Origin of the sequence: Geminisphaera colitermitum TAV2, from assembly GCF_000171235.2 — a bacterium.
GTDB classification, from domain to species: domain Bacteria; phylum Verrucomicrobiota; class Verrucomicrobiia; order Opitutales; family Opitutaceae; genus Geminisphaera; species Geminisphaera colitermitum.
Window position 1 is genome coordinate 56,064 of record NZ_ABEA03000126.1, and the last position, 57,671, is coordinate 113,734.

Below are 57,671 nucleotides of genomic sequence, written 5' to 3' on the forward strand. Positions count from 1 at the left end.
ACAGGAGGATGCGTCGCAGGTGGAGTCGTTCGTCGGCACGCCGGAGTGGGATCCAGGTTTGGCGGACTCCGGGAGGGACGGTGAGGATGTCACCGGTGCGGACGCGAAGGGCGGAGTGTTCTGCGATTTTCAGGTCGATATCGGCATGAAGGAAAAAACAGATTTTTATGCCGGTGTTGGGAACAAAAAGCGTTTCTCCATTGGGAATGACGATGAGGCGTTCGTCCGAAAGGAGCAGGGGAAAGGGGAGCTTATCAATTGCGTTGAGAATACGACCCATGGGGAAATCAATTGGCCCGCATTTTGGGAGATGGCATCGAACATGCAAACTTCAACCTATGGCATGTTTCTTGATCCGGTGTGTCACTCGTGACGCAGGGCTTCGACGGGGTCGAGTTTGCTCGCCTGCCAGGCGGGGGCGAAACCGCTGAAAATGCCCGTCAGCACCGAGATCGCCAGCCCCACCGCCACCAAGCCGCCGGAAAACACGAGCGGAAAGGTGGGCGCGATTTTTGCAACCGCCACGGATGCCACACCCGCCATGACGAGGCCTGTAATGCCGCCAACAATACAGATCGTCACGGCCTCGATCAAAAATTGGAGCAGGATCGTGCGGCGACGCGCTCCGAGCGCCTTGCGCGTGCCGATCTCGCGCGTGCGTTCCTTCACGCTCACGTAGGTGATGTTCATGATGCCTATCGCACCGACAAAAAGCGCGAGGCCCGTAATAAAAAGTCCGGCGGCGGCGATGGCGTTTTTGATCGGATCGAGTTGCTCGCGGATCGTGCCTTGCTCGTTGATTTCAAAGTCGTCGGGTTGCTCTGGGTTGAGCTGGCGGATGCGGCGCATCACGCCGCGCAGTTCGTCGCGCGCCTCGGCCATGCGCGTGGCATCCACTTGGACGCGGATTTCGTTGAGGTGACGCGTGGAGTAGTAACGGCGGTAGGTGTTGAGCGGGATCGCCACCTGGGAATCCCAACTGAAGAGTCCGAGAAAACTGCCCTGGCGTGCCATCACGCCGACAACGCGAAAGAGTTCGCCGCGAATTTTTATCGTGTGGCCGAGCGGGGATTCTCCGGGGAAAAGGGCCTCGGCCACGTCGTATCCAACAACCGCTACGGAGCGTCCGTTTTGCGCTTCAAATTCGCTGAAGAAGCGGCCTTCGCTCAGGTCCGAGCGGCTGATGCGGGGGAAGTCCGCGCTGGTGCCGAAGGTCATGATGTTGGTCACCCGGGATTCGCCGCGCGTGATGGTGCTGCGGCGTCGCACGACGGGCACGACGATCTGGAGGGGACCGCCGGGATGCGCGTCGATCCATTCACTGACGTGCGCGGCATCGGGGATTTTTATTGAGCGGCGATTGCGGTAAACCCACCAGTCGTCGACGTCGCGCCAGGGCCATTGGCAGACGTAGAGCACGTCGTCGCCGAAGCCGGCAAAGCTGCGGTCCACGCCGGCGTCGATGCCGTTGATGGCGGTGCCCATGAGCGTGACGGCCACGATGCCGATGACGACGCCGAGCGCAGTGAGCGCCGAGCGCATCTTGTTCGCGTGAATCTGCGTGAAAGCGATGCGAAGGGCTTCGGTGAGCTCGTAAAGAAATCTGCGCATGGTCTCCTTTTGTTTTTTTAGACAGAATTAACGGAATTTTATGAATTGAAGGAATTTAGGAGAGGGAGACGTCTTTTTTAAGAATTCTGTTAATTCACAAAATTCTGTTAATTCTGTCTAAAAAAAATCCGTTTCCCAAGTGCTCTTTAGTTTCTGTCTGTATTGGACGCGTCCGATTCGATGAGGCCGTCGCGGAGTCTCACGATGCGGCGGGCATGGCGGGCGATGTCTTCCTCGTGTGTGACAACGATGAGTGTATTGCCACGCTGATACAGTTCCTCGAACAAGGCCATGATTTCGACGCCGGTTTTGGAGTCGAGATTTCCCGTCGGTTCGTCGGCAAGGATGATCGAGGGGCGCGTGACGAGGGCGCGTGCAATGGCCACGCGCTGGCGCTGTCCGCCGGAAAGTTCGTTGGGACGATGATGCATCCGGTCGGCCAGGCTGACGCTGGCGAGGGCCTGGGCGGCGCGTTCGAGGCGGGTGTGGCGGGGAATGCCGGCGTAGATGAGTGGAAGTTCGACGTTATGCAACGCGTCGGAGCGGGGGAGCAGATTGAAGGTCTGAAACACGAAACCGATCTCGCGGTTGCGGATGTCGGCGAGTTCGTCGTCGGTCATGGTCGCCACGTTTTTGCCGGCAAATTCGTAGCGTCCGGCGGTGGGGGTATCGAGGCAGCCAAGCATGTTCATGAGCGTGGATTTGCCGCTGCCGGAGGGGCCCATGATGGCAAGGTATTCGTTGCGGTGGATTTTGAGGTCCACGCCGCGCAGGGCGTGCACGGTTTCGGAGCCCATCTGGTAAAGGCGCGACACGCCTTCGATCTCGATGACGAGCGGGCCGGGGGCGCGGGTGGTCGTGGACAGGGGGGGGGAGGGGAGGGAGGTCATTTTCCCGTTCCTGTATTTTCCACGGTCACGGCGGCGCCGTCTTTGAGGATGCGTGTAATGGCGCTGAAACTACCGCTGACAATTTCGTCGCCGGGTTTCACGCCGGTCTTGATTTCCATGTGCGTGGTGTCGGCAATGCCGGTGGTGACGGGGATTTGTTGCACGACGCCGGTTCCGTTGGCACCGCCCGGGTGGTAAATGAAGACGACGCGTTGCAGGGCGTCGCGGTCGGAGCGGGCACGTTCGCGTTCCTGGCGCACGTTGACGGCGGTGGCGGCTCCGTCGCCTTGGGTCTCCTTGGCGTCGCGGTCGCGCTCGCTGGCGAGTTGTTCCATGGTCTTGGAGCCTTCGCGGGTGCGGACGGTCACGGATTGTATCGGAACGGCAATGACGTTTTCAACGGTCTGCGTTTCGATCTCGGCGCTGGCGCTCATGCCGGGACGGAGGGCGGCGTCGCCGCTGGAGATGCGCACGCGGACTTCGAAGTTGGTGACTTCTTCCTGCGTGTTGGCGCCGGTGGTGGTGGCGGAGGAGGCGATTTCCTTGACGGTGCCGTCAAAGGTGCGCCGGGGGAAGGCGTCGATGGTGACGCGGGCGCGGTCGCCGATCTTCACGTTGATGATGTCGTTTTCGTTGACCTTCACGCGCACTTCCATGTCGCCGAGGTTGGCGACGCGGAGGATTTCGGTGCCGGCAAACTGGCCGGTGCCGACAACGCGTTCGCCAAGTTCGCTGGAGAGGAGGCTGATGGTGCCGTCGATGGGGGAGTAAACGGTGGTTTTGTCCAGCAGGTCGCGCATTTGTTTGAGCGTGCCTTCGGCGCGGCGGATTTGGGCGGCGGCGGCTTCGACGGAGGTGCGGGCAATGTCGAGTTCGGTGCTGGCGTTGAGCTGGTCGGAGTCGGAGATGAGTCCTTTTTTGAAGAGTTCGGCGGCGCGGCGGTGGTCGGCCTCGGCTTTGATGAGTTGGGATTTGGCCTGGAGGTGCCGGGCCTGGGCGTCGGCGAGGGCGGCTTCTTGTTGTTCGACCTGGGCTTGGTAGTTGTCGGGTTTGATGCGAAAGAGGAGGTCGCCTTTCTTCACGTCGGCTCCTTCGCGGAAGGGGAGTTCGATGATTTCGCCGGCGACTTCAGGCGAGATTTTGACTTCGACCTCGGGCTGGATTTTGCCGGTGGCGGAGACGGTTTGGGTGATCGTTTTGACAATCGCTTTTTCGACCGTGATGGCGGTGGGTTGCTCGTGCTGGCGGGTCCAGTAATAGAACCAGCCGCCCGCAATGGCGGCAACGACGACGAGGAGCAGGAGGTAAAGGCGTGTGCGCGAACGGCGTCGCGGAGCGGCAGGCGAGGGTCGGGACATGGAAGGGGCAGAAAAATCTGAAACGCTGAAAACTGAAAGCTGAAATGCGGGTGCGCGGGAGTGCCGGGGGGGGGGGGGGGGAGCGGCGGCGGGGGAAGGCGAGGGGGGGGAACGGATGCTACAAGGGCTGGATGGAGTCTGGCGTTCCCAGCAGGCGTGACGGCTGCGTCATCATGGAGTGCGGCGATTTATCGCCGCTTTGGACGGCGCGATTTATCGCGTCGCCCGGCTGGTGTGTTGGGCGGGCCGTTAAAACGGCCCGTCAAAGCGGCGATGAATCGCCGCACTCCACAAGCCACAAACACGGGCGTAATGCTCGCGCTTACTGCGATGGGGCGGGTCAGCGTCTGCCGCCACGCATGCCGCGGACGAGGCGGCCGGCGGGTTTGGCAGGGGCGGCGGCTCCGGCTGCGTTTTCGTCGAACAGCGCCGAGTAGATGTAGTCGAAACCGTCGATCTTCTTGCGTTCGATTTCGGCGTTGATGTAGCGCTCGATGGAACGCGCGTCTCGCACGTCGTCCTCGGTCACGAGCGTAAAGGCGTCGCCGCTGGCATTGGCGCGACCGGTGCGGCCAATGCGGTGAACGTAGTCCTCGGGGTTTTCGGGAACGTCGTAGTTGATAACGTGTGACACGCCAGCGATGTCGAGGCCGCGGGCGGCGATGTCGGTGGCGACGAGGACTTCAAATTTGCCTGACTTGAAACCTTCCAGCGCCTCGACGCGTTCGCGCTGGTTACGGTCGGAGTGGATCACGCCGACGGTGTGGCCTTCGCGTTGGAGGCGGTGGGCGATGCGGTCGGCGCCCATTTTGGTGCGGGTGAAAATGATGACGCTCTTGAACTCGGTGCGGCTGAGGAGGTCGATCAGGAGGTCGAATTTCTGCGAGGCCACGACCGGATAAAAGGCGTGCGAGATGGTTTCGGCGGGCGAGCGGCGCTGGCCGATCTTGATTTCAACGGGGTCGCGCAGGGCCCAACTGGCGAGTTGGGCGAGTTCGGGGGGGAGCGTGGCGCTGAAAAAGAGCGTCTGGCGGGCCTGCGGACATTGTTGCACGATGCGTTTCACGTCGGGCAGGAAGCCCATGTCGAGCATGCGGTCCACTTCGTCGAGGACGAGGATTTCGACGTCGGCGAGGGTCATGGTGCCTTGCTCGATGTGGTCGAGCAGGCGGCCGGGCGTGGCGGCAACGACATCGACGCCGCGTTGCAGATCTTCGCGTTGTTTGCCGTATCCAACGCCGCCATACACGACGGTTGCGGTGAGGTCGGTGTATTTGGAGTATTTTTGGAATGCCTCCTCGACTTGGAGGGCGAGTTCGCGGGTGGGTTCGAGGACGAGGCAGCGCAGCCGGCGTTCGTGCGCGCCGAGTTTGTGCAGGATGGGGAGGGCGAAGGCGGCGGTCTTGCCGGTGCCGGTCTGGGCGGAACCGGTGACGTCGCGCCCGGCGAGGACGGCGGGCACGGCCTGGGCTTGGATGGGGGTGGGCTCGGTGTAGCCCATTTCGGTGACGGCAAAGGCGAGGGCGTCGTTGAGGCCGAGTTTGGAAAAGGCGGTGTCTTGGGGCGGGATTTCCACCGGGGTGACCGGTTTGATCGGTTCGGAGCGCGGGTGCTCAAAGGTCTCGTCGCGCATGGGGCGTTCGCGGCGTTCGCCGCGCTGGCTGCCGAATCCGCCCCGGCCTCCGCGACCACCAGAGCGGCCACCGCTGCGTCCGCCGTCGTTGCGGCTGCCACGGCCACCGGAGCGCTGGCTGTCATCCCGGCGTTCACCGCCGCGTTGTTCGCGGGGGCCGCGTGCGGGGCGTTCGGTGCGCTCGCCGCGTGGGGCGGAATCGGAGCGGGTGGATTTTGATTTGGAAACGGATGGGCCGCCGTTGGTTTTTTTCGCAGGCTTGGCCGGGGACGAAGGCGCGATTTTGGCGCGAATCTTCGCGATAATCTTCTTTAACATAATAAACGGAATAAACCGCGAAGCGTCATGGATCAGCGCCGGTTTGCAATCATGGATGTTGGGCGGGTGTTGAGTGGCTCCAAGCGCCGGAGGATGCGGCGGGGAAGGGGGGGGGGGGAGGGGGGGGAGTCCTTTGGTGCGCGCCACCCTCGTCGCCTGCCCTAGAACACGCTGCGCACCAGGCCGCCGTCGATGCGCAGGGCGGCACCGTTGATGCCGGAGGCGAGCGGGCTGCTCAGGAAGGCGGCGAAATGGGCGATCTCACGCGGGTCGATCAGCCGTTCGATAAGCGATGTGGGACGGTTCTCGCGCATGAAACGCCGCCCCGCCTCTTCCAGCGACAAGCCGGGGAACAGGTCTTGCACGAATTTTGCCACGCCTTCGGTGAGTGTGGAGCCGGGCATGATCGTGTTGACCGTCACGCCGGTGCTTTTGGTCAACTCGGCGAGGCTGCGGGAGAGCGAGAGTTGCATCGTCTTGGTGGCGGAGTAGTGCGGCATTTCGGGTGAGGGACTGACTGCGGCTTCGCTGGCAATAAAAATGATCCGCCCGCTTTTTGCGTCCAGCATGCGCTTGAGATAGTGGCGGGAGAGGCGGACGCCGCTGAGGATGTTGACTTCAAAAATACGAAGCCAGTCGGCATCGGTTTCACCGAAAAAGCCAACGGGTTCGTAGATGCCGAGGTTGTTGATGAGGATGTCGGTGTCGGGGAATTGCGTGATGGTTTGGGCCGTGCCGTCGGCGGTGCCGTTGTCGGCGACGAGGGGTTCCAGTGCGGCTCCGGGCACGTCAGCGTGGATCGTCGTGATGGCGGCATCCACGCTGGCGGCGGAACGTCCGTTGATGATGACGCGGGCACCTTCACGAGCGAGGGCGCGGGCGATGGCGAGACCAATGCCGCCGGTTGAGGCCGTAACGAGCGCGAGTTTGTTGGCGAGTTGGAGATCCATGGTGGCGTGGTGACAGTGTCGTCACACTCGCTCATCCGAAAGCTCTTCGCAAACGCTTCCGATTCAGAAGCGCAAATCGAAGTGTACCGTGTTGCCTTCAAACACGGCCACGAACCGGTTGTCCGCATACACCACGACGCCGCACGGCGCATAGGCGTGGCATCCCGCCCGCTCTGCGAGCATCCTGAGAAATGTGGCGTCCAGAACAGGCTCGCCGCTGTAAATCACTTTGCGCGCGCGGGGAGCAAGCTCCCCCTCGGGCTTCCTCGCTGCGACCGACACCGTGCCGTCCGGATAGGTTTTCAAAATCTCCTGTTTGGCCCGTGGTATCACGATCAGTCGGGGAAGCGGATTGGCGGGCGTCTCATTCCCATCAGTCGCCGGCAGCACCTCCCGGACTCTGAAGCCGGTGAGTTTGGTAATGTTCTCAAGCGAAAATCCATCCTCGATATTTCGTCCGGCCATGCCGTTCGTGTCCTCCGCGCAGATTCCCGCCGCATACATCCACAGCACCGTCGCATCAGGGCGAAGACACGGCTCGATGCGCGCCCAGTGCGGGCCTGTTACAAAGAACGCGTTTAAACACACGACCAGCCGGTATTGCCCCAGCTCCATGTCCCGCAAATCCGCCAGTCGAAAAACATCCACCGGCATCCCGCACAGATGAAGCTCGCGCAACAAGTCGATGTACAGCGCCTGATGCAACGGAGAATCACGCTTCTCCCCGCAACGCACATGGGCGGGGACCCATTCGTCAACCACCACCAGAATTTCCGCCACGCTATGGCGTGGCAGCGCGCGCAGCTTGGTGGCGACATGTTCCATCGTGGCGATCTCCGCCATAATTTCCGGCGAGTCATACCAACCGCCTCCAAGGTCCATCCACCAGAAGTTTGAGCCATGGGAAAGGTTCTTGGCGAATTCACGCCAAAGGACCGAACGTGTATCCAGAAAACCACGGCAATTGGATTTCGGCGCAAGGTGCGTGGCGATGTCGATTTCGTCCATCCAGAGTTTTTTCCGATTTACCGATTGCGCAATGCCCAGCACGCCACCGGGCTCGCCGGGAGCGTTGCGCCGGTAGGATTTTGGCGCGGCGAAAAAATCGATATGAGGCGAGGCCAGCAGCCGGTCGTAGCCCAGCCAGCCGCTGGACGCGGCGTTGTCGCATTCCAACACGTAACCATAAAAGCACCCGACCGCCTTCCCTCCGGTCTGCGCTTTGACGATCCTGCCGAAGTGCTCAATGGCGTTCACATTCACGTCGGTGCAAAACAGATCGTAGTCCACGCACACACGATCACCGGGACGCGCGCGCATAAGCTCGCGCAACGAATCCGATCGCCCCTGCCGTGCCTCAGGCGGAGGCGGCTCCGCGATGCCGCGTCCTGACTCGTCATGCCCCAGAGAGGCCGCCCCCCATGCCTGGCGCAGTGCGCGAAGTGTTCCGTAGCGGGCCAGCCCCCAGTCGAAAAAAGCCCGCCGGTTGACGAGTCCCCAGTCGCCGAGTTTACCGCTGGAACGTCCCCAAAAACACGTTTCCCCCGCGGCACCGTAGGCAATATGATAACCGGGAATCCTGTCCGCATACGGTCCGGTCTCAATGTGGCGTATGATGCGCGCCAGAGCCTCGCCAGCGTCAGCCAGCCAGCGGGCGGAGGAGAAACTCTGCAAGGCGATCACGCCGCCGATGTTGGGGCGATCATCTTGAAAACCGAACGTGTTGCCGTAACCGGCGGACGATTCGTAGCCCAGAATGTCGTGTGACGCGGTTCCCACCAGCCGCTGGATTTCGGCGTCGTCGCGTGGTCCCTCATGATAAACGAATACATCCTCGGGATGAGCGGAACACCAGTCCAGCGGAACGTTGAGCTTGATGCGTGGAATGTAGTGGTTTTCCGGATTTTTTGAGAAAACCGAACGGAGCACCCGGTCGGTCAGCCGGTAGTCATACGCATCCACGCCCACCCATCCGGTGAACAGGATTGAGCTGAACACACGGATGCCGGCGCGGGCAAACGCCTCCTGAATATTTTCGAAGCGCTCAAAGTCCGTCGCAAAAAGCACCGGATTCCCATCAGCTCCGATTCGCGGTGGATCGTAGCAGTAGCCGAGTTTGGACCAGAAAACGGATGATTCACTGAGCAGCTTCATCGTCTGTCATGCGGATGCCGGGGGGGGGGGGGGGGGAGGTGCGCGGATATGTTCATCGGACAAAATAAACAGGCGTCGCCGTCAGCACTGTCCGTCCACCGGTTACTTGTAGCGTATTTCCCATGACATCGAAAACCTTCACTCCCGGCGGCACCGTGACCGTGTGCGCCTTGCCATCGTAACTCCACAGCACGGTGACGGACGCACCTTGTTGATCCTCAAGAAATGCGTAAGCATCCACGCCTGGCTCGGGTTCGCTGCGACCCAGGCAACGGGCTCCATCGGTCAGGCTGGCAAGGACGGCGCGGGCGGCCATCGCAGGCATGAGCGAACGGTCAGACTCCGTTGCCGACCACGACACGGGGTACGTGTGATATTCGTTGTAGAGCGAGTAGTAGAAAAACCGCTCAATCCCGGTTGCGCGCTGGACAATGTCGAAGCGCACGATCTGCGCCATCTGGTTTATGACGAGGGGCAGTGTCTGTTCGTCGGCCCCATACCAGCGGTACAACTCACCGGGGCCCCCCTCGGTATTCCAGATTGGTTTTTTCGTGCCGATGGCCGCCATCATCGTATCAAAGCGTTTTACGATTTCGAAGGGCTTGGCCTTGGGTCCGCCATAGAGCGCCATGTCGTAGTTATGCACGGAGAGGACATCGAAACGATCAGGCCCGGCGGCGCGCAACACGCTTGAGGTCCACTCGTCCCCCATATTGCTGTGCGCAACCGAATTGCAGCCGACAATCAGTGCGTGCCCGTTGACCGCCTTTGCCGCCGTGAACGCCGTGTTTTGCAACTGCGCAAACTGCTCCGGCGTGCCGGGAAAAAATCCTTTGGCCCACGGCTCGTTCCAAACCTCCCAGTAATCAATGCGCCCTTTGTAGTGCGACACCGTCCGGGTCACATATTGCTCCCACTTTGCGAGCGCGTTGTCACCGTCGGGCATGTTGTAAACAGACTTCGAGCCCAGCGTCGCACGCGGCTTGCTGCTGATCCATGACGGTGCTCCATCCAGCATCCCCAAAATTTGGATACCAGCGGCACGCGCAGCGTTCACGCCCCGGTCTTCAAATTCAAACACGCCCGGCTTCGCTTCCACGTAGCGCCATTTGGTGACGTTGGTGCAATCGTGCAGGCGCACCCAGCGCGCACCTGTCGCGCGTGCGATGGCAATCAGTTCCGGTGTAAGCGCCGTGTGCACGCCAAAGTAGGATTTTTCGGGGGCAATCTCACGCGGGCGTGGCAGCCGGGCAAATACAAGCTCGGCGTCGGCGGACAATCGTGTGCCATCCTTCGCAATCAGGCGCGCCGTTGCCTTGAATAAACCTCGTGGCTGCTCCCGGTCCGGTTCGAGCGCCAGTTGCAGTGACACGTCTCTCCGCCCGGCGAGCTTGGAGTCTGCGATGTTTGTCACGACTGGCACATCTGGCATCGTCTGCGTGCGTCCGGTGATGGAATCGATCGACATCTGAACTCGCGCTCCCGATGGCACCATGCCTTGCGTGCCGACATCGCCGGCCGCAGCGACATTGATCTCAAGCGGGATGTTCTCTCCGTCAAAAACGATGTGACCGGGGCGTGGCACGCGCAGGCTCAACTCGCATAGGAACGGGGCTGCGCCTGCGTATCCATCCGATGGCGTGGTTCGCTCTTCCACCATCGCGCCGTCGCACCAAAGCGTCGTGGCACCGCGTGTCGGCTGGATGCGCAGCAGCAACCGCGTCCGCTCTGCATAGGGCAGCGGCACCGTCGTCGAAAATCGTTTCCACTCCGGCCCCGGTTGCACGGTGATGGCGCTGCCATGCATACCTTCGAATTCCAGTTGAACGGGCGTGGGCTTGGATGCCTTCAACCAGATCGACGCCGTGTGCGGGCGGTTGTGATTAAAGGTGAAGAACGGTGAATGGAAACGCACCGCCCGCGCGTCCGGGATGTCGAACCGCAGGGAGGCGTTTCCGACAACCGCGTTACCTGGCGTTTTGTCCACGACAGGACGGGGATCGACGAAGTCGCTTTTGATGGCGGATTCCATGTATTGGTATTCGTGATACCTGGCTTGCCAGCCGCCGGTGAGTCCGGTTTCAAACGAGCCGCTGGCGATCAGGTTGCCTGTGCGGGGAGCAACATCGGATGCGGTTACGCTGCCCGCCTCCTCGACGCGTGCGTCGTCGAGCCAGATGGTCCGCCGGTGTTCACCCGCGCCTTGCACGAGCAGGGCAAAAAACGCGGGCGCATCTTCCGTCACCGATCCGGTCAGTGTGTACATTCTCCATTCGGGACTGAGCAAAACGCGTTTGGTAAAATAGCGACGGTAGGGCGGTTTGGCCTGCCTCATGCGCAGTTCCACCACCGTGCCCATGTCCGCCGAACGCATCCAGAGGGTGGCGCGATATGCCTTGTCCTTGCGGACATTGAAGCGGGTGACGAATTGCAACCAGCCGTTTTGAATCGACTGGATGTCGATGCGTTGCGTCCGGGCTCCGTTGCGGGTGGCATCCTCGTCGGCGCTGTATTCGGCCACAAGCTCCGCCCAGTGGGAGTTGTCCTCCCAGCCCTTTGCGATAACACCGGTGACGTGGTTGCCCGGCCGCGGTTTTTCCTGCGCGCTTCGTTTGACGGCCGGGTGGTACGGAGGCTCAAAGCCACCGTTGACGAGCAGGTTGCCCGGCGTGTCCGCAGATTTCTGCACGAGGCCGTCCGAACGATTGTCCTGCGCGACCAGTTTACCGCCTCCAATCGCCAGCACGCCACAGCCGAGCAGGATGGCATGGAGGAGGCGGCGCGTACGGCGGACACGGATTGCAACGAGGTTCGTCATGGAGGGGGGGAGGGATGGGATACGAGATAAAGAGAGGGCGAGGATTGCGAAATTCAGGAGCGACGGCGGTGGATGAAAACATGTCCGGCGATGGCGGCAAGAAGCCCGGTCAGGCCGGCCAGGGCGGCTGATGCCGAGGCTTCGGGGACGATTGCCAAGTCGGCGTTGCGCAGAGTCTGAAGTTCACCGAGTGAGAGCGCTCCCGATGCGTCGGCAGCGGAACCGTAGATTCGCAGGTTGTCGATCAGGCCGTCGTAGGAGCGTATGTTGCTGTTCCATAACCCACCTACGCCCAGCCCCGCGGCTCCGCTGCTGCTGATTACGCCGGCATCAAATGTTTTGGTGCCCGCGAGCGAAACCTGACTGGCGGCGTCCGTTCCAGTGCCACCAACGTAGAACAGGGCTCTTTTTGCCTCCGCATCGTAAGTGACCGCGAAGAAAATCCAGACACCGGTTGCCGAATAACCGCTCACCGCCGTGTTACTCCCGTTCACATACAACTGCAAATTTCCTGACGTCGTGGTTTGCAGGGTCACTCCATTCGTGCCGCCAAAATCGAGGATTCTGGCACCGTCTCCGATACTCTCGGTTTTAAGCCAGCCTTGAATGGTCATGGATTTCAGGTTGTTGAGGTCCGTGGCGATGGAGGGAGCGTTGGTCATGTTGACTGCTGCCCGCCCTCCGGTCCTGGCGCTCGTGGCGGTGTTGTTGAACGTGAAATCACCGGCCAGCCCGGAGGGACCGCCGAGGGTTGCTCCACTGCCGTGCAGATCGGTGGCAGTGGAACTCGAATTGTAGAAGGTGAGCGACGAGGTGTTCGATCCCGTGCTCCGCGTTGTGGTACCGGTGTCGTCAAACTTGAATTCGAGAATAGGCGTGGAGGCGGCTATTCCCGTGAAGGTGAACAGACTGGATACAAGGATGAGCGAGGCGGTTGTCAGGTGTGTTTTGTTCATTTTTGTGCAGGCGGTTGGACGATTCGTGTGTGTGCGGGGGAGATGCGGTGCCTCGGATGAGACACGACTTGGCGGACGGCAGGGAAAACTCCCTGCCAAAGTGAAATAAAGGGACCGGAGATTAGTATATGTGTGGAGGCGGGGGGGGGGGGGGGGGCGATTACTGCGTTTCCACATGCCAGTCGAAGTACAACACGTTGAGTTTGTTGCGATGACTTGGCGGCGACTGGGTGAGCGCACTGACATTGAGTGCGTGTCGCGGACGTTTGCTGGCGTATCGGTCGCAAATCGCCCATTGCCGGGAGAGGGGCAGATAACCGGCCAGCTCAACGAGGTCCATCGGGCTGGTGCGGCGTTCGTTGCCAGACGTGGCTCCTGTATCGCCCCACGGGCTTACCCAAGTGCCGGTTGGCTCCGCCTCTTCGTTCGACAGGGCTTGGTTGGCGGTGAAGTGATACTTTCGCTCCGGATCTTTGCCTATGGCGGCGCAAATGAACGAGTCCGCGTAGAGCTCTTTTCCCGTGAGTTCGTAGCTCAGATAAGGGGCCACATGTGCGAGCAGGCCATAATGTCCCTTCGCCACAGAGGAGGCTTGTGACCAGCCTGTGGGGCCAGGCAGACGCCCGTTGTGGTCGTTGGTGTAGAGCTGAATGCCTATGCCAAAACCGCGCAATGTCGCTGCGCATTTGGTTTGTTTGGCGAGACTGCGAACCTGCCCGATCGCCCCCAGCGTGATCGCAGAAAGGATGCCGATGATGGCGATGACTGTCAGCAGTTCGATCAGCGTGAATCCTCCGATTCGCAGGTAATGCGTGGAATGGCACCCAGACTGAGGAAAGCTGGAAGAATGATTGGGGGCGCTTTTAGAAGGCATGGTTACGACATTGCACGACAGGCTTGCGTTGCGCCAAGGCAATCATCGTGCTTGCCGATGCATGAAAGATGTCTCGCCTCCCCCCACCATGCAGGATGTCGCCCGTGCGGCCGGCGTGCACCAGACCACCGTGTCTCGTGTCCTGCGCAATGATCCGCGCATCACCGCCGAAGTGCAGCAACGCGTGCGCGCCGCCGCCGAGGCTGTCGGTTACGTGCCCAATCCCCTCCTCTCCGCGCTCGGCACGCTGCGTCGCCAGCGCGCCGCCGCCGCCAACCAGATGGCGCTCGCCTACGTGCTCCGTGCCGACGCCACACACCGCACCGTCGGCGCGCACGTCGCGGGCGCACGCGAGGCCGCCGCGCGGCGCGGCTACAAACTCGAAGAGTTCGTCCTCGACGACGATCTGCGCGAGGAGCGTCTCAACCAAATCCTCACCGCCCGCAACATCCTCGGCGTCATCCTCGGCCCTCTGCCCGAGGCGCATGGGCACTTCACGCTCGACTGGACGCAGTTCTGCGCCGTGGCCATCGAGTATTCGTTTAGCGAACCGGCTTTCGACCGCGTCGTCACCGACAGCTACGCGACGATGAACACCGTCCTCGCGCAGTGCCTGCGTCGCGGACTCGGGCGCGTCGGCATCGTGCTCGCGCAGGTCGTGGACGAGCGCAACGAAGGTTTGCTCTGCGCCGCCCATGCCCTCGCCGTGCGGCGCGAACGCAAACTCGCCAATCTGCCGCCGCTCATCCTTCCCGAGTGGAATGCGGACGTATTCGAAAACTGGATGCACAAGGCGCGTCCCAGGGTCATCGTGTCGTCCAACACGTTCCTGCCGCAGATCGAGGTATGGTTGCGGAAATCAAAACTCCGCGTCCCGCGCGACATCGGCCTCGTCAACCTCAACGTCAATCCCGACATCCAGCCGCACGCCGGCATTTGCCAGGACGCCCCCGCTATCGGCGCGATGGCCACGCGGCTCGTCATCGACAAGATGAACCAAAACGAACGCGGCATCCCCGCCAGTCGCGTCACCATTCTCACTGAAGGCCGCTGGTGTGAGGGCAGCACGCTGCCTGTATGACCGCGCGACGCTCTTTGTCTGCTCTTTTATCGCAACGGCGCGACGAGGTTCCAGGTGTTGGCCGCGTTGCGGAAACCGCCGGGGCCGTCCGCCGCCGCCGCGAAAAAGTGCGTCGGTTTCCCATCCTGAAACAATAACTGCGGACGCTCCAGCGAACCGAGCGTGCCGCGTGTGCCGTCGTCCCAGTCGAGCGTGCGCGAATACGCCTGCGCAACCGGCGCGACCTCCCACGCAATGCCGTCCTCCGACCAGCCGTGGACGCCGCCATGATACTCGGGCGTGAACTCGCCCGCGAGGTCCTTGGCCAGCATCTCGAAACACGTGCCGTTGTGCCACACAAACGGGTCTTCGAGCGTACCGCCGTCGTGGAATCGCATCACGGGTTCGTCGCAGAGACGTTCGAACCGCGCGCCCAGCCAGTTGCCATCACGCGGCGCCTCGGCGCGACTCACGCCAAGACGGCAGCCATCGGGCGTGTTGCTCCGATAGTAAAGATAGAGCGAGCCGTCGGGGGCGAGGCAGGGCGCCGGATTGGTGGTGATGCTCGCATCCCAGCGTCCGGGGCGCGGCATCAGGATGGGAGCGTCACCACGTATCCATGGACCCATGACAGAGCTCGACACCGCCAGGCCGATGCGGATGCCGGCGTAGGATTCCTTGACCTGCGCCTGCGCTTGCGCGGTGGGGGCGCGCAGGGAGGCGGCATCGGCCCGCGTGCCGCGAAACGTCGAGCCGATGTAAAACAACAAAAATTTCCCTCCGTGGCGGAGCACGGTCGGATTGTGCGTCATGCGCCCGTCCCAGCGGGCTTCGCCACGGTCGGGCAGCACGACTTCGCGCATGACATACGGACCTTCGGGACGGCTGGCGTCGGCGCGGACGATTTCCGAATACAACGGATAACCTTCAAAGAACGGCAGCGACTTCGGCCAGCGCGCGGCGAAGAGATGAAACCGCCCGTCGTCGTCCGCCACCGGACTGCCGCACCAGATCCAGTAGTCCGGATCGGCCAGCGCAGGCTGGCGGCACGCCGGGAGCAGGCGCGTGCTGAAAGGAGTAATCCCGGGCGCGACAGGAAAGGCGCAGGGGGGGGGGACTACAGACGGTGTGGCGGATGGAGCCAAAACAGACGATGGCGGCAGCATGGCTGCAGTCGCTACGCTGTCGGCTTCGGATCGGCGACGTCCCCCTTATGCTTGCCGATGCAGTGTGGCGGGGAACGTGATGTCAGCCCCGTTCCATGCGTTCCAACAGGCGGTGGAGCAACGCAGTCGCGTCCGGCACGGCGGACGGAGTGCGGGCGAGAATCACGTCGGCAGTCTGCACGTGAGGGGGGAGGGGGGGGGGGGAGGCCGGGATGGCGGAAGTGGCGGGAGTCAGTTCGTCGGCGCAATTTTGACAAATGCGCGCCACGGCGGGCTCGTCCATTTCGAGATGAAATTGCAGGCCGAGCACACGGGCGTTGCCATCGCCCGGCAAGCTGAGCGCGAAGGCTTGGTTGCGGCAGGCTTCGTTCGATGCCAGCAGCACCGCGCCCGGCGGCAGGTCAAAGGTGTCGCCGTGCCAGTGGAACACCAGCGATTCGCCGGGCGGAAAGGAGAGAGGATGCGGGGCAGTGCCTTTGCCCGTGTCGGCGGCGCGCACAGGGAACCAGCCGATTTCGCGCTCGTGGTTTTGATAAACGCGACCGCCAAGCACGTCGGCAATGAGTTGCGCGCCGAGGCACACGCCGAACACGCGCGCACCGGCGTCGATGCGGGCGCGAATGGCGCGTTTTTCATCACGGAGCCAGGGATGGTCGCGGTATTGGTAAATATTCATCGGGCCGCCCATCACGATCAGCCAGTCGCAGGCGGAGGCGGCGAGATCGGGCAGTTCGCCGGCGTAAAAACGCGTCACGGTGAGACGGTGGCCGCGGGCGCGCAGCCACGGTTCGATCAAACCGAGGCCTTCAAATGGGACGTGCTGAAACCAGTGAACGTGCATGGGCGGAAGTGTGGGTGAAATACGCGAGGACAGCAGGAAACGCGCCGCCGGGGCGATGGTTTTCAGCGGGTTGGGGAGGTTCTAAAAATACGTTTTTGAACAGCAAAGTCGCCAAGGCGCAAAGGAAGAAAAATTCCAAATTATTTATCAATTAACAAAATACAAATGAGATATAAAATTCAAAGCGCTTTACTCTGATCTTTGCGTCTTTGCGTCTTCGCTGTTTTCTTCAATTTTTAAAACCTCCCGTTGGTTTTGGTTTGGATCGGATTAAAAGCGTTGAGCGGAGGGCGGGCAACGTTGAGCGTGGGCGCCTGTTTCCCGCCATGTCGTCGTCACCTCTCGAACATTTCAGCGCCACGCTTGCCGCCGCCCGGGCGGAAATCGGCAAGGTCATCATCGGCCAGCAGGCCGTCGTGGACCTCGCGCTCATCACGCTCCTTGCCCGCCAGCACGCGCTCATCGAAGGCGTGCCGGGCATCGCCAAAACCCTGCTCGTGCGCACGCTCGGGCATGTGCTCGGCGTGCCGAGCGGACGCGTGCAGTTCACGCCCGATCTCATGCCCGCCGACATCACGGGCACCAACGTGTTCAACCTGCAAACCAACTCGTTCACGCTCGTGCGCGGTCCGGTGTTCACCACGTTTTTGCTCGGCGACGAAATCAATCGCGCCCCGGCCAAGACGCAGGCCGCGCTGCTTCAGGCGATGCAGGAGCGCACCGTGACGATTGACCGCGACACGCACGCGCTCGACGACAATTTCACCGTCTTCGCCACGCAAAATCCCGCCGACTCCGAGGGCACGTATCCACTGCCCGAGGCGCAGAAGGACCGGTTCATGCTCAAAATCCAGATGGAGCCCCCGGCGCGCGACGACGAACTGGCGCTCGCCCGCCGCATGATCGGGCTCGACGGCGCGACTTCGCCGGAGTCCGCGCTGGCGGGCGGTGCGGTGCGCGTGGTGCTCGCTCCGGGCGAACTGACCGCGCTGCGCGGTGCGCTCGACGCCGTGACGCTGCGCGATGAGTTGATCGCCTACATCGTGGATCTCGTGCGCGCCACGCGCAGCCACGAGAGCGTGCTGGTGGGCGCGGGGCCGCGCGCCACGCAGGCGCTGCTGCTCGCCAGCCGCGCGCGTGCCGCCATCGATGGACGCGATTTCGTGACGCCCGACGACGCCCGGGGCCTCGCCGCCGCGGTGCTGGGACACCGGTTGGTATTGCGTCCGGAGTTTGAGATCGAGGGTCTGACCATCGACGAAGTGCTGGCGCGGATACTGGAGCAGGTGGCGGTGCCAAGGTGATGGGCAAAACAACAAAAATCCCATGACATTAACATTTGCAAGTGGCGCGGCAGTGCCTGGGACCGCCGGCATCCTGCCGGCAGATGATGCGAAGCGTCGTTGGGTCGGCATCAAAAGTGGCGCGGGCGTCTTGCCCGCATCGGAACAGAATGCGGGCGGGACGCCCGCGCCACTTTGCCATCAGCACGATGCCGGCAGGATGCCGGCGCTCCCAGGCGCGGCTGCGCCATTGTGAAAATCGTTGCGATGAATTCTTCTTCGACACATTCCGCTTTCGCCATTCGCACCACCTTTGTTCCGGCCCTGACCCTGCTGTGGCTGGTGGGCGGGGCGGCGGGGCTGGCGGTGGCGGGGGCGTTCTGGCCGGCGGCGCAGGCGGCGTGGCTGATCGCCCTTGGCGGCATCGTGGCCTTCGCGGTGGGCGACCTGCTCTACTCATTGGGTATCGCCAGCGGCACTACGCCGCGCGTGACTGCTCCGGCGGTGGTGCGGTTTTCCAAGGATGCGCCGGGCGACATTCCGCTGACGTTTTGTTGCGATCACGTCGGCGAAGCCCCGCCTGCCGCGCCGCGACGGTTGCGCTTTGCGCTCGGACTGTCTGGGGCGTCGTTCGTGGAAACGCAGCCGGAGTTGCTTGTCGAGTTGCCCGCAGACGCGAGGGCGGCGCGGGTGGACTGGACGTGCACCCCGACGCGGCGCGGACGTTATGCGGAGGGATTGCTGGCGTGCTGCGAAATGGTTTCGCGGCTCGGCCTGTGGCGGCTGCGCACGCGGCAGTCGGTGGCATGTGAGCTGCGCGTGTATCCCAATCTGTTTTCGGAACGCCGTTCGCTGGCGGCACTGTTCCTCAATCGCGGTCAGGCGGGGCTCAAGGTGCAGCGCACGGTGGGGCGCGGGCGCGAATTTGAAAAACTCCGCGACTACCTGCCCGGCGACAGTTTCGACGAGGTGCATTGGAAGGCCACGGCCAAGCGCGGGCGCGTCATCACCAAGGTGTTCCAGGCCGAGCGCACGCAGGAGGTTTATGCGGTGATCGACCTTTCGCGTCTGAGCGGACGCGAGCTTGCGCACGAGGACGGGGGGGGGGGGGGGGGGGAGGGACGGCGTCAGAGGGTGTTGACGGTGCTGGAGCGTTACCTGACGTCGGCGCTTGTGCTCATGCTCGCGGCGCGCCAGCAGGGGGACCGGTTCGGGCTGGTGGCCTACGATGACCAGGTGCGCGTGTTCATCCGGGCGGGCAATGGCAGCGCGCACTACGCGGCGTGCCGGGAGGCGGTTTGCACGCTGGCGTCGAGCGAGGCGACGCCCGACATGGCGGAACTGACGCGGCATCTGCGCACGGAGTTGCGCACGCGGGCGCTGCTGGTGTTTTTGTCGGATTTGAGCGACCCGGTGCTGGCCGAGGATTTTGTGCGGCAGGGGCCATTGCTGGCGCGACGGCATCTTGTCATGGTGAATCAACTACGCACGCCGGGCGTGGCGCGGCTCTTCACGGGCGGGCCGGTGGCGGCGGGCGACGACGGAGCGGTGTATGCGCGGCTGGCGGGGCATCTGCGCTGGGCCGAGGCGCAGTCGCTGGCGCGCCGGTTGAAGCCGGCGGGGATCACGGCGGCGTTGCTGGAAAACGAAGAACTGGCGGCACAGGTGGTGGCCCAGTACATGAGCGTCAAACGGAGGCAGATTCTGTGATCGTCAATCTCGACAAGTTCATCGCCGCCGAGAGGCCCGGCTGGGAACGGCTCGACGCCATCCTCGCCGAGTTGGCGCGCGATCCGTGGCGTCGGCTCACGCTGGCGGAGGCGTGCGAATTGGAGCGGCTTTATCAGCGGGCGTCCGCCGATCTGGCGCGGCTGGCCACGTTTTCGGCGGAGCCGGAGGCGCGGCGTTATCTGGAAAATCTCGTGGCGCGTGGTCATGCGGAGATTCACAGTGCGCGTACCGGAGGCGGGAGGAGCGGCGGGCGGGGCGGGAGGTTGCGTCCGTGGCGGTGGCTGGCGCGTTCGCTGCCGCAGGCGTTTCGGCGGAGGGGGCAGGCGTTTGTGCTGGCGCTGGTGTTGATGCTGGGAGGCGCGGTGTTTGGCGGCGCGGCAGTGGCGTTCGATCCGGAGGCGAAGGAGGTCATCATGCCGTTTTCGCATTTGCTCGACGATCCCGCCAAACGGGTGGCGGAGGAGGAGCGGAAGGCGCGGACGGGGAGGGGCGACGATCTCGCAGACCACCGCACGATGTTTGCCGGTCAGCTCATGACGCACAATACGCGGGTGACGATTTTTCTGATGGCGTTGGGCATGACGTGGGGCGCGGGCACGGTGGTGTTGTTGTTTTACAATGGGGTGATCCTCGGAGCGGTGGTCGTGGATTATGTGCTGGCGGGGCAGACGTCGTTTCTTGCGGGTTGGTTGCTGCCGCACGGCGCGGTCGAGATTCCAGCGATGCTGATCGGCGGGCAGGCGGGGCTTGTATTGGCCGGAGCATTACTGGGGCGCGGCCAGCGCGAGCGGCTGGCCGCGCGGATGCGCGCGGTGGCGCCGGATTTGGTGACGCTGTGTTTCGGCGCCGGCTTGCTGCTGGTGTGGGCGGGCGTGGTGGAGTCGTTTTTGTCGCAGTATCACGAGCCGGTGCTGCCTTACGCGGTGAAGATCGCGTTTGGCGTGGTGGAACTGGTGGTGCTGGTTGGCTGGTTGGGTTTCGGAGGACGAAAGCACGGAGACGTTAGTCCCGGAGTGGTCGCGTCAAAATCCAGGCTCTCAAACCTTAACCGCGAATGAACGCGAATCGACGCGAATAAAACCAATGAATTCCGAGTTCGATAGTTATTCTTTATTCGTGATCATTCGCGCGTATTCGCGGTTAAAAAAGATCGGCGAGAACAAAGGTAAAAGGATGATTGTATGAGTTTATTGGTTACAGATGAAGAAAGGGAGACGGGGGAGAGGCGGGCGGTGTGGCGGGTGCGCACGCCGGAGGGCGCGGTGTTTTCCTACCGTCTGGCGAGCCCGTTGCTGCGGCTGGTGGCGTTGCTGGTGGACTGGATGACGGTGATGGCGGTCTGGTCGATGGCGGCCACGGCGATCAAGGTGTTGCACATCGTGAGCGCGGACTTGGCGATGGCGGTGAACGTGATCGGTTACTTCGTGCTGTCGCTGGGTTACGACATGGCTTGCGAATGGCGCTGGCGGGGGCAGACGCTGGGCAAGCGCCTGCTGCGGTTGCGCGTGGTGGATGCTGGCGGGTTACGACTGACGTTTCCGCAGATCGTGCTGCGCAATCTGCTGCGGGTGGTGGATGGGTTGCCCATTGGTTATGGCGTGGGTGCGGCGGCGGCGTGGTTCAGCCCTCGCGGGCAGCGGTTGGGTGACTTGGCGGCGGGGACGCTGGTGGTTTACGAGGCGGCGGAGACGGCGCCGGATTTGCAGATGCTGGCGGCGTTGGGGGGCAAGTTTAACAGTTTGCGCGAGCATCCTCAGGTGGTCGCGCGGTTGCGTCAGGTGGTGACGCCGCCGGAGGCGAGGGCGGCATGGCGGGCGCTGGCCGGACGCGATCAGTTGGAACCGGCGGCGCGGCTGGCGTTGTTTGCAACGCTGGCGGCGCATTTCAAGTCACTGACTCCGATCCCGCCCGAGGCGGTGGATGGCATGGCCGACGAGCAGTTCGTGCGCAACGTGGTGGATGTGCTGTTCATTACGCGCGGAGCGTAGCGCGTTGATGGAGGAGTGAGTTTTACAGGTGGATGCGTTGTTCGGCGGTTTTCCCGGCTTCGAGTGTAATCGAGGATTGGATACCAGAATCAACGTTCCCGGATTCCGTGCGGATGACGTAGGAGCCGTGGAAACCACGGAAGCGGAAGCAGCCGTCGGCGTCGGTGACGCCTTCGGCCTGCGTGCGCCATTCGTGGCGGATGAGGTTTTGCAAGACGCGGTAGGATGGTTTGGGGCGCATGTCTTCGAAGAGCAGGCCGGAATAGACTTTGTTCTCACCGGGGGCAGCGCCGCCATCGGGAAGATTCCACCAGGTGATGCTATCGACGGTCGGGTGGCTGAACCAGAGGCGGTAAAAATTGCGGGCGACAATGGCTTGGGCTTCGAGTCCTTCGGGAGAGTTTCCGGGCGAGGTGAGCGTGATTTCGCTGACATGCAGCGGCAGTTCGAAGCGGGCGTAGTGGTCAAGGGCGTTGAGCAGAATCTTGGGTGTGTAGATTTGGCCGGCGAGCACCTTGGCGAGATCGGTGTCGGAGAAGAAATGGAACTGGAGCCCAATGCCGCCGACACGCCGTTTGGTGGAGCGGAGACGTTCCAGCAAATGCGTGAGGTCTCCCATTTTGTTTGTCCAACCGTCTATCTCGTCCGGCGTCCAGGCGGGCGTGATTTCGTTGACGTCGAACCGGACGTCGGAGGGGAAATGCGTTGCGGCCCAATCAAAGGATTTTCCTTCGTAATCGTCCTGCATGCGAATCCCGCGAGGCGTCCGGTCATAGAACGCCACCGGCTCGTTGAGCACATCCCAGCGCTTGATGCGGCCGCCGTAGCGGGTGGCGATTTCCGCGATGCGCTTTTCCCACAAGGGCGCGGCTTTGTCGGGCTCCTCGGGGAGCCAGTCTGGGACGGACCATTTGCGGAAATTCCAGACGAGGGTGTGGCCGTGCATGCGCAGGCCGCGCTCTTCGCAGAATTTCACGGTTTTGTCGGGCGGGGGGCGACGGGCAATGGGCACGCTGTGAATGCCAAAGCGTGGCCGGCCTTGTTCGGGTTCGAGCGTGCGCCAATAAAAGGGAATCGTCGCGCCGTTGAAGAGTGCGCAAAACGCTTCCTCGTATTTGCGGTTAAGCTCATCCAGCGGGTAACCATCGAGCTTGAAAAGGTTGGCCCCGAAGTGAAATGGCGAGTCGTGCTGGCTGACACGGACTTTGACGCCGGGCATGGGTTTTCCAGTAAAATCCATCGTGCGAATGACGGCGTCGCTTTGGCGGTTGCGCCGGATGCCTTCGTCGATGCGGGACTGGAGGCCGGGATCGGACCAGAATTTCTGGTATTCGGTGGAGACAAGGGTGTTGGTGTTCATGGCTGATGAAGAAAACGACGAGGCTGGCATCTTGCCGGCATTCCGCACTTGTGCGACGCGGATGGTAATACAACGGTTGCATTTGTGCCGCCGCCTCTTCGTCAAATCGCCGCCCGGCTGGGGTTGTCCGCCTCGACAGTTTCCCGTGCTTTGCATCAGGACCCGCGTGTGTGCCGTGTAACGGTGGAACGGGTACAAGCGGCGTTGAAGCAGGCAGGCTATCAGCTTGATCCGGTGGTTTCGGCGGGCATGTCCAAAATCCGTCAGCGGATTTTTTATCGGGAAACGCTCGCGTGGTGCGGAGATTGTCCGGAGGAAACGATGCCGTGGCTGGCGTCTTTTTTTCAATCCGTGGAGAGTTATGGAACGCGGCTGGGTTATGCGGTGGAGCGTTTTCATTTCAAGCAGGGGACTCCGCGGGAGTTGGCGCGGCTGGCGGCGATTTGGCGGGCGCGCGGCATTCGCGGTGTGTTGCTGGGGCCATTTCGCAAGGGGCGGGCGGAGTTGGTTTTTCCGTGGGAGGGTTTTGCGTGGGTGTCGATCGGGCATGCGTTGGATACACCGACGTTGCATTCGGTGGGACGCGATTATGCAACCGACATCAAGACCGCTCTCGACTGGCTGGAGTCGCGCGGAAGCCGCCGTCCTTGCTTCGTTCTGGACCCGGGAGTGGGGCATCTTTTCAGGCGGCCAATGCTGGAAGCCGCGTTGCTGTATTATCACGAAATCAAGCCAAGGCCGCGCGAGCCGTTTTACGAAATTGATCCAAAGCAGCCGGACGCGTTTACGCGGTGGTTCCGTGCGAATCGGCCCGACGGAGTGATTTTGCCTCGGGAGTTGAGCGAGCCATTGCGCCAGATGACTGCGGCGCTGGAGGGGCTGCCGCGAGTGTTGCTTTCAGCATCGGAGACACGCGGCGTTCCGTATTTTACCGCCCGTTACGAGGTGATCGGACAGGCTGCCGTCAACTTGATGCATCGCCTGCTGATCAACCGCGAGTTTGGCCTCCCGGCCTATAAACAAACGGTGGCGTTGAACTCGATGCTGTTCACTGACGAAGAGGATGCTGCCGCCGCCCCGGAATCACTTTCTGCTGTATCGTGATTTTCCCTCGTTGCGGGATTCCGATTGCCTCCCGCTGCGAGCGCGAATTGTAGTCTTTCCGGCATGACCCCCCCCCGCCGAATCACTCAGAAGGATATTGCCCGGGCTGCCCGGCTCACCCCTGCGGCGGTCTCCCTCGCCCTGCGCAACGACCCAAGCATTCCGCCCCGCACTTGCGCCCGCGTGCAAAGGCTGGCGGCCAAGCTTGGTTACGCGCCCGATCCGATGTTGGGCGCATTGTCGCGTTATCGGCTGCGAACCAATCCCGTCGGTTTCCATGGAAATCTGGCCTGGCTGGCCTCGACCACCGCCGACTTCGACTGGCGGCAGATTCCGCATTTTGTGGAATACGTCGAGGGGGCCCGCGAGCAGGCCGTGCGCCACGGTTATAATTTGGCCATCCTCGATCTGACGGAGGCGGAAGGCTCCTGGCGGCGGGTCGGCGATGTCGCTATCGCCCGCGGCGTTCATGGTCTGCTGCTTTGTCCGCAACCGTATCCCGATGCCAGCATTTCCGGTCTGCATTGGGACAAGTTCTCCGTCGTTACTTTTGGATACAGCCTCAAGAATCCCGATCTGCATTCGGTCGCGCCGGCCCATTATCAGGCGACGCTTGATACAATGGAGCGGCTCCACGCCCTGGGTTATCGGAGAATCGGATTTGCCACGATTCGCAGTCACGACCAGCGCACGAATCATAACTTTCTCGCGGGCTATCTCGCGGTCAGGACGCTTCTCGGGCTTCCCGAGATTCCGCCCTATTTGGGTGAACACTGGTGGACCGAGGAAGCGTTGCGTGACTGGATTTCGAATCAGTGGCTGGATGCGGTTCTTACCTGCGATGTGCGGTTCAATCGTTGCATTGAACAGTGGCGTCTGCCTGTGCCGCATCGTCTTGGTGTCGCCTGCCCGATGTTGCCTTCTGCCAGCAGCGGGCTGACCGGGATGCTGGAGGACAACCGGCGCATCGGTGCGGCCGCCGTGAATATGCTCGTCGCGATGATCCAGCGTAATGAGCGTGGCGTGCCCGGACATCCGCAACGTCTTCTCATTCCGGGTTCGTGGCATCAGGGGACGACCCTGCGCAGGATTTCTCCTCCTGTCCGGGTCACTTAATTTATCAAGTAACGCGGCGGTTGTTACTCGCGGATATTCGGGCGCAAGATGACGTCATGCCCGCTATCCCGCTTGTCGAAGACTATTGCCCGCCGCGACCTTCGGTTCACGCCGCGACATCGCGCATCCTCTTTGCCTTGGATCGCAGTGAGTGGGAACGGTTTTTTCCAAAAGGAGCCGCGGGCCTCGCGGCCAGTGGCCGGGCGGACTATTGCGATGTCGGGACACTGGCGGAGGCCGCTGTCTGGCGGGAGCAAATCTTGCGTATCCGTCCAAGCATTATCGTCAGCGCATGGCGCACGCCCGCCATCACGGACGAACTGACGCGCGCCGCAGGGGGACCCGTTGACTACGTTTGTCACGTCGCCGGTTCGGTGCGCCAACTCGTGACACGCGCCCAGATCGAAGCCGGTTTGATCGTCAGCAACTGGGGTTCGCTCGTCGCTCCGATCGTGGCGGAACACACCTTGCTTCTCGTGCTCGCCGGACTGCGCAATTTGCCTGCGTGGCGTGGCGTTCTTGGCTGGCCCGATCATCTGCGCCGCGAACGACTCACGACGCGTTGCCTGCGTGGCAAGCGCGTTGCCATCCATGGTTTCGGCGCGATTGCACGCGAACTCATCGCGCTATTGAACCCGTTTGGCGTGTCGATCCACGCCTACTCGTCCGGCGTGCCCCTTTCCTTCATGCAAGAATACGGCGTGCACGCGGCGTCCTCGCTCGAAGGGCTTTGCGCTGGGGCCGACGTGTTTGTCACCTGCGAAGCTCTCACGCCTGCCACGCACGGCGTGATCGACGCAAAGGTTCTTGCCCGGCTGCCGGAGGGCGCGGTTTTCGTCAACGTGGGCCGCGGTCGGCTGGTGGACGAACATGCGCTCCTGCGCATTGCTCGCGAAAAACACCTGCGCGTCGCCAGCGACGTATTTGTTAACGAACCCATTGCGCCGGACTCCCCTTTTGTCGGCCTGCCCGATGCGCTGATTTCGCCTCACATCGGCGGTCCGACCGACGACTTGTATCCAATGTGTGGTGACTACGCTCTCGCCAACGTGAACCGCCATCTGGCGGGACAAGCGATTGAGTCGCTGGTGACTCTCACCGCCTACGATCGCTCAACCTAACCCCCCCCCCCCCCGCTGCCAACAACAATACACCAAACGTTGTCATTATTTTTCAACTACACGCTCAAACATCAGCCACCGATCCATAATCAACTCACCATCAACCACCACCCGACATGAAAGCACAAAAACTCCTCCCGCCTGCCCTCCTGCCTCTGCTCCTCATCGCCTCGGCGATTTGCCTCTCCGCAACCACTTATCAGTGGAATAATGATGCCACCTCCTCCAACTGGAGCACTGTCACCAATTGGTCACCAAACGGCACGCCCGGCGAAGGCGACACCATCAGTACGCCGATCAAAGCTGGTGCTGCCTTAGTCAATGTAGATGTGTCCGTTCATGGCATGGACATTGGCTCTGGATGGACACTTCGTGGCACTGGTGGGACGGAGAAAACACTGACAATTGGTGAAGGCGGGTTGATCAAATCTGGTTCGGGCACGCTGCTCATCCGGAATGATGGTTCCGCTTCAAGCATCACCTTCAACGTCATCACCAGTTCCATCACCGTGAGCGATGGCTCCCTCTCTTTCGGTTCTGGCACCAACCCGCTTTCCTCCCTGAACGTCTCAGGCACAACGACCGTCGGTGCCTCCGGAACGCTCCCCCTATACGTTCTCGATGCTAATCTGGCGGGCGGATTGGAGAATGACGGTGTTGTCGGACTTAACGCGGGCCCCGACGCCAGCACAACCGTGCTCACCGTCGGCGGCATCACGGGCAGCGGTGAGATTCGTGTAGGCTCTGCCGCCAGCACAAGAAAGTCCACGCTCATCGTCTCCCTCGCTGCGGGGGAAAAAACATTCGCCGGAAAAATCATAAATGGCGGCACCGGCACCACGCTCACTCTGGAGAAAAATGGCGCAGGCACCCAAATCCTCTCCGGCAATACTAACACCTACAGCGGCGGCACAACCATCGACAAAGGCTCGCTTCTCGTTGCCAACACCAGCGGCAGCGGAGTCGGCACCGGCGCGGTTGCGGTGAAAAACGACGCCACCTTTGGCGGCACCGGAATCGTCGCCCTTGCAGCAGGCAACGCGATCACAGTCGAGTCCGGCGGCACCTTGCTCGGCGGCGATGGCGCCTCGCTCACAGGCGTTCTCACCATTGCCAACGACGTCACACTCCAGACCGGTTCCACAATCCGCCTGACCTTTGGAGCCGGAGGCACCCACTCGTCCATCGCCCGCACCGGCGGCACTTGGAACTTTGCCAACGACCAGTCCATCTTCTTCGACAACATCAACGACGGCGCGCAAACCGGAGTCGTTTATACCGGCATCATCACCGGCCTTGCCGCCGATCCCGGTGTATCCGGTTGGACGATTGCCAACGCTGGCTGGACAGGCATTTTCTCTTACGCCAACGGTTCGGTCAGCGTCGTGTTGAGCACCGCCATTCCCGAGCCAGCTTCCATTGCAACCCTTCTCGCCGCCGCCGCCGTGCTTGCCACATGCTGCATCTGCCGCCGCCGCCGCCACTCCATCCGTTAAACAAGCAACTCATCATCCCCTCCCCCCCCCCCCCCGCGTCATGTTGCACCCCACTTCACGCTCCATTCGAGGATTCACACTGATCGAATTACTCACGGTCGTCGCCATCATCGGCATCCTCAGCGCCATCCTGCTGGTGACGCTCGGCAAGGCGCGCTCCATGGCGGATCGCGCCTCCACGACCGCCAGCCTTCGCTCCACCGGACTCGCCATCGCAGCCTACTCGATGGACGACCGCCAAGGCCGTCTTCCCGGCAATCTCAACATCGGCCAGCATCCATATTACTCCACAAACACCACGACAAAATACCTCAGTAAACACCTCTATCGCTATTTCAGTGATCCCGAACCGACTGCCACACCCCGCCTCTCCTCCGGCCTCGGCAACCGAGCCTACGAACGTCAACGCACGGCACTGAACATGGGCTTCGACACGGTTGCTTACATGGTTCCCACACAAATCGGCGTCGGCACGAACAAGTATGATTATCCCTTCGGTGATCCCAACAAAACTGAGATCAACTCCATGCCGATGTCACAACTTACCCACTACAACCCAAGTCAAAACTGGGCATTGACGGAGGCCGACAAAAAGAACCGCACAGGCAATACCTACCTCCCCGAACCTTCACTCGGAAACATTCGCATGACACTCTACTTCGACTGGCACGTCGCCCCCGTGAAAGTGCAATAACCCATCAATTTTCTCGCGCTCCCCTCCCCCCCCCCCCCCTCTCCCGCACGAACGTATCCATTTTCTTATTACGACATGTCAACTCTCCGCTTGTATTCACTATTCATGACAGCAGGCATTTTTCTGACTACGCTTTCTGCGATAGCAGCCCCTTCCGCCAAAGAAAACCTCGCTGCCCTGCACCTTGGCGAATTCGCGCTCTCGCCGGACAAAATCGGCGTCCACCCACGCCTCTTCACCGACGCCGCCAAAATCGAAGCCGCCAAAAAACAGCACCGCGACGATCCGACGTTTTTTGCCCCTTACCTGCCCACCCCCCCCTTCGGCAAAGTGCTTTTGGATACGGCCACCCTGCCGCGCCAACAGCAGATTATTTTCGACCTCTGCCACGTCGCCGCCGCCTGGCGCGTCACTGGTGACGAAGCCCTGCGCAAACACCTGCTGCAAGACTGGGCACCCGCGCTCGAAAACTACCAAACCATCGTCACCAAGAACCTCGGAGGCGGTCAGGGACTCACCGCCGGGCACGTCCTCCTCGGACTCGCCTTTGCCTACGACACCCTGCACGGCGCCTTCGATCCCGACTTCGAAGCCCTCCTGCGCAAAACCCTCATTGCCCAAGCCGCGCAACTTCACGCGGACCTCATCTGGCGCACGAGTTTTTCCTACGAACAAAACCACCTCATCATCCCCGTATGCGGCCTCGCCACCGCCGCGCTCGCCGTCGCGGACGAACACCCGGCGGCGCGCGACTGGGGCGTGTTTTCCCAAAACCTCGCCAAGCGCTGCCTCGCCGCCATTGCGCACGACGGCTGGTTTTTTGAAGGCACCTCCTACTGGAGCTACACCATGCAATTCCCCGCCGCCTACGCGCTCGCCCTCAAAGAGTCCACCGGACGCGACCTCTTTACCGAGCCCCCCTTTCGCGACGCCGCCCTGTTTCTCGCCCACATGTTTCTGCCCAATCCGCGCTTCGTTTTTGATTTCGGCGACTGGGGCCCCCGCACCAACGGCGACGGCGTCACTGCCCAAAAAGGCTACGAACTCCCCTGGCACACCCTCAAAAGCGGCGTGAAACACTTCCCCGTCATGGCGATCTTGCAGAGCACGCAAGACCCCTTTCTCGCCGCCTTCATTGCCCGCCAGAAAAAAGCGCGCGCCGACATCAACATCCCCATCGACTCCGCCTTCAGCATTCTCTGGCAGGAAAAACCCTTTCCCGCCGACGCCGAGCAAGGCTACACCACGCGCCCGCCGTATCATTATTTCAATGACATGGACATCCTTCACTGGCGCTCCGACTGGTCCGATCCCGACGCCACCGCCCTCGCATTCAAATCCGGTCCCCCCGCCGGACACCGCGTCGGGGAACTCCTCCCCAATCACCCCGAATGGAAACCCTCGCTCGGCCACGCGCACCCCGACGCCGGCTCCTTCCTCCTCTTTGCCAAAGGCGTTTTTCTTGCCAACGACACCGGCTACACCGGCAAAAAAGAAACCGCCGATCACAACTCCATTCTCATCGACGGCGTTGGTCAGGCACGTGGCGGCACGCCCTGGGGAACCTTCCCGATAAAAAACTACCCCAAATACAACAAAATCCAACTTCGTGATACATGGCTCACCCCGCGCGTAGCCGCCGCCACCGCGGTTTTTGCCGATGCCTACGACGTGCCGGATTTTGCGATGGAGCGCGTCAACCGCCACCTCATGCTCATTCAAGGACGCTTCCTCGTCATCCTCGACGACCTTCGCTCCGCCAAACCGCACACCTACCAATTCCGCCTCCACGGAGACCGCGAGCCAGTCGCCCTCGACGAACGCCGCGTGCTCTTCCAAAACGGTCCCGCGCAACTCGTGCTCCACTCGCTGGGGACCGTCGCCAAACGCACCATTGCCCCCACCATCGTCGAAACGGAACTCTACCCGCAAAAACCATCACGTCCACAACGTCGCGGCTTTCACATTGCCCTCGATTCGCCCAAGACGGAAAACCATCTCTTTGTCACCGCCGCCTGCATACAGAGCGGTAGTGAATCTCCCGATACCTTCACTGCCGTGCAGGAATCCCCCGGACGCCTGCGCCTTTCAGACGGAAAACAAACCTGTGTGGTCTGGCTCGGCGAATCCGCCGGACTCGAAGGGAGCTTCGCATATGCGCTGTTGGATTCCCATGGCGTCCCCGTCACTGTCGGACTGAACGGAAAAAATCTGTCTGACGATCGCCTGTCCATTCGGATGGAAACTTCAGGTGCGGCCGAATTTACTCTGGACCAATCCGGCGTATGGAAGCCGGTTACGGACGGGCAATCCGCTGGAGTCATCCAGACAAGATGAGTCGGATTGCGTCATTAGAGCATTTACAATTGAGATGTAGCCGTCGCCCTAACGGTAGGGAGGCCTTTGTGCCCTCTGTCGAGGGCAGCCCTTCGGGCCATCGTCTTCGGCGATGCCATCTCCGCGCTGCTGCGCTCCGTCCGAGGCCTCCGAAACCACGCTCCATCTACCTATGAATTTCGCATCTTCACACTACGCACGGCGGAGGCCTCGGAGAGGCCTCCCTACCAGGTATCAAATGGCTACAGCTTAAATGAAATTGCTCTAAAACATCCTGCAGGCGCGAATCGTGCGGGATCTCCAGGCGCATTCTTAGGCGACGGGCGATGAGGGATTTGGAGAACATCCGTTGCCTACGGTTGCAGGACGGCGCCGAGTCCGCGGAGGAGACGGGTGTTTTGCTCTGTAGTGCCTACGGTGATACGTATCCAGTCGGGCAGGCCGTAGCCGGCGACGGGACGAACGATCACGCCCCGGCTCTGGAGTTCGGCAAAGACACGGGCGCCGTGACCGGTCTTCGCAAGGATGAAATTGGCGTGGCTGGGCACGGTTTCGATGCCGAGTTCGCGCAGTCCGGCGGCGATTTGCGCGAGGCCGGCGCGGTTGCTGGCGAGGCTGCGGGTCACGAAATCGTGGTCGTCGAGCGCGGCTTCGGCGGCGGCGAGCCCGATGGCGTTGACGTTGAAGGGCTGGCGCACGCGGTTGAGCAGCGAGGCGAGTTCGGCGCTGCAATAACCGTAGCCCACACGCAGCGAGGCGAGGCCGTAGATTTTGGAAAAGGTGCGCAGTCCAATGACGTGACGGCCTTCGGCAATGAGGGGGCGGAGGTCGGCCACGTAATCGCCTTCGAGAAATTCGGCGTAGGCTTCGTCGAGCACGAGGACGACGTGGGGGGGGAGGGCGCGGGCAAAGGCGAGCAGGTCAGCGGCGGGGGTGGCGGTGCCGGTGGGGTTGTTGGGGCTGGCCACAAAGACGAGCTTCGTGCGCGGGGTGATCGCGGCGGCGAGCGCGGGGAGGTCGTGGGTGTGGTTGACGAGGGGAACTTCCACGGGGCGCGCGCCAAAGAGGAGGGCAACGAGTTTGTAAACGATGAAGGCGGGGTTGCCCATGACGACTTCATCGCCGGGGCGGAGAAAGAGGTGCCCAAGAAGTTCGAGGAGTTCGTTGGAGCCGTTGCCGACGACAAACTGGGCGGGCGGCAGTCCGTGGCGGGCGGAGAGTTTGTTGCGGAGGGAGATGCAGCCGCCGTCGGGGTAGAGTTCGGCGTGCCGGAGGGCGGCGGTGGCGGCGGCGACGGCGCGGGGCGAGGGGCCGAGGGCGTTTTCGTTGGAGGCGAGTTTGATGATGGTCGCCGGGTCGAGGCCGAGTTCGCGGGCGACGTCTTCTATGGGTTTTCCGGGTTCGTAGGTGGGTTGGGTGAGGACGGTCGGATTGACGAGGTCGGTGAGTTTCATGTGCGGGGAGAATGGAAGAGGGGGAGGCGGGGGGATGGGAAGAAGGAAAGCGAGGGGGGGGGTTGGCTTGACGCGATGTGTGAGGCGTTAATCGTGCGGGGCATGGTTTTGTTTTTTCGATGTGTTGCCTCGCTGGTGCTGGTGTGCGGGTTGCTGCTGCCGTTGGACGGACGGGGGCAGGGGGCGGGGTTTGATACGGGGATGGGAATCGAGCGTTTGGCGGAGGTGATGCCGGAGGTCGGGCAGCCGGTGTGGTTGCGGCTGCGCGGGATGCATTCGTCGCCGGTGGCTGTGGAACTGGCACCGGCGCGGGAGGCGCGGCGGGCGGCGCTGGCGGAGTTGCAGGCGAAGGGCTACCGGCTGGTGGCGTTTGTGCGCTGGGGAAACAAGTCGTGGGCGGAGGGGGTGCGGGAAGAGGGCAGGGGGCCGCGGACGCCGGTGGATTTGCGGGAGGTTTTTGCGCGGTGCCAGAGGCTGGCGGCGGCTTACGGGGATCGGATTGATTTTTGGGAGATCGAGAACGAGCCCGATATCGGGTTTCTCGCGGAGAATGCGGAGACTTATGCGGCGTTTTTCAAGGCGGCTGCGCTGGGCGTGCGCAGCGGGTTGCGAGAGATCGGGGTGAGCGAGGGACGGGTGGTCATGGCTCCGATGGCGCTGCCGCCGGGTCCGTATTTCCAGCGGTTGCTCGACTGCGATGTGCTGAGCTACACGGATGCGTTTAACTACCATTACTACGGTTACGCGGAGGATTTTGCAGGGGTTTACCGGCAGTTTGAGGCGGCGGTTTCCCGGAAAGTTGAAAAGCTGAAATCTGAAAATCTGAAATTAGTTGGCGCGTGGGACTGGCAGGGACGTCCGGCGGGGCCGTGGGGGAAAGGGCTGAAGGCTGAAGGGCTGAAGGCTGAAAGAGCAGATCATTCCAAGCAACTGCCGGTGTTGTTGACCGAATATGGTTACGGGTTGCTCGATCAGGTGCAGCGGAATTCGGTCGAGGGGCGGGTGCGCCAGTGGGCTTGGTTTCGTGAGGTGGAGCGGCAGGTGCGGGTGCTTAAAATCGAGGGGCCGATGGCGTTTTACCTCATGCCTTATTATGAGCGGGGAATAAATGAGTTTGGGCTTTGGATGCGGGGGGGGGATGGCGTGGCGTTTGTTCCGAGGGATTTCGGGGCGACCAAGGCGGAGCCGTGGATGCGTCGGATCGGGGCGCGCACGGAGGCGATGGTGGCATCACCGGCGCTGGCCTGGCTTTGGGAGCGGGCGTTGGATCGGGGGCGGGGTCGGGATTGGCAACAAAAGCGCGGGTCGTCGCGGTCGTGGGTGGTGACGGCGTCGGCGTCAGAAGCGGCTTCGCCGATGGTGATCGACTTCGTGCCGTCGGCGGGCGGTGGTTTGACTCAGGTCAAGGACTTTGGCGGCTATCTGGTGCAGGAGTCGGCGGCGCATGGCGCGGAAGGGGAGGGGGGGGGAGGAGGGGCGTTTCGCGGCGAGGGCAGGCTGGTGGTTTACAATTTTAGCGATCGACCGGTGTGGGGTGAGTTGCGGTTGCCGGAGGAGTTGCGCGTAGTGGGCGGGGGGGGGGGGGCGCGAAGTGGGGCGGGACGGGTGGTGTCGGTATTGCTGGCGTCGGGCGAACGGCGCGAGATCGCGGTCGAGGTCATGATAACGCGGCGTGATTTTGCGGGGCGCGAGGTCGAGGTGGTGTTTTGGGAAAAGCTAAAAACTGAAAAGCTAAAAGCTGAAATTCAGGCGGCGAATCCGGGTTCGGATGCGGGCGTGGCGCGGTGGCGGACGACGTTGTATCCGAATCCTTCAAAAATGGCGTGGGTGACGCGGATGGATTTTGCGTTTGGCAAGGCGGAGGCGGACGAGGCACGGGCGCGGTTGCTGGTGCGTCCGCTGGCCGTGGGGGAGCCGGTCATGAGGCCGCAGCCAGACGCGGGCGCGGGCGGGGGGCGTTGGCTGACGACGGACGGCGTGCGGGTCGAGGAGGTCACGGATGATGCGGATGGGTCGATCGTGTGGCGTTTCCATGTGGAAAAATTTCCGCCCAATCCGGTGCGCCCGGCGATGGTCGAGTTGCCGCTGCCGCGCGAGGTGCCTTTTGGTGACGATGATCTGGTGGCGTTCAATTACCGGCGGGTGGTTCCGGGGTCCGAGGCGGGGGTGCCTGCGGCGGCGCGTTTGCGTCCCGACGATTCCGATTCGCGAATGAGGCCCGTGTCGGGAGAATTTGGTGACATGATGGAGATGTATTTCCGGACGGAGAACGGGAATCTGTTTTCGTCCGCGTTTCGGCTGACGGTGAGGCCGGAATGGAAAAGCTGCGTGCTGCCGAAGCGGGCGTTGACCCCGGCGTTTTGGGGACGCTCGGAACTGCCTTGGCGCTTTGCGGACAACCGGCCGGTGTCGTTGGTGTTTTTCCTGCGTCCCACGAGTCTGCCCGCGGTGTTCGAAGTGCGTCACGCGGAGTTGGGCCGGTGGATGCTGGCGGCTGGGGCGCGGTAGCACTTGGGGGGGGGATGGATTGGATACAAAATCAGGCGTTTGCCGGACTGGGCGGTTCGAGGCGATGCTGGTAACATCTTGCTGTTTTGTTTTTTGAATTTCCGCCTGACCTGGTGCTGGTCACTGGGCCTCGTCGGATAACAGCATGGGAAATGCGATGAGTCAGGTTGGGGCGGTTTTACATGTTTTCCCCGCAACAAACCGGCTTTTCGCCAGCGTAAGCAAACGCCCTTGCAACCGCCCGTTTCGCAGGAAACTGCGAGGCGGGCGGTTTTGTTTTTGGTATAGCTTGGCTGCGCTCACACGAAGACACGCAGGCACGAAGAAAAAACGGCAGGCTGACGGCTTCGTGCTTTCATGTGAGCTCATGAGAAAACCAAACGCACCGTCTTTGGGGATAATGTCCACGCCTGCCCGCAATTTGGCGGCGGGCTCAGGCCAAACGACGCCAAAAGGCAAAAACGAGACCGGCAATCGCGACGAGAACGACACAGGTGGACGGCTCGGGAATGCTGGGCGTCTCCAGCGTGGCCGTGAGCACAAAGTTATCGATGCTCAGGGCTTGTTCAATACCGCCGATGTCGCGATCCACCCAGCGCAGCCAGAAGGTTTGCCCGTTGGCAATGGCCAGGCCGGTAATGCTGGAAGAAATGATCTTCGAGTAGTCCGGAGTGGTGATTTTGTCGTTTCCGACATAGGCGAAATTATTGGTGCCAACTTGGAGAGCGTTTCCATCAAGGGCATTGTGATCCACCCAAGTGGCGGCAGTATCCGCGAGCGAAGTCGCATCCAGCGAGTATTGGAAATCGAAACCATCCCCGGTTCCCGGATTAGCCTGCCATTGCTGGAGAAGATAGCTGATGTCGAGGGCGGTAATGGTCTTCCCTGTGTTGTTGGTAAAGGATACGCCAATAGCGGTAAAACCGGTGTTGGACGCTGTGGTATCGGAGCCGCCTTTGTTGGTGTAGCGGATGGTTCCCAACGCGCCATCCGATCCGCCGGAACGGAACAGGTAAAGCGCATAGGTGCTGTTGCGATAGCCGTCCTGACCTTCTCCGGTAGTTGACCTGGCCAGTGTCGGTGCGACTCCGTTGACGAAGGCATGCCAGTTGGCAATGGTCGTACCGTTTGCCCAATTATTGTTTGCAGCCGTGGCAATGGAGACACCCGGATTTTCCGCCTCTGAAAAATTCTGCGTGTAGCCGCCCGTTCCCGTCAGGGAGACTTGAGCGCGCATGATGCTGAACCCTGCGGCGAGTGTGGATAAAAGTGCGACGAGAACACGAGTGGAGCGTGCGGATTTATTGGCGATTAAGTTCATGGATGGTATTTGTTGGAGTTGACGGACAAGTAGCCCAAACCGGTCGCGATCCTCCGTCTTGCTGACACAGGCGCAATCGCTGCGACATTTATACAAATGAATGCGTCAGGCCACGCGTGGAAACAGGCACGGCTCCGGGCTCTTCAACTGTATAAACGCAAAAGCTGTCGCGGCACGGGATCGGCACGCCTTTCCTTGATCCATGCGTATCCTGTTATCCGCGACACTTGTCACCGTTCTCGCTTGCCTGCCCGTTTCCAATGTCTCTGGCGAATCCAGCCATGCGGAGCCCTTCGTCCCGGAAGTGAGATTGTCCGATGGCACTCCCGCCGGAGAGGCAACCATCGTGGCGGCGGGACTGGATGCTTTTGGCGCGACGCGGGATTCGCCTCACGCGAAACGTGAGCGCGTGAGTGTGTCGGGACAGCCTTTTGGGAATGCGTGGCGGGTCGCCGTTCTGGAAAAACCGGAGCGTCCGCCGCACGTGCAGTTGCGCGCCGTGCTGCCGAAGGCAGTAAAAAAAACGGATGCCCTTTACGTGACATTCTGGTTGCGGGCGGTCGGGCCTGGCGAGGCGGCGGTCGAGTTGTTGTTCGAACAATCCGGACCGCCGTATTTGAAAAGCGCAGTGCTGCCGGTAAAGGCGGGCAAGGACTGGAAGCGCGTAGAACTGGCCTTCAACCCCAAGGCCGATTACGCGGCGGGAGACTCTCAGGTGGCGTTGCGGCTTGGCTACGGGAAGCAAGTGGTGGAGGTAGGCGGTTTTACCGTGCTCAATTTTGGAGATCGGGTGTCGTTTCGCCGGCTCCCGGCTCCACAACTCGGTCGCGAGGCGGAAGAGGCCGCAGCCAGGGCGAAGCCAAGTGTGTTGCCGCCGCAGGATCTTGGCCGGATCGCTGAAATCGCCGGATGGATGAGGGAGGTGGAAGCGAAAAGCGGCAGCCCGGTGTTTTACACGCCTCCGTTTTCGAATCGTGTTTTTTGGGATGAGATCGCGCGTCAGCGTCCGGCGCGGGAACTGTTTGAGGCGGCGGAGCGCGAGTCCGCTTTGCCGGTTCCGGAATTGACGGAGGCACTCTTCGACGAATTCAGGAAATCAGGGCAACGCGACTCTTACGAAAAACCGTTCGCGGCTCGGACGGAGCGCCTCGGGTATTTTTTGTTTGCCGAAGGCTGGGCCAATGACGGCCGGTATCTCCCGGCGCTGGAACGTGAACTGGCCGCAATTTTAGAGGAGCCGACGTGGTGCGCACCAGCCCACGCCATCAATCGCAAGGACTGGAATGATGCGCGGGATTTTGTCGATCTGGCCGCGGCGGCGCGGGCGTGGAACCTGGCGACGGTGGACTTTCTGCTTGGCCCGCGTCTGGCTCCCGCCACGCGGGCGCGGATTCGCCATGAAGTGAGGGAGAGAGTGTTTGCCTCTTACCTCGAACGCATCCGCAAGGGGAACCGGCTTGGTTTCTGGTGGATGGGCGCGACCAACAACTGGGTGGCGGTCTGCCATGCCGGGGTGCTGGGGGCGGCGCTTCTTCTTGAGGAGGACGCGGCGGCGCGCGCCGAGTTCGCGGCGGCGTTCGAGGCTTGCACGCCTACCTTCATCGCGGGGTTTGGTGAGGATGGATTCTGCCATGAGGGGATCGGCTACTGGACGTATGGCTATGGACATTACACAATGGCGGCGGAGTTGCTCCGCCTAAACACGGGGGACCACGTCGATTTGCTGGCGGGCGGCAAGCAGCGGTTGATCGGCACGTTAGACGTCCGGTGGCGGGTGGCCCCCGGAGTGTATCCATATTTTGGTGACGTGGGCCGGCAGGCGGGCGCACCATCCTGGTTGCATGATTTCGCGACGTTGCGCTATCGCGACAGGGGAGGAATCACGGGGCCAGTGATGACGGGCATGATGGTGTCGCAGCATGGACTGGGAGCGCATCTTTACGTGACGTCGTTCGACGTCGCGCTGCCTCGTCCAGCGTCTGGAAGCGCGGAGGCGGCGGCGTTGCGGGCGGAGCAGCCTGGCTTGCGCGGATGGTTTCCCGATGGAGGCGCGCTCGTGGTGCGGCGGAGCGCGGCATTGAAGTCTGCGGGGCTTTCAGCTGCGTTCAAGGGCGGCCACAACGGTCAGCCGCACAATCATAACGATTTAGGGTCGTTCATGGTCGTTTGCGATGGCGATGTGGTGGTTAACGAACTCGGCAGCGATGTGTACGTGCGCGATACGTTTGGCCCCAAGCGTTACACGAGCGGGTTGATGAATTCGCTTGGGCATCCAGTGCCGCGTGTGGCGGGTCGTCTCCAGCTCACAGGGAAGGAAGCGCGGGCGGTGACGGTGCGCACGGAGTTTGCCGCCGATGACAATGGGCGCGATGTATGGGTAATCGACCTGACGAGCGCCTATGAGGTGGCGAAACTGGAGCGGTTGACGCGGACGTTTATTTTTGAACGTGCGGAGGGAGGTCGGCTGGAGATCGTGGATCGGGTGAAATTTCGAGATGGAGCGGAGGCACAGGCTTTCGAGAGCGCATTGATCCTGCGTCATTCACAACGAACGGAACATCTGGGTAAGGAGGGGGTGCGAGTATGGGGGGAGCGCGCGGCGGTGGATGTCACATGGAGCGCAGGCGACAGGAAACTGGTTGCCCTCGAGGAACCAGTCCATGGCATCGTGCCAGACCAGCCAGCGATTGGCCGGCGCCTGGGCATCGCATTTTCCGAACCCGTAATTGAAGGGGAAATACGGATGATCTTCGTGCCTGCGATGTAGGGGGCGAAGCCTGATTATCGGGCTACCCGACAGGCGGGGGAGCGGAAACCGGGAGGTGCCGCAGGGTCTCTCCATCGGACCAGATACCTTCGACGAGCAGGCAGGATTGTTGCCGGGGGACGCCGGTCTCGAAGCGGTGAATCATGTCCACGACAAACTCCACGGCCTTGGCTCCGATGCCCCGAGGATTTTCGGAAAGGCCGGAGAGGGGAGCGTTGGTTTCGGCAAGGGAGAGTGACGCAAAACCGGTGTCATGCGGGACGGATACACCGGCTTCCTTCAGCCAGTCGTCAATGCGCAGCCACAGGGAAATAACGACATCGGGATGGTGGCGGCGAAACCAGCGCATGAATTGGTCGCGGGAGAGTTGCGGCTTGATAAGCGGGGGAACTTGCCGGGCGGCGGGGAGGCGGCGTTGTTCGCTCCAAAAGGCTGCTGACCAGTTGTGATCGGAGCGTTCGTCGCTTTCTTCCATGAGCGCGAGCCCAGGACGGCGGTAGCCGAGGGCGAGGAGTTTTCTGAAGAGGGTTTCCATAGCGCGAAACTGGTGCCAAGTGACGAGGTGGAGCCGAGGTTCGACGAGGCTATAGCCAATGGCGATGGCGGAAAAATGTTCGAAGGGAAAGTCGATGCGGGTGTTGGGTTCGGGCTGGGGAGCGACGAGGATGCCGGGGATGTTGCGGGCGCGGAGGATGGCGGCCAGCCGGGTGCTGTTCATATCGGACGCGTGCAGACAGTGATCTTCAAGGCGGTATCCGAGTTCGGTGGCGCGGGTCAGGGCACCTTCGTGGTAGGCGGTAAAAACGGGAGAACGTTTCCATGTGCGGCCATCGGCGTCGTTGGAGAGCCATGCGAGGGTGGCGCGGTGTTCGGGAGGGCGGATGCGTTTACGATAGGAGGATAGGCCGGAGAGATAGGGGTCGGGGGTGTAGCCGAGTTTCCCTGCCGCTTCATGGACAAGCGCAATTGTTTCCGGTTTGATGGCGGGATGGTGGCGCAGCGCGAGCGAGACGGTAGCTTGGGTGACGCCTGCCGCGCGGGCGATGTCCTTTTGGGTCGGGCGATTGCTGCTGGAGGCATCCACACTACAGAGGATGGTGCTTCAACAATGTCAGGCAAGCACCCCGATGAAACCAGACTGAAACTTATTCGAGAATTTTCCAGAGGAGGGGAACCACTCCGTCTTTTTTCTCGAATGCGGCCAAAGGCAACCGAGCCGTATGACCATCAAAGAAAACGAGGTTCGCTTTGTCACCGTGCCGGTAGGCAATGGTCTGGCCTTCGTATTTTTCCTCGCCGCTCCAGAGTGAGCCCTTCACGAGAACCTGCCAGTCGAGCGCATCCACAAAAGCCATCGTTTGAGAAGGACGAGCCACCGTGCTCATGGTACCTCCGCGCACATAACCGGGCACGCCATCCCCCTGACCGCGAAAATTCTCAACGTTGGCACCGTAGGTGTAGTCGTTGGGGTTGCCTCTGGAGAGAGCGGTGGGGCAGTGAAGAGCTTTGGAAAGCAAATCCTTGGTTCCGTTTCCTGAGCGAGTTTTCGGAAAATAAGCCAGAAAATCCGAATTTTCGTACCAGAGGACGCGTGTTGTCCCCGTGCTGGAATCATTCATTAGAACGGGAACATAACTTCCCCGGTGATCGTTGGCGTAGCTGATGCTGGCCAACTGAATCTGGCGAAGGTTGCTGGCACATTGGACGGCGCGGGCAGATTCGCGGACTTTGCCGACAGTCGGAATCAGAATCGCCGTCAAGATGCCGATGATGGCGATAACCGTGAGCAATTCGATCAACGTGAAGGCAGTCCGAAAATCTTTACGAAACAAACGGGGTTTCATCAACGGACGCTTTCAGGCCAAAACCCCCGGCAGGCAAGTCCTCCTGCATTCATACAAATAAACGTTATCGTCGCGCTCCGCGGCGTGCGTCCGGCGACGGGGATGGGGACGGGGACGTTCCATTCGGGGTTCTTCATGGAAAAAAAGGCCCGCATCTTGGTGGATGCGGGGCTTTGATTTTTTCGGATGGGCGGCGCGGTGCGCCGTCTGGCGGGTCGGGAGACCCGCCCTCCGATGATATTACGCCTTGGCGGGGGTGAGGCGTTCGAGGAGGAGGTCGAGGACTTTTTCGGAGGACTGGGTGATTACTGTGCCGGGGCCAAAGATGGCGGCGGCTCCGTTCTTGAAGAGATAATCGTAGTCCTGCGCTGGGATCACTCCGCCGCAAACCAAGAGGATGTCTTCGCGGCCTAGTTTTTTGAGTTCGTCGCGGAGTTGCGGGAGGAGGGTTTTGTGTCCGGCGGCCAGCGAGCTCATGGCTACGGCGTGAACGTCGTTCTCCACGGCTTGCTTGGCGGCTTCGGCGGGCGTCTGGAAGAGCGCGCCGATGTCGATGTCGAAGCCGAGGTCGGCCATCGCAGTCGCAACAACCTTGGCGCCGCGGTCGTGGCCGTCTTGTCCGAGTTTGGCAATGAGGAGGCGGGGGCGACGGCCTTCGAGTTTTTCGAACTTGGCGATTTTTTGTTTGATGGAGTCCACGGTTTTGCTGTTGCCGAATTCTTTGCCGTATACGCCCGAAATGGAGCGGATTTGGGCTTGGTAGCGTCCAAAGTGGGTTTCAAGGGCGCTGGAGATTTCTCCGAGGGAGGCGCGGGCTTTGGCGGCAGCAACGGCGAGTTCGAGGAGGTTGCCTTTGCCGGTCTTGGCGCATTCGGAGAGGGCGGCGAGGGCGGCAGTGCAGGCGGCGTTGTCGCGTTCGGCTCGGAGTTGTTTGAGGCGTTTGATCTGGGATTCGCGGACGGCGGTGTTGTCCACTTCGAGGATGTCGAGGGCGTCTTCGTGCGCGAGGCGGTGTTTGTTGAGGCCAACAATGGTTTCTTTGCCGGAGTCGATTTTGGCCTGGCGGCGGGCGCTGGCTTCTTCGATGCGGAGTTTGGGTATGCCGGCTTCAATGGCTTTGGTCATGCCGCCCATTTTTTCGACTTCGTCGAGGTGAACGCGGGCTTTTTGGAGGAGTTCTTCGGTGAGGCGTTCAACGTAGTAGCTGCCTGCCCAGGGGTCGACGACGTTGCAGACGCCGGTTTCTTGCTGGAGGTGGAGTTGGGTGTTGCGCGCGATGCGGGCGGAGAAGTCCGTGGGCAGGGCGATGGCTTCGTCGAGGGCGTTGGTGTGGAGGGACTGGGTGTGGCCGCAAACGGAGGCGAGGGCTTCGAGGCAGGTGCGGGCGACGTTGTTGAAGGGGTCTTGTTCGGTGAGCGACCAGCCGGAGGTTTGCGAGTGGGTGCGGAGGGCGCGGGATTTGGGGTTTTTCGGGTTGAAGCGTCCCACGATTTCGGACCAGAGGGTGCGGGCGGCACGCATTTTGGCGACTTCCATGAAGTAGTTTTTGCCGATGGCCCAGAAGAAGGAGAGGCGGGGGGCAAAGGCGTCGATGTCAATGCCTGCGGCTACGCCGGTTTTGAGGTATTCGAGTCCGTCGGCGAGGGTGTAGGCGAGTTCGAGGTCGGCGGTGGCTCCGGCTTCTTGCATGTGGTAGCCAGAGATGGAGATCGAGTTGAACTTGGGCATGTTCTTCGAGGTGTATTCGAAGATGTCCGCAATGATCTTCATCGAGGGCGTGGGGGGGTAAATGTAGGTGTTGCGCACCATGAACTCTTTCAAGATGTCGTTCTGAATGGTGCCTGCGAGTTCGGGGAGGGTGGCGCCTTGTTCGAGGGCGGCGACGATGTAGAAGGAAAGAACGGGTAATACTGCGCCGTTCATGGTCATGGAGACGGAGACTTTGTTGAGGGGGATGCCGTCAAAGAGGGTCTTCATGTCCATGATGGAGTCGATGGCGACTCCGGCTTTGCCGACGTCGCCGACGACGCGGGGGTGGTCGGAGTCGTAGCCGCGGTGGGTGGCTAGGTCGAAGGCTACGGAGAGTCCGGCCTGGCCTGCGGCGAGGTTGCGTTTGTAGAAGGCGTTGGATTCTTCAGCCGTGGAGAAGCCGGCGTATTGGCGGATGGTCCAGGGTTTGGCGACATACATGGTGGCGTAGGGGCCGCGGGTGAACGGGGCTATGCCGGGCATGGTGTCGAGGACGGGGGGGGGGGGGAGGTCAGCAGCGGTGTAGGCGGGTTTGACCGGGATTTGTTCGTAGGTCTGCCAGGTGTCGGCGTCGGTCGCAGCGGCGGGGGGGGGGGGGGGGGCGTCTTTGGCGCAGGTGCAGGCGCAGGCGGCGGGTTTGTCGTCGTAGGCGATTTTGGTGAAGTCGGGTGTGGAAGTGATGCTCATGTGCGGATCAGTTGTTTGGGCCGGTAGGGAGGCCTCTCCGAGGTCTCCGTTGGGCGTGGTTGGTTGATGCGATTTATATTGGGTGTTCGGCGCGTGGTGCGGAGGCCTCGGAGAGGCCTCCCTACCGTGTTGCGCATTCTTAATTTGTTAGAGGGCGCCGGTTTTTTTGAGGAGGGCGCTGAGGAGGCCGTAAACGTTGGAGCGGATGTGGAGGAATTCGTCCACTCCGGCTTCTTTGAATTGGGCCACGAGGGTTTCGTCGGCAGGGAGGCCGGCGAGCATCACGGTGGTGTTGGGCGCAGCGGCTTTGACGGCCTTGGCAAAGGGCGGGACGAGGGCCGGATAGGTGTCGTCTGTGGAGCAGATGACGGTGATGGGTGCGCCGGATTTGACGGCGGCAGCGGCGGCGGCTTCAGGGGTGTCGAAGCTTTCTTTCATGAGGCATTCGAAACCGGCGGTGGCTACGAAGCCGGCAGAGAAGTCGGCGCGCATTTTGTGCTGAATGACGGGGCCCATCTTGGCGAAGAAGATTTGCGGGGCTTTGCCGGTCTTTTGTTTGTGAGCGGCAGAGGCGGCGCGGAGGGCTTCGAATTGCGAGGCGGCGCGGGCAAAGGTGATCGGTTTGATCGCGTCAACTTTCGCAGCGTTGCAGGCGGTGGCTTTGGCGTCGGCGGTCTTGGTGCAGCAGGCGGCGGGCGCGAGCGGCGTTTCCTTGAGGTTGGGGAAGAGGTTGGTGCCGATGATGCCGGAGCGGCGTTTGGCAATGGCGTCGAGTTTGTCGGCGGCGGCTTTGGCAACGAGGTCTTGCGGGTAGCCAGCGCGGAGGGCGGCGGCGTGTCCGCCTTTTTGTTCGATGTCTTGGAAGAGGGTCCAGGCTTTGCGGCCGAGTTCGTCGGTGAGTTTTTCAACGTACCAGGAGCCGCCTGCGGGGTCGGCAACTTGGGTGAAGCTGAATTCTTCGGCGAGGAGGGTGTGGACGTTGCGGGCAATGCGACGCGAGAAGGTGTCGGTCTTGCCGGAGAGTTCGTCGAAGGGTGCGATGTTGAGGCTGTCCACGCCGCCGAGGACGGCGGAGAGGGCTTCGGTGGTGACGCGAAGCATGTTCACGTTGGGGTCGAGGCGGGTTTTGTTCCACCAACTGGTGGTGGCGTGAACGGCGGCTTTGGCGGCGAGTTCGGGCGCGGCTCCAAAGGCGGTGAGGACGCGGGTCCAGAGGGGGCGGAGGGCGCGGAATTTGGCGACTTCGGTGAAGAATTGCGGGCCGATGGCGAGGGTGAAGCGGATGCGGGCAGCAGCGGTCTCAATGGCGACGCCGCGTTTGAGGAGGGCGCGGAGGTAGTCGGTCGCAGAACTGAGCGCGAGGGCGAGTTCTTGCACGGCGGTCGCTCCGGCGTGGCCCCAGGGGGCGGCGTTGACGCTGATGGTCTTGAGCGTGGAGGGGGGGGGGGGAGCGTCCTTGGTCCAGGCGGCGAGGGCGTCGTAGAGTTTTTCGAGGTCGGCGGGAAGGGCTCCGGAGGCGGCCCAGTGGGCGAGGGGGTCGGCGGCGATGGAGCCGGTGAGTTTGGCCGGGTCGATGCCTTGGTCGGCGGCGAGCGCGAGGTAATCGGCGGCGAGGCGGGTGGCGTCGGGGCTGGGGGCAATGTGCACGGGGATGTGCGCGAGGGAGACGCCAGCGAGTGCGGTGGCGAGGTCGGCTTTGGTTGCGATGTCGAGGCCGCAGCAGGGGCAGGCGGCGGAGGTGGTGAGGGAGACGCTGTCCTGGCCGTTGTTGAGGGCGTCGAGGAGGGTGGTGTTAAATTCGGCGGGGGTGGGGGCAAAGAGGTCTTGGGCGAATTCCCAAGGTTGGTCTTTGTAGCCTTTGGCGCGGGTGCCGCGGAGGTAGGGGGCCTGGCCGGGGGCGGTGTTGAGGGCCGGAATGCCGGCGAGGTCGGAGCGCGTGTAGAGCGGCTGGAGGGCGATGCCTTCAGGCGTGCGGGTCACGAGTTTTTTCTCGAAGGGAACGCCTTTGAGTTCGGCTTCGACGACTTTTTTCCAGCGGGCGTAGGCGGCTTGGAGGGCGTCGTCGGGCGAGGGCGATGCGGTTGCGGTGTCTGCGGCGGCAGTGGCGGTGTCTTTCACGGTGGTCACAGTTTTTTAGTTGTGAAGAGCGAGTTGTGGATTGGTCAGGGTGAAGGAAGATCTTCTAATAATAGACTAACTGTTCGCAGTCTTGAGGTGCTCCGCAGATTTTGCCAAGAAATGACTGCCGTGGGGCAAGCCATGCGAAGCAGGACGGTTTTCGATAAGACATACTGAACATCGCGCTTGGCAAGAGGCCCGCGCACTTATTCTCTGACACCTTATGATTACCAGAATTGACCACCTCGGTATCGCCGTTCGTTCGCTCGACGACGCTGTCAAATACTACGAAGAAGCCCTCGGGCTGAAGTGCGAACACCGCGAGGTGGTGGAATCCCAGAAAGTCTCCACGGCTTTCTTCCACTGCGGCGAGGTTCACATCGAGTTGCTGGAGCCGACGTCCCCGGACAGCCCGATCGCCAAATTTTTGGAGAAAAATCCCAACGGCGGTGTTCACCACGTTGCTTTTGCCACGGACAACATCACCGACCAGCTCGGCAAGGCCTCTGGCGCAGGCGTGAAACTTATTCACGAGGTGCCCTTCGAGGGCGCGGCGGGCAAACTCGTTGCCTTCCTCCATCCTAAATCTACGCACGGCGTGCTGACCGAGCTCTGCATGCCCAAGCCCTGACTTGAAAACTTCCGCCCCGCCGCGCTTACCGAGTGTTGCGGGGCGGGGTTTTTTGGACAAACCAGACCAGCCGGCTCACTACCGCATCCTAACCCGCAACCTCAACCTAGATAATTTTTCATTATGGCAATCGACCCCGCACTGCTGGAACGACTCCGTAAACATCGCGAAATCGCCCTCAACGGCGGTGGCGCGGACAAACTCGCGGCGCGCCGCGCCAAGGGCCTGCTCACGGCTCGCGACCGCATCGACGCGCTCTTCACGCCCGGCACCTTTATGGAGTCCGGCATGCACGCGCAGCACCAAGCCACGCACTTCGGCATGGCTGACAAAGTGCTCCCCTGCGACGGCGTCATCACTGGTGTTGGCCACATTGATGGCCGCCCCGTGGCCGCTTACGCCCAAGACTTTACGGTCGGCGGCGGATCGCTCGGCCAAATCCACGCCAAGAAAATTTGCGACGCCATGGAATACGCCATGGAAGCCGGCATGCCCGTCATCGGCATCAACGACTCCGGCGGCGCGCGCATTCAAGAAGGCGACGACGCCCTCTCCGGTTACGGCCAAATCTTCTTCAAGAACGTGCTCCTCTCCGGTGTCGTTCCCCAGATTTCCATCATCGCCGGCCCCTGCGCCGGTGGTGCGGCCTATTCGCCCGCGCTGACGGACTTCATCATCATGACGAAGAAGAACGCCCAGATGTTCATCTGCGGCCCCGACGTCATCAAGGCCGCCACCGGCGCCACCGTCACCATGGACGAAGTCGGCTCGGCCCAGGCCCACGCCTCCGTCTCGGGCAACATCCACTTCATCGCCGAGGACGGCCCCGATGCCTTCCGCATCGCCCGCAAACTCCTCTCGTTCCTCCCGTCCAACAACATCATGGACCCCCCGCACCAGCCGACGCCCTCCATCTCGCTGGAACCGGACCCGCGGATGAACGAACTTGTGCCCGCCGACCCGAAGGCTCCCTTCGACGTGCACAAGGTCATCAGCTACCTCGTGGACGAAGGCGACTTCCTCGAAGTGCAGCGCGACTTCGCCAAGAACATCGTCGTCGGATTTGGCCGCATCCAAGGCATCGTCGTCGGCATTATCGCTAACCAGCCCGCGTTCAAAGCCGGCTGCCTCGACATTGACTCCTCGGACAAAGCCGCCCGCTTCATCCGTTTCGCCAACATCTTCAACATTCCGATCGTCAACCTCGTTGACGTCCCCGGCTTCATGCCCGGCGTGGCCCAGGAACGCGGCGGCATCATCCGCCACGGCGCCAAGATGCTCTTCGCTTACGCTGCCGCCACTGTGCCGAAGATCACCGTCATCATGCGCAAAGCCTATGGCGGTGCCTACCTCGCCATGTGCTCGCGCGACCTCGGAGCCGACCTCGTTTACGCCTGGCCCTGCGCCGAGATCGCCGTCATGGGTGCCGAAGGCGCGGCCAACGTTCTCTTCAAAAAAGAAATCTCCGCCGCCGCTGATCCGAAGGCCAAGGCCGCCGAACTCGCCGCCGAATACCGCGAAAAATTCGCCTCGCCCTACGAAGCCGCCAGCAAGGCCATGATCACCGACATCATCGAACCGGCGCAGACCCGCGCCGTCGTCTCGATGGCCCTGCGCAACACGCTCAGCAAACGCGAGACCCGTCCGCCCAAGAAGCACGGCAACATCCCGCTCTAACGGAAATTAAGAATTAAGAATTAAAAATTAAGAATGGCCGGTCATTGGAACACCACAAGGGCACCGGGAGCCTCCCTCCCCCCCCCTCCCCTTCTCTCCAACACCGAATCCAATCTCTTAACCCAATTCTTAATTCTTAATTCTTAATTTTTAATTCATCCAATGCTTACCACACTCACATTCGCAGCCGCCTCCGGCTCACGGACCGCGCCTGAACCGCTCTTTGGCAACCAGTGGCTCGCTCTCGCTGTCATTTTGGCGGGCGTGGCGGTGTTCATCGCCCTCGTGGCCATCGCTGGCCGCATCCTGGCTGCAACGCATCCTGACGACGCCAAGGTCAAGAAAGTCGCCGAGCGCGCTGCCGCCGCTAGCGGAACCACGCAGTCCGTCGGGGCTGCTGCCGCCGCCTTGGCCGCGCCCGAGACCATCGGAGGCATCGCCCCCGAAATCCTTGCGGCCATCTCGGCTGCTGTCGTCACCGTTGTCGGCCACAATGCCAGCATCGTCGGCGTGCAGCCCGTGAAGCCCAAGCCTCTCTCCGTCGAGATGCTCATGCAGCAATGGTCCATCGAAGGCCGCCGCCAGATCTACTCGTCGCACCAATTCCGTTAAATTCTCGTCCGTCAGCATCAACCACACACACTCATCCGGCCGGCTTCCTCCGCATGCGCGACCGGATTCAACCTTAACTCACCACATTTCGCATGAACAAAAAACTCCGCGTCACCGTTGAAGGAAAAGCCTACGAAGTCCTCGTCGAGATCCTCGAAGAGGGCAAACCGTCCGCCGCTCCGGCCCCCGCTCCCGCAGCCGCGCCCGCTCCTGCCGCCTCCGCTCCTGTAGCGGCCCCTGCCGCCGCTCCCGCCGCCGCCAAGGCCGCCGCTCCCGCGGCTGGCGCAGGCGACGTGCCCAGCCCGCTCGCCGGCAAGCTCGTCTCGATCGACGTCAAAGTCGGTCAGGCCGTCAACGAAGGCGACCAAGTGGCCACCATCGAAGCCATGAAGATGAACACCTACATCTTCGCGCCCCACGCGGGCAAAGTCACCACCGTCTTCGCCAATCCCGGCGACGGCGTCGAGGAAGGCGCTCCCCTCCTCCGCATCGAATAACAATCCGATGCTCCGCGAACGAGAGGCGCACAGTCCGGCTCGCCTCCCGCTTCGCAGATCGAACACACGCGCCTCCCTGCCGACCGGGGGACGCGTGCCAGCCGGACCCACCTGCCACGAAGCGCTCCTGAACAAGTCCGGCCGGGCGTTCCAAGTTTGAAATCCAGGGCTCCTGCCCTGCGCCGTGCGGCCCGGCTGCTATCCGCCGCCGCCGCCTTTTGTATCCGAATCCTAATTACGATCGCCGCCGTCCTGTCCCGGGGCTCAGGCCCTGAACACCCAACGCATCACCATGACCACTGCCTTATCCACCTCCATCACCACCGCGCTCATCGTGGCCGCCGTCGGCTCCGTTGTCGCGATGGGCGTGGCCCTCCTGATCAAACTCCTCTTTCTCGGCATTCGAAAATTCGGGAAAAAGTAAAACATCACGACAACACGCATACGTATTCACATATCGCATACGCAACCGCCGACCGGCCCTGCCTCTCACCTGCCGCTTTTGTCCGACATCTGACCCGCTGACCGCAAAGCGCCTGACCACCGCTACCGCTCCATGACATTTCAAAACATTCTCGATATATTCCAAGGCGTCACGACTCTCATTGAGTCCCCCACGCCCATCCTGATCGCCCGGATCGGACTGATTTTCCTCGGCATGCTGCTTGTTTACCTCGGCAAGAAAGGCACGCTCGAACCCCTCCTCATGATCCCGATGGGCCTGGCCATGTGTGCGGTCAATGCCGGCGTCCTCTTCCTCGACCCCACCACTGCCGGCCACATCGTGCACGGCAGCGCCGCGCTGGCCGACCCCGTTGCCCAGCAGCAACTCGCCGACACGGCCGCCGCCGGCCAGATGCACGGCACCCTCTTCATGTCGCCCCTCGTCGAGGACCCCAGCCGCCTCATGGGGCTCATGCAGATCGATTTCCTCCAGCCGATTTTCAACTTCGCGTTCAGCAACAACCTCATCGCCTGTCTCGTGTTCATGGGCATCGGCGTTCTGCTCGACGTTGGCTTCGTTCTGGCAAGGCCCTTCCTCAGCATCACGATGGCTCTCTTCTGTGAACTCGGCACCATCGTCACCTTCCCCATCGCGGTCGCCATGGGCTTCACCTATGGCGAAGCCGCCTCCATCGCCCTCGTCGGCGGCGCGGACGGTCCCATGGTTCTCTTTGCCTCGCTCTCCCTGGCCAAGGATCTTCTCGTTCCCATCACGGTCATCGCCTACCTCTACCTCGGCCTTGTTTACGGCGGTTATCCGTATCTCATCCGCGCCTTGATTCCGGCCAAGCTCCGCGGCCTGCGCATGCCCGCCCGCCCGATCACAAAAATCACTTCTGGCGAAAAACTCGCCTTCGCCGTCGTCGCCTGCACCGTGCTCTGCCTGCTGTTTCCCTCCGCCGCGCCGCTCTTTTTCTCCCTCTTCCTTGGCGTCGCCGTCCGCGAAGCCGGCTTGAAGGTGTTCTCCAGCATGATCGAAAACGTGCTCCTCTACGGCGCCACGATGTTCCTCGGCCTGCTCCTCGGCATCCTCTGCGAAGCCGCCACCATCCTCAACCCCAAGGTCATTCTCCTCCTCATCCTCGGCATCCTCGCCCTCCTCCTCTCCGGTGTGGGCGGCATCATTGGCGGTTATTGCGCTTACTTCTTTAGCGGACGCAAAATCAACCCCGTCATCGGCATCGCCGGCGTGAGTTGCGTGCCCACCACCGCCAAGGTGGCGCAAAAGGAAGTCAGCCATGTCACTCCCGACGTGATCGTCCTCCCCGAGGCCCTCGGCGCCAACATCTCCGGCGTCATCACCACGGCCATCCTTACCGGCATCTATGTGACGCTTGTCCCACTGCTCTCGCAGTGAGTCATGCGGACGCAGGCCAAGACCGCCTGACAAACGTGAACGCCTTCCGCACCAACTCCACCGCCTGGATCATCGGCATCACTGCCGCGGTGGGCGGGGCATTGATGGTGCGATTGGTCAGCCCTGCGCTCGCGCCCGACCATGCCCGTCTGGCGGCGGTCATCTCGGTTGCCGGACACCTGCTGGCCCTCATCGGGCTCGCCACGATCTGCATCGGCGTCAGCCGTCGCCTGAAACGCGAAAACGCCCGCGACGCCGCAGCGGCAGCGGGCGACTCCGAAGCAGGGGAAACGCTCGTCGTCCCCGAAATCACCCCGCCCAAGCGCCCCGAAAAATGACATCGCTTGTCGCAGCCCCTCCCTCTCCGCCCTCAGTGACGCTCGATGGCTGGACGCTCCACACCGCCGCCACCGTCCCGTCCACCAACCCCATTGCCGGCAAACAATTCTCCGCCTGGCACGCCCTCCGCGCCCTCACGCAAACCGCCTCCTACGGACGTACCGGACGCTCCTGGACCTCCGACCCCGGCGGACTCTGGCTCTCGGCCAATCTCCCCTGTCCTGCGACCACCCCCGCCGAACGCGCCCGCTGGGCCATCCTGCCGCTTGCCGCTGGCTGGGCCGTGATCGACGCCCTCACCGCGCTTGGCGTTACCGGCCTCCGCCTTCGCTGGCCCAACGACATCATGACCGGCTCGCGCAAACTCGCCGGCCTCCTCGTCGAGCGCTTCACCCCCGACACCGTCACCGTCGGCATCGGCCTCAACCTCACCAACTCCCCCGAACACGCGCACCCCGCCCTTGCCGGCACCACCGCCCGGCTGGCCGACTTGCTGTTTCCCTCCCCCCCCCCCCCGAGCAAATGACGCGCCTCTTGCTCGCCGCCCTCCGCCGCGCGCACACGACCATCCTCGAACACGGATTCGCCCCCATCGCCGACGCCCTCAACGCCACTTGGTCGCTCAACCCCCGCCGCGTCCGCATCACCCTTGCTCCCGCGCTTGGCGGCGCCACGCACGAAGGCCATTTTCACGGCGTTGATGACACCGGACGCTTGCGACTCACCTTTGACGGCGAAACCACGCCCCGTTACTACGAAGCCACCCAGATCGAACTCCTCCGCGAACAACCGGACCCAGCCAGACAATGCTGATTAAAATGCCTGTTTTGTGCTACCGCACCTTTTTCCAATGTTGAGAGGCAATCCAAACGCAGTCCAACTGCCATTTCCCGCTTGTATTTCGAATCATTCCCGCTGATCTCAAAATCTTCCAAAATCTCTCAAATTCTCTCAAAAACTTTCACTCCGCCCTCTAAACCCTGACTCCCTGAACGCTAAACTCTTCGCCCAACCCGCCATGTCCACGACCAAAACCACCACCAAGCCCTCGCCCGTTGTCTTCAACAACACCGTCCTCCGCGACGGACACCAATCGCTGGCCGCCACGCGCATGACCACCGCGCAGATGCTGCCCGCTCTCGCCGACCTCGACGCCATGGGCTTCGGCGCCCTCGAAACCTGGGGCGGCGCCACCATCGACTCCGGCCTCCGCTTCCTCGACGAATTTCCCTTCGACCGCCTCGACGCCATCAAGAAGGGCACACCGAAGACCCCGCACATGATGCTCCTCCGCGGCCAGAACATCGTGCAATACGAGAACTTCCCGGACGACGTCGTCGAAACCTTCGTCAAAATGTCCGCCAAGCACGGCATGGACATCTTCCGCATCTTCGACGCCCTCAACGACCCCCGCAACATCCAGACCGCCGTCAAAGCCGTCATCGCCGCTGGCAAGCACGCTCAAGGCGTCATCTGCTACACCACCTCGCCCGTCCACAACGTCGAAGGCTTCATCAAACTCGGCCTCGAACTCGAAAAGATGGGCTGCCACTCCATCTGTCTCAAAGACATGGCCGGCCTCGTCCCCCCCGCTGACGCCGCCGCCATCATCGGCGGACTCAAGGCCAAGGTAAAAATCCCCGTCATCCTCCACACACACGAAACCGCCGGACTCGGCATCCCCACTTACCTGGCCGCCGTCAACGCGGGCGTTGACGCCATCGACTGCTCCATCACGCCCTTTGCCAACGGTACCGCCCAACCGGATACACTCCTCATGATGGCCGTCCTTCAGGGCAACCCGCGCCAGCCCAACTACGACAAGGAACGCCTCGCCAAACTCCGCACCCACTTCGAAAAAGTTTACGGCGAACTCAGCAAATTCACCGGGCGCAAAAACGAAGTCATCGACGTTGACACCCTCACCTACCAGGTCCCCGGCGGCATGTTGTCCAACTTCCGCACCCAGCTCAAAGACCTCAACATGGAGGACCGCTTCGAGGAAGTCTTCGCCGAGATTCCCGTCGTTCGCAAAGCCCTTGGCTGGATTCCCCTCGTCACGCCCACTTCGCAAATCGTCGGCACGCAAGCCGTGCTCAACGTGAAGTTTGGACGCTGGAAAAACTTCGCCCCCGCCGCGATGGACATCGCCCTTGGTTACTACGGACGCACTCCTGCGCCCGTCGATCCCGAGGTGCAGGCCCTTGCCGCCAAGAACACCGGCAAACCTGTCATCACCTGCCGTCCCGCCGATCTCAAGAAACCGCGCATGGCCGAACTCAAGGCCGAACTCCGCAAGGCCGGTCTCCCCGACGACGACGAACACGCCGTGATTCACGCCATGTTCCCCATGCAGTTGAAGGAGCACTACGACCGCAAAAAAGCCCCCCCCCCCCCCCCCGCTGCCGCGCCTGTCACGGTCTCCACGCCCGCGCCCGCTGTGAAACCCGCCGCCATTCCGGCTGTTCTTCCCACCGGAGCCACCCGTTACGCTCTTACGGTCAACAGCCACCGAGTCGAAGTCGTGGTCGAAGAACTCTCCTAAAACAAAGAATTCACCACAGAGACACCGAGGCACAGAGGGCAACTCACAGAGGAGTTGCCCACGAAACACACGAAAACCAAACCATCGGCCTCCTGCTTTTTTTTGCCGTGTATTTCATAGGCAAAAAGCTCCGTGGGTTCGATCTCTGTGTCTCCGTGTCTCTGTGGTGAATCTATAATCCTTTTTGTTTTGGCGGCGGGGGCGTTTGCCGTTTGGAAATGAGGGCACATGTCCACCATTCCCAACGTCCTCGCCGAACGCTACGCCTCGCCACTCATCAAAGACCTCTGGTCCCCCGCCGGACGCATCGCGCTGGAACGCGATTACTGGATCGCCGTCATGAAGGCCCAGCGCGACCTCGGCCTCCCGATCCCCGCAAAAACCATCGCCGACTACGAACGCGTTAAAAACCAGATCGACCTCGCCAGCATTGACGCCCGCGAACGCGTCACCCTTCACGACGTCAAGGCGCGCATCGAAGAGTTCAACGGCCTCGCCGGACACGAATCCATTCACCTCGGCCTTACCTCGCGCGACCTCACTGAAAACGTCGAACAACTCCAAATCGCCCGCTCCCTCGCCGTCGTCCGCCTCAAGACCGCCGCCGCCCTCGTCAAACTCTCCCGCCGCGCCCGGCAATACCGCGACCTCATGATTACGGGTCGTACCCACAACGTCCCCGCGCAACCCACCACCCTCGGCAAACGCTTCGCCATGTCGGGTCAGGAACTCCTCGCCGCCTTCACCCGTATCGACGAACTCACTACGCGCTATCCCGTGCGCGGACTCAAGGGCGCGGTTGGCACGCAACTCGACCAGCTCACCCTCTTTGCCGGCGACGCCGCCAAGGTCGCCCGCCTCGAAGCCCGCGTGCTCAAGCACCTCGGCTTTCACGTCTCGCTCTTTGCCGTCGGGCAGGTTTACCCGCGCTCGCTCGACTTCGAAGTCGTGTCCGCCCTCCACCAGACCGGAGCCGCCGCTTCCAGCTTCGCCACCACGCTCCGCCTCATGGCCGGGCAAGGACTCCTCACTGAAGGCTTCCAAAAAGGCCAGGTCGGCTCCTCCGCCATGCCGCACAAGGTCAACGCCCGCAACTGCGAGCGCATCTGCGGCTTCTCCACCATACTCTCCGGTTACGTGACCATGACCGGCGCTCTCGCCGGCGACCAGTGGAACGAAGGCGACGTCTCCTGCTCCGTCGTCCGCCGCGTGGCCCTGCCCGACGCCTTTTACGCCATCGACGGCCTCCTCGAAACCCTCCTCGCCGTGCTCAACCAGATGGACGTTTTTGAAGCCGCCATCGCCGCCGAAAACGAGCGCCAACTCCCCTTCCTTGCCACCACCACGATCATGATGGAGGCCGTCAAGGCTGGCGCCGGACGCGAGACCGCGCACGCCGCCATCAAGGAGCACGCTCTGGCAGCCGCCCGTGCCATTCGTACCGGAAAAGGCGATACCGACCTCGTGAACCTCCTCTCCGCCGACGCCCGGCTCGGCCTCACGCGCGCCAGGCTCAGTGCCATCCTTGCCGACGCCAAACGCTTCGTCGGCGCCGCCCCGCAGCAAGTGGACACCTTTGTCCGCACCGTGGCCGCCATCGCCAAAAAAGTAAAAGGCGCCGCCCGCTACGAACCCGGCAAACTCCTGTAACCGCCAGTCACAATGGGGGGGGCCGGAGAACCTGCCCCTCCGCCTCCCGCATTTCCTTCCACCCCCGTCGAGTTTTCGCCTGTCACTTGCGTTTTTTGCAAAGCGAGACTCTCTCTTCTCCCGACTCATGAAAACCACCACGTTCCTACTCCTGCCTCCGCCGCACCCGCCACCGTTGTATCCTGTAAAAAACTACACCGGAAATTGACGCCCGCTGGTGATGCGTTTCCTGCTGCTGCAAATCTTTGCCTGGATTCCCGCCTCGTGCCTGTGTTTGCACCTGTGCCAGTCCTCCGCGCAAGCGGTCCCGTCGGACACCGCACCTCCACCCGTCACCCTCCAGCCGCTCGACATCCATGCCTCGCGTGCCTGGGACTTGATGCCTCAGCCCCCCACCGGGCTCTTTCACGAGGAACCCACCTCCGCCACCGCCTACGCCGGAGCCTTCCTTGAAGAGCAGGACATCACCAGTCTCGCGCAACTCGCCCCCTATACCCCCGGCGTCTTCATCGCCGAAAAATCTCCCGCCAACACCGTCTTCAACATCCGCGGCATCTCCAGCGAAGGCGGCGACCCGCGCGGAGCCAACCGCATCGGCATTTTTCAGGACGGCGTACCGCTCAACCGCGTGCCCGCGGGCGGCGTCGCCCTCTTCGACATGGAAAGCGTCGCCGTGCTGCGCGGCCCGCAACCCACGCTCTTCGCACGCGGCGCCGAAGCCGGGGCCATCTCGCTCGTCCAAAACAAACCCGTGGATGCCAACACCGGCAGCCTCACTGTCGGCGCGGGCAACTACGACGAATTTACCACCACCGGCTTCGCCAACGTATCGCTTATCCCCGGACAACTCTTTGCCCGCGTCGCCTTCACGCGCACCGTGCGCGACGGCTACACCGACAACGTCGCCGACGACTCCGACCTCAACGGACGCGACACCGCCGCCCTGCGCGGCTCCCTCCGCTGGCAGCCCGGCTCCCGCACCACTCTCGACCTCATCGCCAACTGGCAGCACGACACCCCCCCGGCCACCGGTTTCAAAAGCAACTCCATCCCTCCGACCGGGGGCGAAACCAGCCCCTTCACCTTTGCCGAGCTTAACCGCGGACGCGACCTCACCGTGGACCGTACCCTGAAAGGCATTACCGGCATCATCACTCACCAACCTGCCCCCGACTGGAAAATCACCAGCACCACCGCCTGGCGCGAGTTCGACTCCACCGACAACTACGACGCCGACGGCTCCCGTCTCAACCTCATCGAACTCACGGACAACTCCACCGGACGCCAGTTCAGTCAGGAATTTCGTCTCCGTTACGACGATGCCGGCGTCACTCCCTTCAGTGGCTCCGCCGGCCTTGGCTACTTTTATGAAGAGGGCAAACAACGCCTCACGCTCCACTCCGACGAGCGCGCCATGTGGCCCTTCCTTTCCCCCGGGCTCCGCGATCAACTGACCGCCCTCGGCGTCCCCTCCGCCTTGCTCAACGCCGCGCTGCCGCCCACCGATCCCACCGTGCCAGTCAACAACCTGCCCGCCTCGCTGGCACTCTTCAACAATCCCGCCCTGCCGCCCGAGCTTCGCCAGCTTGCGCTCCTGGCCGGAGCCCCGCTCAACCCGTCCAATCCCGAAACAAGTATCACGTCCAACACTACAAATGCCGTCGATCTCGTGCTCGACGGGACTTGGCGCGCCAGCGACCGCCTGCGCTTCACCGCCGGACTTCGCGGCACCTTCGAGCACATTACATCCGGCTACGAAGTGGAAAACGCCGCCACGCCCTCGACCCTCGGCTTCATTCTCGGAGCAACCCCCAACGCCATTTTCCCGCCGACCAATGGACAACTCGAAGCCAGCGACAGCTCCTTTTCTTGGGCGGGCCGCGTCGCGGGCGAATACGATTTCACACGTGCGATCACCGGCTACGCCTCCGTCTCGCGCGGGCGGCGTCCCTCCGGGATCGTCCTCACCGCCGACGCCATCACTCCCTTCGCGGAGGAGGTCGTTTGGAATTACGAAGCCGGCTTCAAAGGTGCTCTCCTGCGCAACCGCGTGCTCTGGAGCGCCTCGGTATTTTATTACGACTACAGCCATTTCCAGAGCATGGCTCCTGCTCCCGGCAATCCCTTCCTCTTCGTCGTCACCGACGCCGGCAACGCCACCGGACGTGGAGCCGAATTTTCCCTCCAGGGTCGCATCACCGACCATCTCAGCGTTTTCGCCGTTTACAGTTTCACGGACGTCACCTTCGACGCGACCGATTCCGACGGTAATCCCCAGCCCAATGCCGGCTACACCACGCGACTCACCCCAAGGAACACCTTTTCCCTCGGCGCCACCTGGTTGATCCCGGTCGATGGCGGCAGTGCGTTTTTCGTGTCACCGGTTTATCAATACAAATCAAGCGTTTACTTCAATGACAACAATGCCCTCTTCAACTACAGCCTGCATCAAGGCGGTTTCGGACTCATGAACCTGCGCGCCGGCTGGCGTTCTCCGCGCGGCCGCTGGGTGGTGACGCTCTACGTGGACAACCTCTTCGACAAGGACTACC

The 57,671-nt window shown here is 62.0% G+C and carries 45 protein-coding genes (2 of these 45 cut by a window edge); 26 read left to right on the top strand and 19 right to left on the bottom strand.

Annotated features, from left to right (window positions below; genetic code table 11):
* The 10 genes from OBACDRAFT_RS25525 to OBACDRAFT_RS25530 form a co-directional block, all read right to left on the bottom strand.
* Positions 1–280: the start of an AraC family transcriptional regulator gene (locus OBACDRAFT_RS25525; protein ID WP_052362074.1), read on the bottom strand. Its footprint begins 692 nt before the window's first position; 280 of the gene's 972 nt are visible here — the first part of the coding sequence; it begins with the start codon at positions 278–280; its stop codon lies beyond the left edge, outside the window.
* An 83-nt stretch (positions 281–363) separates the two neighbouring features.
* Positions 364–1,611 carry an ABC transporter permease gene (locus tag OBACDRAFT_RS15140; RefSeq protein ID WP_043586980.1) on the bottom strand — a complete coding sequence of 416 codons (1,248 nt, stop codon included), beginning with the start codon at positions 1,609–1,611 and terminating at the stop codon, positions 364–366.
* Positions 1,612–1,757: 146 nt separating this feature from the next.
* On the bottom strand, positions 1,758–2,501 hold the full coding sequence (locus OBACDRAFT_RS15145) for an ABC transporter ATP-binding protein (RefSeq protein WP_081722085.1): 744 nt from the start codon (positions 2,499–2,501) through the stop codon (positions 1,758–1,760).
* Positions 2,498–3,859 carry an efflux RND transporter periplasmic adaptor subunit gene (locus OBACDRAFT_RS15150; RefSeq protein WP_043586982.1) on the bottom strand — a complete coding sequence of 454 codons (1,362 nt, stop codon included), beginning with the start codon at positions 3,857–3,859 and terminating at the stop codon, positions 2,498–2,500. The genes OBACDRAFT_RS15145 and OBACDRAFT_RS15150 overlap by 4 nt, the downstream gene beginning before the upstream one ends.
* Before the next feature lie 340 nt (positions 3,860–4,199).
* Positions 4,200–5,810 (bottom strand): DEAD/DEAH box helicase, encoded by a 1,611-nt coding sequence (locus OBACDRAFT_RS15155; RefSeq protein WP_043586984.1) that lies wholly within the window; start codon positions 5,808–5,810, stop codon positions 4,200–4,202.
* A gap of 161 nt (positions 5,811–5,971) precedes the next feature.
* Positions 5,972–6,760: an SDR family NAD(P)-dependent oxidoreductase gene (locus tag OBACDRAFT_RS15160; RefSeq protein ID WP_043586986.1), complete on the bottom strand. Its 789-nt coding sequence runs from the start codon at positions 6,758–6,760 to the stop codon at positions 5,972–5,974.
* Between the two features lie 63 nt (positions 6,761–6,823).
* Entirely contained in the window at positions 6,824–8,914 is a 2,091-nt protein-coding gene (locus tag OBACDRAFT_RS15165) for a hypothetical protein (protein WP_043586988.1), read from the bottom strand.
* A gap of 52 nt (positions 8,915–8,966) precedes the next feature.
* The gene (locus OBACDRAFT_RS15170) at positions 8,967–11,732 is read right to left on the bottom strand and encodes an endo-1,4-beta-xylanase (protein WP_043586990.1); all 2,766 of its coding nucleotides are present in this window, start codon (positions 11,730–11,732) and stop codon (positions 8,967–8,969) included.
* 53 nt (positions 11,733–11,785) lie between these two features.
* The gene (locus tag OBACDRAFT_RS30790; RefSeq protein WP_043586992.1) at positions 11,786–12,688 is read right to left on the bottom strand and encodes a LamG-like jellyroll fold domain-containing protein; all 903 of its coding nucleotides are present in this window, start codon (positions 12,686–12,688) and stop codon (positions 11,786–11,788) included.
* A gap of 160 nt (positions 12,689–12,848) precedes the next feature.
* A complete protein-coding gene (locus OBACDRAFT_RS25530; RefSeq protein ID WP_052362075.1) occupies positions 12,849–13,562 on the bottom strand; it encodes a type II secretion system protein in 714 nt (237 codons plus the stop codon).
* A 61-nt stretch (positions 13,563–13,623) separates the two neighbouring features.
* Between OBACDRAFT_RS25530 and OBACDRAFT_RS15185 the strand changes: the two genes are divergently transcribed.
* A complete protein-coding gene (locus OBACDRAFT_RS15185) occupies positions 13,624–14,643 on the top strand; it encodes a LacI family DNA-binding transcriptional regulator (protein ID WP_043586994.1) in 1,020 nt (339 codons plus the stop codon).
* 26 nt (positions 14,644–14,669) lie between these two features.
* Here OBACDRAFT_RS15185 and OBACDRAFT_RS15190 read toward each other — a convergent pair whose 3' ends face one another.
* Positions 14,670–15,788 (bottom strand): glycoside hydrolase family protein, encoded by a 1,119-nt coding sequence (locus OBACDRAFT_RS15190; RefSeq protein WP_198529914.1) that lies wholly within the window; start codon positions 15,786–15,788, stop codon positions 14,670–14,672.
* 82 nt (positions 15,789–15,870) lie between these two features.
* Complete coding sequence (locus OBACDRAFT_RS15195; protein WP_043586996.1) at positions 15,871–16,629, bottom strand: type 1 glutamine amidotransferase; 759 nt, start codon at positions 16,627–16,629, stop codon at positions 15,871–15,873.
* Between the two features lie 326 nt (positions 16,630–16,955).
* On the opposite strand from OBACDRAFT_RS15195, the gene OBACDRAFT_RS15200 reads away from it, so the two are divergent.
* From OBACDRAFT_RS15200 to OBACDRAFT_RS15215, 5 genes are all read left to right on the top strand, one after another.
* Complete coding sequence (locus tag OBACDRAFT_RS15200; RefSeq protein WP_043586998.1) at positions 16,956–17,933, top strand: AAA family ATPase; 978 nt, start codon at positions 16,956–16,958, stop codon at positions 17,931–17,933.
* A gap of 22 nt (positions 17,934–17,955) precedes the next feature.
* Entirely contained in the window at positions 17,956–18,168 is a 213-nt protein-coding gene (locus tag OBACDRAFT_RS28360) for a hypothetical protein (RefSeq protein ID WP_157837116.1), read from the top strand.
* 11 nt (positions 18,169–18,179) lie between these two features.
* Positions 18,180–19,622: a DUF58 domain-containing protein gene (locus OBACDRAFT_RS15205; RefSeq protein WP_043586999.1), complete on the top strand. Its 1,443-nt coding sequence runs from the start codon at positions 18,180–18,182 to the stop codon at positions 19,620–19,622.
* Positions 19,619–20,701 carry a stage II sporulation protein M gene (locus OBACDRAFT_RS15210; RefSeq protein ID WP_081722088.1) on the top strand — a complete coding sequence of 361 codons (1,083 nt, stop codon included), beginning with the start codon at positions 19,619–19,621 and terminating at the stop codon, positions 20,699–20,701. The genes OBACDRAFT_RS15205 and OBACDRAFT_RS15210 overlap by 4 nt, the downstream gene beginning before the upstream one ends.
* A 123-nt stretch (positions 20,702–20,824) precedes the next feature.
* Positions 20,825–21,631: an RDD family protein gene (locus OBACDRAFT_RS15215; protein WP_043587001.1), complete on the top strand. Its 807-nt coding sequence runs from the start codon at positions 20,825–20,827 to the stop codon at positions 21,629–21,631.
* 22 nt (positions 21,632–21,653) lie between these two features.
* Here the strand turns inward: OBACDRAFT_RS15215 and OBACDRAFT_RS15220 are convergent, their stop codons facing one another.
* Entirely contained in the window at positions 21,654–22,991 is a 1,338-nt protein-coding gene (locus OBACDRAFT_RS15220) for an endo-1,4-beta-xylanase (RefSeq protein ID WP_043587003.1), read from the bottom strand.
* A gap of 84 nt (positions 22,992–23,075) precedes the next feature.
* Between OBACDRAFT_RS15220 and OBACDRAFT_RS15225 the strand changes: the two genes are divergently transcribed.
* From OBACDRAFT_RS15225 to OBACDRAFT_RS15250, 6 genes are all read left to right on the top strand, one after another.
* Positions 23,076–24,095 (top strand): LacI family DNA-binding transcriptional regulator, encoded by a 1,020-nt coding sequence (locus OBACDRAFT_RS15225; RefSeq protein WP_157837117.1) that lies wholly within the window; start codon positions 23,076–23,078, stop codon positions 24,093–24,095.
* A gap of 63 nt (positions 24,096–24,158) precedes the next feature.
* Positions 24,159–25,211 (top strand): LacI family DNA-binding transcriptional regulator, encoded by a 1,053-nt coding sequence (locus OBACDRAFT_RS15230; RefSeq protein WP_043587006.1) that lies wholly within the window; start codon positions 24,159–24,161, stop codon positions 25,209–25,211.
* 56 nt (positions 25,212–25,267) lie between these two features.
* Positions 25,268–26,332 carry a hydroxyacid dehydrogenase gene (locus OBACDRAFT_RS15235; RefSeq protein WP_043587008.1) on the top strand — a complete coding sequence of 355 codons (1,065 nt, stop codon included), beginning with the start codon at positions 25,268–25,270 and terminating at the stop codon, positions 26,330–26,332.
* Between the two features lie 116 nt (positions 26,333–26,448).
* On the top strand, positions 26,449–27,828 hold the full coding sequence (locus OBACDRAFT_RS15240) for an autotransporter-associated beta strand repeat-containing protein (protein ID WP_081722090.1): 1,380 nt from the start codon (positions 26,449–26,451) through the stop codon (positions 27,826–27,828).
* The gene (locus OBACDRAFT_RS15245) at positions 27,782–28,522 is read left to right on the top strand and encodes a type II secretion system protein (protein ID WP_232767187.1); all 741 of its coding nucleotides are present in this window, start codon (positions 27,782–27,784) and stop codon (positions 28,520–28,522) included. The genes OBACDRAFT_RS15240 and OBACDRAFT_RS15245 overlap by 47 nt, the downstream gene beginning before the upstream one ends.
* A 75-nt stretch (positions 28,523–28,597) precedes the next feature.
* Positions 28,598–30,859 carry a heparinase II/III domain-containing protein gene (locus OBACDRAFT_RS15250; RefSeq protein WP_043587009.1) on the top strand — a complete coding sequence of 754 codons (2,262 nt, stop codon included), beginning with the start codon at positions 28,598–28,600 and terminating at the stop codon, positions 30,857–30,859.
* A 353-nt stretch (positions 30,860–31,212) separates the two neighbouring features.
* Here the strand turns inward: OBACDRAFT_RS15250 and hisC are convergent, their stop codons facing one another.
* A complete protein-coding gene (hisC, locus tag OBACDRAFT_RS15255; RefSeq protein WP_043587012.1) occupies positions 31,213–32,313 on the bottom strand; it encodes a histidinol-phosphate transaminase in 1,101 nt (366 codons plus the stop codon).
* Between the two features lie 102 nt (positions 32,314–32,415).
* Here hisC and OBACDRAFT_RS15260 point away from each other — a divergent pair, with 102 nt between their 5' ends.
* Positions 32,416–34,821, top strand: a complete 2,406-nt coding sequence (locus OBACDRAFT_RS15260) for a hypothetical protein (protein WP_081722097.1) — start codon at positions 32,416–32,418, stop codon at positions 34,819–34,821.
* Between the two features lie 433 nt (positions 34,822–35,254).
* On the opposite strand, the gene OBACDRAFT_RS15265 is transcribed toward OBACDRAFT_RS15260, so the two are convergent.
* The gene (locus OBACDRAFT_RS15265) at positions 35,255–36,142 is read right to left on the bottom strand and encodes a PEP-CTERM domain protein (protein ID WP_043587014.1); all 888 of its coding nucleotides are present in this window, start codon (positions 36,140–36,142) and stop codon (positions 35,255–35,257) included.
* A 346-nt stretch (positions 36,143–36,488) separates the two neighbouring features.
* Here OBACDRAFT_RS15265 and OBACDRAFT_RS15270 point away from each other — a divergent pair, with 346 nt between their 5' ends.
* Entirely contained in the window at positions 36,489–38,909 is a 2,421-nt protein-coding gene (locus tag OBACDRAFT_RS15270) for a heparinase II/III family protein (RefSeq protein WP_232767188.1), read from the top strand.
* Between the two features lie 22 nt (positions 38,910–38,931).
* On the opposite strand, the gene OBACDRAFT_RS15275 is transcribed toward OBACDRAFT_RS15270, so the two are convergent.
* From OBACDRAFT_RS15275 to OBACDRAFT_RS15290, 4 genes are all read right to left on the bottom strand, one after another.
* Positions 38,932–39,993 carry a LacI family DNA-binding transcriptional regulator gene (locus OBACDRAFT_RS15275; RefSeq protein WP_332835127.1) on the bottom strand — a complete coding sequence of 354 codons (1,062 nt, stop codon included), beginning with the start codon at positions 39,991–39,993 and terminating at the stop codon, positions 38,932–38,934.
* 61 nt (positions 39,994–40,054) lie between these two features.
* On the bottom strand, positions 40,055–40,753 hold the full coding sequence (locus OBACDRAFT_RS15280) for a prepilin-type N-terminal cleavage/methylation domain-containing protein (protein WP_088179308.1): 699 nt from the start codon (positions 40,751–40,753) through the stop codon (positions 40,055–40,057).
* Positions 40,754–40,993: 240 nt separating this feature from the next.
* Positions 40,994–43,189 (bottom strand): methylmalonyl-CoA mutase, encoded by a 2,196-nt coding sequence (gene scpA, locus OBACDRAFT_RS15285; protein ID WP_081722092.1) that lies wholly within the window; start codon positions 43,187–43,189, stop codon positions 40,994–40,996.
* Between the two features lie 147 nt (positions 43,190–43,336).
* Positions 43,337–45,307, bottom strand: a complete 1,971-nt coding sequence (locus tag OBACDRAFT_RS15290; RefSeq protein WP_088179309.1) for a methylmalonyl-CoA mutase family protein — start codon at positions 45,305–45,307, stop codon at positions 43,337–43,339.
* Between the two features lie 223 nt (positions 45,308–45,530).
* Between OBACDRAFT_RS15290 and mce the strand changes: the two genes are divergently transcribed.
* From mce to OBACDRAFT_RS30805, 12 genes are all read left to right on the top strand, one after another.
* Entirely contained in the window at positions 45,531–45,938 is a 408-nt protein-coding gene (gene mce, locus OBACDRAFT_RS15295) for a methylmalonyl-CoA epimerase (RefSeq protein WP_043587020.1), read from the top strand.
* Between the two features lie 123 nt (positions 45,939–46,061).
* Entirely contained in the window at positions 46,062–47,615 is a 1,554-nt protein-coding gene (locus OBACDRAFT_RS15300) for an acyl-CoA carboxylase subunit beta (protein WP_043587021.1), read from the top strand.
* Positions 47,616–47,777: 162 nt separating this feature from the next.
* Entirely contained in the window at positions 47,778–48,227 is a 450-nt protein-coding gene (locus tag OBACDRAFT_RS15305) for a hypothetical protein (protein WP_043587023.1), read from the top strand.
* Positions 48,228–48,319: 92 nt separating this feature from the next.
* The gene (locus tag OBACDRAFT_RS15310) at positions 48,320–48,724 is read left to right on the top strand and encodes a biotin/lipoyl-containing protein (protein ID WP_043587025.1); all 405 of its coding nucleotides are present in this window, start codon (positions 48,320–48,322) and stop codon (positions 48,722–48,724) included.
* A gap of 292 nt (positions 48,725–49,016) precedes the next feature.
* Complete coding sequence (locus OBACDRAFT_RS30795) at positions 49,017–49,148, top strand: hypothetical protein (protein ID WP_269799073.1); 132 nt, start codon at positions 49,017–49,019, stop codon at positions 49,146–49,148.
* A gap of 132 nt (positions 49,149–49,280) precedes the next feature.
* Positions 49,281–50,585 carry a sodium ion-translocating decarboxylase subunit beta gene (locus OBACDRAFT_RS15315; RefSeq protein WP_043587027.1) on the top strand — a complete coding sequence of 435 codons (1,305 nt, stop codon included), beginning with the start codon at positions 49,281–49,283 and terminating at the stop codon, positions 50,583–50,585.
* Positions 50,586–50,620: 35 nt separating this feature from the next.
* Positions 50,621–50,923, top strand: coding sequence for a hypothetical protein (locus OBACDRAFT_RS15320; RefSeq protein ID WP_043587084.1), 303 nt, complete (start codon positions 50,621–50,623; stop codon positions 50,921–50,923).
* A complete protein-coding gene (locus OBACDRAFT_RS30800) occupies positions 50,920–51,450 on the top strand; it encodes a biotin--[acetyl-CoA-carboxylase] ligase (protein ID WP_269799074.1) in 531 nt (176 codons plus the stop codon). Before OBACDRAFT_RS15320 ends, OBACDRAFT_RS30800 begins: the two co-directional genes overlap by 4 nt.
* A complete protein-coding gene (locus OBACDRAFT_RS29905; protein ID WP_232767189.1) occupies positions 51,447–51,737 on the top strand; it encodes a hypothetical protein in 291 nt (96 codons plus the stop codon). Before OBACDRAFT_RS30800 ends, OBACDRAFT_RS29905 begins: the two co-directional genes overlap by 4 nt.
* Positions 51,738–51,942: 205 nt before the next feature.
* Entirely contained in the window at positions 51,943–53,469 is a 1,527-nt protein-coding gene (locus tag OBACDRAFT_RS15330) for a pyruvate carboxylase subunit B (RefSeq protein ID WP_043587028.1), read from the top strand.
* Between the two features lie 228 nt (positions 53,470–53,697).
* Positions 53,698–55,119, top strand: a complete 1,422-nt coding sequence (gene purB / locus OBACDRAFT_RS15335; RefSeq protein ID WP_043587030.1) for an adenylosuccinate lyase — start codon at positions 53,698–53,700, stop codon at positions 55,117–55,119.
* 220 nt (positions 55,120–55,339) lie between these two features.
* Positions 55,340–57,671 carry the 5' portion of a TonB-dependent receptor gene (locus tag OBACDRAFT_RS30805; protein ID WP_052362078.1) on the top strand. It continues 98 nt past the right edge of the window, so 2,332 of the gene's 2,430 nt are visible here — the first part of the coding sequence; it begins with the start codon at positions 55,340–55,342; its stop codon lies beyond the right edge, outside the window.

Excerpts from the sequence above, each read along its gene's own strand:
- OBACDRAFT_RS15140 (WP_043586980.1), bottom strand. The coding sequence starts at position 1,611 with ATGCGCAGATTTCTTTACGAGCTCACCGAAGCCCTTCGCATCGCTTTC.
- OBACDRAFT_RS15145 (WP_081722085.1), bottom strand. The coding sequence starts at position 2,501 with ATGACCTCCCTCCCCTCCCCCCCCCTGTCCACGACCACCCGCGCCCCC.
- OBACDRAFT_RS15150 (WP_043586982.1), bottom strand. The coding sequence starts at position 3,859 with ATGTCCCGACCCTCGCCTGCCGCTCCGCGACGCCGTTCGCGCACACGC.
- OBACDRAFT_RS15155 (WP_043586984.1), bottom strand. The coding sequence starts at position 5,810 with ATGTTAAAGAAGATTATCGCGAAGATTCGCGCCAAAATCGCGCCTTCG.
- OBACDRAFT_RS15160 (WP_043586986.1), bottom strand. The coding sequence starts at position 6,760 with ATGGATCTCCAACTCGCCAACAAACTCGCGCTCGTTACGGCCTCAACC.
- OBACDRAFT_RS15165 (WP_043586988.1), bottom strand. The coding sequence starts at position 8,914 with ATGAAGCTGCTCAGTGAATCATCCGTTTTCTGGTCCAAACTCGGCTAC.
- OBACDRAFT_RS15170 (WP_043586990.1), bottom strand. The coding sequence starts at position 11,732 with ATGACGAACCTCGTTGCAATCCGTGTCCGCCGTACGCGCCGCCTCCTC.
- OBACDRAFT_RS30790 (WP_043586992.1), bottom strand. The coding sequence starts at position 12,688 with ATGAACAAAACACACCTGACAACCGCCTCGCTCATCCTTGTATCCAGT.
- OBACDRAFT_RS25530 (WP_052362075.1), bottom strand. The coding sequence starts at position 13,562 with ATGCCTTCTAAAAGCGCCCCCAATCATTCTTCCAGCTTTCCTCAGTCT.
- OBACDRAFT_RS15185 (WP_043586994.1), top strand. The coding sequence starts at position 13,624 with ATGAAAGATGTCTCGCCTCCCCCCACCATGCAGGATGTCGCCCGTGCG.
- OBACDRAFT_RS15190 (WP_198529914.1), bottom strand. The coding sequence starts at position 15,788 with ATGCTGCCGCCATCGTCTGTTTTGGCTCCATCCGCCACACCGTCTGTA.
- OBACDRAFT_RS15195 (WP_043586996.1), bottom strand. The coding sequence starts at position 16,629 with ATGCACGTTCACTGGTTTCAGCACGTCCCATTTGAAGGCCTCGGTTTG.
- OBACDRAFT_RS15200 (WP_043586998.1), top strand. The coding sequence starts at position 16,956 with ATGTCGTCGTCACCTCTCGAACATTTCAGCGCCACGCTTGCCGCCGCC.
- OBACDRAFT_RS28360 (WP_157837116.1), top strand. The coding sequence starts at position 17,956 with ATGACATTAACATTTGCAAGTGGCGCGGCAGTGCCTGGGACCGCCGGC.
- OBACDRAFT_RS15205 (WP_043586999.1), top strand. The coding sequence starts at position 18,180 with ATGAATTCTTCTTCGACACATTCCGCTTTCGCCATTCGCACCACCTTT.
- OBACDRAFT_RS15215 (WP_043587001.1), top strand. The coding sequence starts at position 20,825 with ATGAGTTTATTGGTTACAGATGAAGAAAGGGAGACGGGGGAGAGGCGG.
- OBACDRAFT_RS15220 (WP_043587003.1), bottom strand. The coding sequence starts at position 22,991 with ATGAACACCAACACCCTTGTCTCCACCGAATACCAGAAATTCTGGTCC.
- OBACDRAFT_RS15230 (WP_043587006.1), top strand. The coding sequence starts at position 24,159 with ATGACCCCCCCCCGCCGAATCACTCAGAAGGATATTGCCCGGGCTGCC.
- OBACDRAFT_RS15235 (WP_043587008.1), top strand. The coding sequence starts at position 25,268 with ATGCCCGCTATCCCGCTTGTCGAAGACTATTGCCCGCCGCGACCTTCG.
- OBACDRAFT_RS15240 (WP_081722090.1), top strand. The coding sequence starts at position 26,449 with ATGAAAGCACAAAAACTCCTCCCGCCTGCCCTCCTGCCTCTGCTCCTC.
- OBACDRAFT_RS15250 (WP_043587009.1), top strand. The coding sequence starts at position 28,598 with ATGTCAACTCTCCGCTTGTATTCACTATTCATGACAGCAGGCATTTTT.
- hisC (WP_043587012.1), bottom strand. The coding sequence starts at position 32,313 with ATGAAACTCACCGACCTCGTCAATCCGACCGTCCTCACCCAACCCACC.
- OBACDRAFT_RS15260 (WP_081722097.1), top strand. The coding sequence starts at position 32,416 with ATGGTTTTGTTTTTTCGATGTGTTGCCTCGCTGGTGCTGGTGTGCGGG.
- OBACDRAFT_RS15265 (WP_043587014.1), bottom strand. The coding sequence starts at position 36,142 with ATGAACTTAATCGCCAATAAATCCGCACGCTCCACTCGTGTTCTCGTC.
- OBACDRAFT_RS15280 (WP_088179308.1), bottom strand. The coding sequence starts at position 40,753 with ATGAAACCCCGTTTGTTTCGTAAAGATTTTCGGACTGCCTTCACGTTG.
- scpA (WP_081722092.1), bottom strand. The coding sequence starts at position 43,189 with ATGAGCATCACTTCCACACCCGACTTCACCAAAATCGCCTACGACGAC.
- mce (WP_043587020.1), top strand. The coding sequence starts at position 45,531 with ATGATTACCAGAATTGACCACCTCGGTATCGCCGTTCGTTCGCTCGAC.
- OBACDRAFT_RS15300 (WP_043587021.1), top strand. The coding sequence starts at position 46,062 with ATGGCAATCGACCCCGCACTGCTGGAACGACTCCGTAAACATCGCGAA.
- OBACDRAFT_RS15305 (WP_043587023.1), top strand. The coding sequence starts at position 47,778 with ATGCTTACCACACTCACATTCGCAGCCGCCTCCGGCTCACGGACCGCG.
- OBACDRAFT_RS15310 (WP_043587025.1), top strand. The coding sequence starts at position 48,320 with ATGAACAAAAAACTCCGCGTCACCGTTGAAGGAAAAGCCTACGAAGTC.
- OBACDRAFT_RS30795 (WP_269799073.1), top strand. The coding sequence starts at position 49,017 with ATGACCACTGCCTTATCCACCTCCATCACCACCGCGCTCATCGTGGCC.
- OBACDRAFT_RS15315 (WP_043587027.1), top strand. The coding sequence starts at position 49,281 with ATGACATTTCAAAACATTCTCGATATATTCCAAGGCGTCACGACTCTC.
- OBACDRAFT_RS30800 (WP_269799074.1), top strand. The coding sequence starts at position 50,920 with ATGACATCGCTTGTCGCAGCCCCTCCCTCTCCGCCCTCAGTGACGCTC.
- OBACDRAFT_RS29905 (WP_232767189.1), top strand. The coding sequence starts at position 51,447 with ATGACGCGCCTCTTGCTCGCCGCCCTCCGCCGCGCGCACACGACCATC.
- OBACDRAFT_RS15330 (WP_043587028.1), top strand. The coding sequence starts at position 51,943 with ATGTCCACGACCAAAACCACCACCAAGCCCTCGCCCGTTGTCTTCAAC.
- purB (WP_043587030.1), top strand. The coding sequence starts at position 53,698 with ATGTCCACCATTCCCAACGTCCTCGCCGAACGCTACGCCTCGCCACTC.